Source organism: Streptomyces sp. NPDC028314 (assembly GCF_055565795.1).
In genome coordinates this window covers 1-57,330 of sequence record NZ_JBVHTP010000008.1, presented here as the reverse complement: position 1 = coordinate 57,330, position 57,330 = coordinate 1, and the positions used below count along the sequence as shown (strand labels likewise).

The following is a 57,330-nucleotide window of genomic DNA, read 5'->3' as shown; positions in this document are numbered from 1 at the left end:
ACGCCCTCGCGCAGGCCGCCGGCACCACCGTGGCCACGCTGCTCCCCGGCGCCGAGTTCTCCACCCGGGCCCAGTGGCCCGATGCCCGTCGCCTCATCGACGCCGGCGCCACCGTGGCCCTGTCCACGGACTGCAACCCCGGCTCCTCCTACACGAGTTCCATGCCGTTCTGCATCGCGCTCGCCGTCCGGGACATGCGGATGACCCCCGACGAGGCCCTCTGGTCGGCCACCGCGGGCGGTGCCCGGGCCCTGCGCCGTACGGACATCGGCGCCGTCACCCCCGGAGCCCGCGCCGACCTGGCGCTGCTGGAGGCCCCCAGCCACGTCCACCTCGCCTACCGCCCCGGGGTTCCGCTGGTCTCCGCGGTCTGGCAGCGAGGCGTACGTACGGCCTGAGCGGGCCGGGGTCCGGCCGGGTTGGCCGGATTCCCGCCGGCCGACACGCCGTCGGCCGGCCTCCGATCCGGGCCTGTCCCGTGTCTTCCCTCCGTAAGGCCCCGGGCGTACCTTGAGCCACCAATCTGATGTGCCGTCAGTAACTTGCCGGTCGTCACGGGTCAAAGGTCCGAGGGGAAGACGAAGGTGTCCAACCGGAAACGCTCCACCGCGCTCGCGCTGGCCTCCGCGCTGGCCGGATCGGCGGCCGTCCTGCTGGCCGCCCCCGCGGCCCACGCCGACGTGGTCGACGTCGCCTACAACTGCGTGACCCCGATCGGGGACAAGTCGGCGGTCTCGCCCATCGACATCAAGGCGGTCAAGGAAGGCGACGCGTACAAGCTGACGATGTCCTTCCAGCGGGGCGTCTCCTCCAGTCCCATCGAGCTGGGCAAGGGCGCGATGAACCCCAGCGCCGTCATCGCCGTCGACGGCGCGGAGAAGGGCTCGGTCCCCGTCTCCGGACCGCCCAACCCCGAGGCCGTGCCCCCGGACACCCCGATCAAGATCACCGACCTCTCGGGCACCTACACCCCCAAGAAGAGCGGCAAGGTCACCTTCACGGCGGGCGTGCTCACCATCAAGGCCATGAGCACCGTCACCACCTGCACCCCGGGCAACAGCCCGAAGCCGTCCCTGGAGCTCGACGTGACGGCCCCCGGCGGCGGGCCGGCCGAGGGGACCCCGTCCGGCGGCGGCGCCGTCGACACCCTCCCGCAGACCGGCCCCGCCGACTCCGCCCTCGCACTCGGCACCCTCGGCGCCACCGTGCTGCTGTCCGGCGCCGCCGGCGTGCTCTGGCTGACCCGGCGCGGCCGGCAGGGCCAGCGGGCCCGGTCCTGAACGGAGCGGCCCCGCCCATGCCCGTGCCCATGCCGGTATCTCCGTCCCAGCGCCCGGCCCTGACCCGGACCCTGTCCCTGCCCGGCATCGCCCGGCGGATCGGCCCCGCGCTGCTCGCCGCCGCGCTGCTCCTCGGCGCCGCGACGCTGCTCCCCGCCCCGCCCGCCGCTGCCGCCGACGAACCCGGCTGGACCGCGGAACCGGCCGCCGGGCACGCGGCAGGCGCCGCGCGCCCGTACTTCTACCTCGCGGGCACCGCCGGCACCGTGCTGGAGGACCGCCTGGCCCTGGCCAACACCACCGACCAGGAGCACACCGTCACCCTGCGCGGGGCCGACGCCTACAACACCGCCGACGGCGCCTTCGCCGTGCGCCCCGCCGAGGGGTCCACCGGAGCCGGCTCCTGGATCAGCTTCGGCGCGGGCGCCACCGTGAAGGTCCCGCCCCGCACCCGCGCGGTGGTCCCGTTCACGCTCACCGTGCCGCCCGCGACCCCGCCCGGCGACCACCCCGCCGCCGTCGTCGCCACCGAAGCCGGCCGCGAGGTGGGCGTACGGGTCCACCTGCGGGTCGGCGGCCCGACGCTGGCGGCCCTCACCGTCGAGGACGTCTCCGTACGCGGCGAAGGCGCGGCCGCGGTCGTCGCCTACACCCTGGTCAACCGGGGCAACGTGGCCCTCGCCCCCGAGCTGGGGATCCGCGCCGAGGGCCGCTTCGGCGAGGTCCCCGGGCGCGGAGTCCGCGCCCTGCCGGTGGAACTGCTGCCCGGCCAGCGGGTGGAGCTCACCGAACCCTGGCCCGGGGCCCCGGTGTTCGACGAGGTCCGCCTCACCCTCACCGTCACCGCCCCCGGCGGCGCCCGGGCCACGGGCACCGCCTCGGCGTGGTTCCTGCCCTGGGGGATCGCCGCCCGGACGGGCCTCGGGCTGCTCCTCCTCGGCGCGCTCGCGACGGCCGCGCTGCTCCTCGTACGCACCAGGCGGACCCGCGGGCGGCCGCGGACCCGCGAGGGACCCGTAGCGCGACAGGACCGACCCACGCCGGTGGAACACGAGTTGACGGGAGCATCCAGGTGAGCGCCAAGGTCGGCGGGACGGTCGGCGAAAGGCTCGGAACCCGCGTCGCGGCGGCACTGGCGGCGTTGGCCCTCGCGGCCTCGGCCCTCGTGCTGCTCCCGGCCGCCGCCCCGGCCGCGGCCGACGAGGGCAAGCCGACCGTGGCGCTCTCGCTCCAGGAGGTCGCCAAGGGCACCGGGATCACCGTCACCGGCGCCGGGTGGCGGGCCAAGACGATGGTGATGCTGCTGGTCTGCGGGCAGAACATGATCGGCGGCACCAACAGCTGCGCCAATGCCGACGGCGTCGCGGTCGCGGTCGCCGACGACGGGCACTTCACCGCCCAGCTCCCGGTCGTGGAGCCGCCCAAGCCCTGCCCCTGCGTGGTGAACGTGACCTCCGTCAACGGGGACCAGTCCACCGTCGCGGCGCCCCTGAAGATCACCGACCACCCCGTGGCCGAGCTGCCCACCGAGTCCGGCACGGCCCGCCTCGCGATGCTCACCGGGGTCCGGCTGGAGGGCGAGGACGGGGTCCTGACCTGGTTCGGCGCTCCGCCGGCCCGGAAGTTCACGGTCACCGTCGGCAACCTCGGCTCGGCGCCGGTCAAGGACCCGGTCTTCCAGCTCGGCACCGCCCACGGGGTGTTCGCCCCGCTGTGGGAGGAAGCCCGGTGGAAGGGCACCATCCCGCCGGGCGGCAAGGCGGAGATCAGGCTGGACGTGGCGCTGTCCGCGGGCGCCCACGGCGACTACACGGTCTCGCTCAAGTACGGGGACAAGGTCCTGGCCACGCAGCCCTGGGGCGTGGACCGCCCGTACGGGGTGCTGCTGTTCTGGGGCCTGCTCCTGCTGGTGATCCCGACCGCGGTGTTCCGCATCGGCATGGCCGTCGTCGACCGGGTCCGGCCGCGCGGCGGGCCGGCCGCGGGCCGCCACCGGGGCGCCAGGGCGGCGGACCCGGCGGCGGTGGCGGTCACGGCGCGGCTGCCGAGGATCGCGGCCGTACGGCGATCCGCGCCCGCGCGCTCCGCAGACCCGGCGGAGTCCCCCCAGACCACCACGGCGGTCCTGCCGTGGTTCACCCCGGACAGCGCGCCGGGGCCGCAAGCACCACCGGCTCAACCGGCTCAACCGGCTCAACCGGTTCCACCGGCTCCACCGGAATCGAAATCCCCACCTGCACCACAGACGTCCGCACCGTCTGAGAACCGTCCGACGACGAAGGGACATTCGTGAAGACCCAACGGAGGGTGAGCGCGGCCGCTGTCGCGCTGCTGTTCGGCGGCGCGGGCATCCTGCTGGCGGCCGCCCCCGCCCAGGCGGCCGACGTCTCGTACAAAGTGGAATGCATCCCGCCGGCAGGCGGTGGCGGTCCGGTCCAGGGCACGACCACCGTCTCGATCACCGCGCCCGCCACCGCCAAGGTGGGCGACGAGGTCGAGGTGGTCTGGAAGACCGTCAAGCCGGCCTCGAACAACACCGACCTCATGGACCTGGGCAAGGACACGGTCAAGCCCACCGGTTACGTGAAGCTGGGCGGCGCGCAGAGCCAGGAGGTGAAGCTGGAGGGCGAGCGGAAGAACCCGCCCATCCCGAAGAAGGCCCCCATGGTGATGTCCGACATGAAGGGCAAGATCAAGCTGACCAAGGCCGGGGACGTCACGATCACCCCCGGCAAGTACGACGTGGACTTCAGCGGCTTCATCACCAAGTGCTCGCCGCAGGAGGCGGCCGGGGTGGGCGCCACGATCAAGGTCACCGACGGCGGCGGGACCACCGGAGGCACCACCGGCGGTACGACGGGCTCCACCACCGGCGGCTCCACGACCTCCGGCGGTACGACGACCTCAGGCGGCACCACCGGCTCCACCACCGGCTCCACCACCGGCGGCTCCGGCGGCCAGACCGACTTCCCGGGCAAGCCCGTCGAGGTCGCCTTCGACTGCGGACCGGTCGTCCCCGGCGGCATCAAGACCCCGGTCACCATCAGCGCCAAGAAGAACGGCGGCTCCTACGACCTGACCGTCAAGACCGCCAAGGGTGCGATGGCCAGTCCCATGGCCCTGCCCGCGGGGGCCCTCAAGCCCTCGATGGACATCAAGCTCGGCGGCGCCGACAGCGGCACGGTCAAGGTCTCCGGACCGGCCAACGCGGAGCCGATCCCGGACAAGGCCCCGGTCAGCCTCAGTGACATGACCGGTACCTACAAGCCCGGCAAGACCGGCAAGGTGACGCTGAGCCCCGACCAGCTGACGATCGACGTCACGATGGCCCCGGGCGCCACGCCGATCAACGTGCCCTGCAAGGCGGCCAGCAGCGGCGTCTCGCTGGAGCTGGACACCACCGCCCAGGCCGGGGGCTCCGGCTCCCCGTCCACCACCGGCAGCACCACGGGCACGCCCGCCTCGGGCGGCCTCGCCGAGACCGGCGCGCAGGACGAGGGCGGCATCAAGGCCCTGGCCCTGGTCGCCGGCACGGTGATCCTGCTCGGCGCGGCGGTGTTCACCTTCACCCCGTGGCGCCGCCTGCGCGGCACCCGGTAACGGCAAAAGGAGCGGCCCGCCCCACCGTGAGGTGGGACGGGCCGCTCCTTCGCGTGCGGGGGTGCGTCAGTGCACGTCGCCCATGAGCGCCTGGACCTTCTGGCGGTACATGTAGACCGCGAGGCCCGCGAGCGCGGCGAGTGCCGCCTGCATGCCGATGATCACGGTCCCGTTCAGGTCCACGCCGGCGAGCGACAGCAGACCCGTGGTGCAGTCACCGGCGGTGACCGCGAGGAACCAGACGCCCATCATCTGGGAGGCGTACTTCTGCGGCGCCATCTTCGTGGTGACCGAGAGGCCGACCGGGGAGAGGCACAGCTCGGCGATGGTCTGGATCATGTAGATCGAGACCAGCCACATCGGCGACACCTTGGTGCCGTCGCCCGCCATGCTCATCGGGACGATGAAGACGAAGAAGGATCCGCCGACCAGGACCAGGCCCATCGCGAACTTCACGATGGTGTTCGGCTCCTGGTTCTTGCGGGCCAGCCACAGCCACAGCCAGGCGAAGACCGGGGCCAGCGCCATGACGAACAGCGGGTTCAGGGCCTGGTACAGAACGGTCGACGGGGTCCAGCCGAAGATCGAGCCGGTCTTGGAGTCGGCGAACAGCGACAGGGTCGAGCCGCCCTGGTCGTAGATCATCCAGAACACGGCGGCGGCGACGAAGAACCAGATGTACGCCGTCATCTTGGACTGCTCGGGGCCCGACAGGTCCTTGTCCCGCTTGATGCGGACCAGAACGGTGATCGGGATGACCAGACCGGCGATGGTGATCGGGTACAGCGCCCAGTTGATCGTGAACATGCCGAGGGCGGTCACGGTGCCGTAGAACGCGGCGACGATCGCGAAGACGGCGACGGCCTTGACGATGAGGCTGCTGCGCTCGGAGGACGACAGCGGGTTCGGGACGACGCTGCTCTGCGGGCTCAGCGTGCGGCCGAACACCAGGAACATGGCCAGGCCGGCACCCATGCCGATCGCGGCGAGCAGGAAGCCGAGGTGCCAGTTGACGACCTCGCCGACGATGCCGATCACCCACGGGGCACCGAAGGCGCCCAGGTTGATGCCGATGTAGAACAGCGTGAAGCCGCCGTCACGGCGCGGGTCGTCCGGGCCCTTGTACAGGTGGCCGACCATCGTGGAGATGTTGGCCTTCAGCAGACCGGAGCCGACCGCGACCAGCAGCAGACCGGCGAAGAACGCGATCTGGCCGGGCAGCGCCAGCGCCACGTGCCCCGCCATGATCACGAAGCCGGCGATGGTGACGGTCTTGCGGGCGCCCCAGACGCGGTCGCCGAACCAGCCGCCGGGCATGGCCATCAGGTAGACCATGGCCACGTACACGGAGTAGATCGCCGTGGCCGCGCCCATCTTGAAGCCCAGGCCACCGCCCTGGCTCCCGGTCGCGGCGTCCGTACCGCCGGAGACCAAGTACAGGACGAGAAGCGCACGCATGCCGTAGTAGGAGAAACGCTCCCACATCTCGGTCATGAACAGCGTGGCCAGGCCGATCGGGTGGCCGAGGAAGGTCTTCTCGTGAGCGGGGCTCGGAGAAGCCGTCGTCAGGCTGGAAGCCATGGTCGATCCTTGCTTGCTCGGGACGCCTGGCTTCGTGAGCTCGACGGCGCCCGGTGGGGGGTGGCCGGCACCGGCGACGGATCACCCACCCCACGCCCAGGGGTCTCGCCCCACGGGGTGGGGAGCGAAGGAAGGTCCGTAACCGGGATCCACGCCCTCCGCGCATCTTCGCGCGAGGGGCCCGGCCCACAGGTCATTCACTGTCATCTGGGCCGGCTAAAACCGACCAGAGCAGAATTTGAGGTCTTCGGCTCGCTTTACGGCACAAAGATCCCCTGGGTAGTGCATCAGGCGTCTCGCCACCATACGACACGACACTGCGGCATATGGAAGGACTTGAGATATGGATCACAGGCGGCGCGGGAACCGATTCACCATATTCGAAGGCGGTTAGTAGTTCATAAGCCCAGATAGGCAGGGCCTTGTAGGCGTGCCCCTCCTTGCATCCCGTGCGGACTACCATCACCCACATGACGCGTGTACTGCTCGCCGAGGACGACGCATCCATCTCGGAACCCCTGGCCCGCGCCCTGCGCCGGGAGGGCTACGAGGTCGAGGTCCGGGAGGACGGCCCCTCCGCCCTGGACGCGGGACTGCAGGGCGGCGTCGACCTCGTCGTCCTGGACCTCGGACTGCCGGGGATGGACGGCCTGGAGGTGGCCCGACGGCTGCGTGCCGAGGGGCACGGCTTCCCGATCCTGGTCCTCACCGCCCGCGCCGACGAGGTCGACACGGTCGTCGGCCTGGACGCCGGCGCCGACGACTACGTGACCAAGCCCTTCCGGCTCGCCGAACTCCTCGCCCGGGTCCGGGCCCTGCTGCGGCGCGGCGCGAACGAGGCCTCCCAGGCGCCCGCCACCCACGGCGTGCGGATCGACGTCGAGTCGCACCGGGCCTGGATGGGGGAGGAGGAGCTCCAGCTGACCGCGAAGGAGTTCGACCTCCTGCGGGTCCTCGTGCGGGACGCGGGCCGCGTCGTCACCCGCGACCAGCTGATGCGCGAGGTCTGGGACACCACCTGGTGGTCCTCCACCAAGACCCTCGACATGCACATCTCCTGGCTGCGCAAGAAGCTGGGCGACGACGCCGCGAACCCCCGCTACATCGCCACCGTCCGGGGCGTCGGCTTCCGGTTCGAGAAGAGCTAGTACTTACTGAGTCATGCGCCGCCGCCTGATCAACTCCACGCTCGCCGTGGTGCTCGTCGTGATCGCCGTGTTCGGGGTCTCCCTGGTCATCGTCGAGACCCGGACCATCACCAGCAGCGCCCAGGACCGGATCGGATCCGAGGCGCTGCGCCTGGTGGGCATCGTCGAGTCGAACGTCCTGGAGCACAAGCCGATCAACCCCGCGGCGCTCGCCGAGCAGCTGGACGTCGGCAAGTACGCCCGCATCAGCGTTCCGGGGCAGCCGCCCGTCGAGGTCGGCGACCGGATCGACGACAGCGTCATCCGGGGCACCGCGCACGGTGAGCAGGGCGAGGTGGTGGTGGTCGAGGCGTCCCGCTCCACGGTCACCAAGGAGGTCGGCCGCACCCTGGCGGTGGTCGGGGCGGTGGCGCTGCTGGCCGTCGTGGCGGCCGTACTGCTCGCCGTGCGCCAGGCCAACCGGCTGGCCTCCCCGCTCACCGACCTCGCCGAGACGGCGGAGCGGCTGGGATCGGGCGACCCGCGGCCCCGGCACAAGCGCTACGGGGTTCCCGAGCTGGACCGGGTCGCGGACGTGCTGGACTCCAGCGCGGAGCGGATCGCCAGGATGCTCACGGCCGAGCGGCGCCTGGCCGCGGACGCCTCGCACCAGCTGCGGACCCCGCTGACGGCCCTGTCGATGCGGCTGGAGGAGATCACGGTCACCGACGACCTGGCGACCGTACGGGAAGAGGCGACCATCGCCCTCACGCAGGTGGAGCGGCTCACGGACGTGGTCGAGCGGCTGCTGACGAACTCGCGGGACCCGCGGACCGGCTCGGCGGTCCCGTTCGACCTGGACGAGGTCGTCAAGCAGCAGGTGGAGGAGTGGCGGCCGGCCTACCGCAGCGCCGGGCGGGCCATCGTGCGCTCCGGGAAGACGGGCATGCGCGCCGTGGGAACCCCGGGCGCGGTCTCGCAGGTGCTGGCCACCCTCGTGGAGAACGCCCTCATGCACGGTGGCGGAACGGTCGCGCTGCGCACCCGGGTGACCGGGAACCAGGCGGTCCTGGAGGTGACGGACGAGGGCCCCGGCGTCCCGCCGGACCTCGGCAACCGGATCTTCGAGCGGGCCATCAGCGGCCGGAACTCGACCGGGATCGGTCTTGCGGTCGCCCGGGACCTCGCGGAGGCGGACGGCGGCCGCCTGGAGCTGCTCCAGACGCAGCCGCCGGTGTTCGCGCTGTTCCTCAGCCGGACCGCGCCGGAGCGGACGGAGCCCCAGCGGACGGTCCGGTAGGCCGTACGGCCTAGGCGGCGGGCTCGGGGGTGCGGGGGGTGACGGGCGCGTCCGCGGCGCCGTCGCGCTGCTCGACGACCAGCGAGGGCGCGGCCGCCGTGGGCAGGGCCTTGAAGACCCAGGTCCGGTACGACCAGAAGCGGAAGACGGTCGCCACGGCCATGCCGAAGAACTTGAAGATGTTGTTCTGCAGCGAGCTGTCCAGGCCGAACCCGTACGTCGCCACGTAGAGCACGCCGCTCTCGATCACCATGCCGATGCCGCTGAAGAGGATGAAAAGGATCATCTCGCGGCGGCGGCTGCCGAGGTCGCGGTCGCGGTAGGTGAAGTAGCGGAAGCCGATGTAGTTCGTGACGATGGCCACCACGATGGCTATGACGTTGGCCCGCACGGTCTGGAGGTCGGTCGTGCTCCGGAGCAGGTTGAACACACCGAAATTGACCAGTACGCCCAGTCCGCCCACCGCGCCGAACTTGACGGCCTCCCGGGCGAGACCGCGGAAGCGCTCGGACAGCGGTGCAGCTTTCGGCGTGCTCATGTGATTGGTCAGTCCCTGTCCGTCGTCGGGTGTGTCCGCGCCCCGCTCCGGGACGCCACGCATTTTTTCGTCAACCCGTACATGTTAAGTGTCCCCCCGGAGGGGCGTCTGTGCCTTCGCACCCCGTGCGACGTACGGCACACGCGCCACTGGGGCGACTCCGCGCCAGGGCTGCGTCCGGATGGCGGAATACCGGCGGATACCCTGGAGGCGTGACGTTCCCGGTAGTCGGCATGGTCGGCGGCGGACAGCTCGCCCGCATGACCCACGAGGCGGGCATCCCCCTCGGCATCAGATTCAAGCTCCTCAGTGACACCCCACAGGACTCGGCGGCCCAGGTCGTGAGCGATGTCGTCATCGGCGACTATCGCGATCTGGAGACGTTGCGCGCCTTCGCGCGCGGCTGCGATGTGATCACTTTCGACCACGAGCATGTACCCATCGAGCACTTGCGGGCCCTGGAAGCGGACGGCGTTCCCGTCCGTCCGGGGCCCGACGCGTTGGTCCACGCGGCGGACAAGGGGGTGATGCGCGCCAAGCTCGACGAGATCGGCGCGCCGAGCCCTCGTCACCGGATCGTTACGGATCCGGCGGACGCGGCGGCCTTCGCGGACGAGGTCGGCGGCTTCCCCGTCATCCTCAAGACGGTGCGCGGCGGGTACGACGGCAAGGGCGTGTGGTTCGTCCGCACCCCTGAGGACGCGGAGGCCCCGTTCAAGGCGGGCGTCCCGGTCCTGGCCGAGGAGAAGGTGGACTACGTCCGCGAACTCGCGGCCAACATCGTGCGCTCCCCGCACGGCCAGGCGGTGGCCTACCCCGTCGTGGAGTCCGTCCAGGTGGACGGGGTCTGCGACACGGTGATCGCCCCCGCCCCGAACCTGTCCGAGGAGCTGGCGGGCGAGGCCCAGGCGCTGGCCCTGCGCATCGCCAAGGAGCTGGGCGTGACCGGCCACCTGGCCGTGGAGCTCTTCGAGACCACCGACGGCCGGATCCTGGTCAACGAACTGGCCATGCGCCCGCACAACAGCGGCCACTGGACCCAGGACGGCGCGATCACCTCCCAGTTCGCCAACCACGTACGGGCGGTCCTGGACCTCCCGCTGGGCGACCCGCGCCCCCGCGCCCGCTGGACGGTCATGGCGAACGTACTGGGCGGGGACTACCCCGACATGTACGCGGCGTACCTGCACTGCATGGCCCACGACCCCCAGCTCAAGATCCACATGTACGGCAAGGACGTGAAACACGGCCGCAAGGTCGGCCACGTCAACACCTACGGCGACGACCTGGACGATGTGCTGGAGCGCGCACGTCACGCAGCCGGCTACCTCCGAGGGACGATCACGGAATGAGCACCTCCACCGCAGGCCCCGTCATCGGCATCGTCATGGGCTCCGACTCGGACTGGCCCGTCATGGAGGCCGCCGCCCAGGCCCTCGACGAGTTCGAGATCCGCTACGAGGTCGACGTGGTCTCCGCGCACCGGATGCCGCACGAGATGATCGCGTACGGGGAGCAGGCCGACGGGCGCGGCCTGAAGGCGATCATCGCGGGCGCGGGCGGCGCCGCCCACCTGCCCGGCATGCTCGCCTCGGTCACCCCGCTGCCCGTCATCGGCGTCCCGGTGCCGCTGAAGTACCTCGACGGCATGGACTCGCTGCTGTCGATCGTCCAGATGCCCGCCGGGGTTCCCGTCGCCACCGTCTCGGTCGCCGGGGCGCGCAACGCGGGGCTGCTGGCCGTACGGATGCTGGCCGCGCACGACCCGGAGCTGCTGGTCCGGATGCGGGAGTTCCAGCAGGAGCTGAACGACCAGGCCACCGAGAAGGGCAAGCGGCTGCGCGCCAAGGTCGCGGGCGCGGAGTCCTTCGGATTCGGCAAGTGAGCGCCGCGCAGCGCCTGGGCGAGGCGCGTGAGCTGCTGGCCGAGTATCCGGTCGTAGACGGCCACAACGACCTGCCGTGGGCGCTGCGCGAGCAGGTCCGGTACGACCTCGACCGGCGGGACATCGCCGCCGACCAGAGCGGCCACCTGCACACCGACCTCCCCCGGCTGCGCGCCGGCGGGGTCGGAGCCCAGTTCTGGTCCGTGTACGTGCGCTCCGACTACGCGGGCGACGAGGCGGTCAGCGCCACCCTGGAGCAGATCGACGTCGTCGACCAGCTGATCGCCCGTTACCCGCGGGCCCTGGTGCGGGCGCTGACGGCGGACGACATGGAGGCGGCCCGCGCCGACGGCCGGATCGCCTCGCTGATGGGCGCCGAGGGCGGGCACTCCATCAACAACTCGCTCGCCACCCTGCGCGCCCTGCACCAGCTGGGCGTGCGGTACATGACGCTCACCCACAACGACACCATCGACTGGGCGGACTCGGCGACCGACGAGCCCCGGCACGGGGGCTTGAGCGAGTTCGGCCGCGAGGTCGTCCGCGAGATGAACCGCATCGGCATGCTGGTGGACCTCTCGCACGTCGCCGCGACGACGATGCGGGACGCGCTGCGCGTCTCGCAGGCGCCGGTCATCTTCTCGCACTCCTCGGCCCGGGCGGTCTGCGACCACCCGCGCAACGTCCCGGACGACGTGCTGGAGCTGCTCCCGGCGAACGGAGGCGTGGCGATGGCCACCTTCGTTCCCAAGTTCATCCTCCCCGCGGCCGTCGAGTGGACCCTGGCCGCCGACGAGAACCTGCGCGCCCACGGCTTCCACCACCTCGACACCACCCCCGAGGCGATGGCCCTGCACCGGGCCTTCGAGGCCGGGCGCCCGCGCCCGGTGGCCACCGCCGCCACCGTCGCGGACCACCTCGACCACATGCGCGAGGTCGCGGGCGTCGACCACATCGGCATCGGCGGCGACTACGACGGCACGGCCTTCACCCCGGCCGGGCTGGACGACGTCTCCGGCTACCCGAACCTGATCGCGGAGCTGCTGGCGCGCGGCTGGTCGCGGGCCGACCTGGCCAAGCTGACCTGGTCCAACGCGGTACGGGCGCTGCGCGACGCCGAAACGGTGGCGGCCGGGCTCTCGGCGTCCCGGGGCCCGTCCAACGCCGTCCTGTAGTCCGCGCGGCGGCGTCCTGTAGTCCGCGCGACGTGCGGCGCGGCGGGTGTGCGTACGGGTGTCCACCTGCGGGCGACACCCGAACGCCACACCCGCCGCGAACCCGCGCGTCCCGCGTGTCACCGTGGCCACACGAACCCTGCTTCTCTCCCCGCTGCCGCCGAGACCGGAGCGAACGCCATGGCCGACCTGCAGGATGAACCCCTCGCGAGCCCCGTGGCCCCGGTGGGCCCCGGTTCCGTCGGAGCCGATGAGCTGCCGGTCCCCCCGACGGGGGCCGGACCCCTCGACCGGGCTGCCGCGCTGATCGCCGAGCACCCCGTCGCGGACGGGTGCAACACCTTCGTGTGGACCCTGCGCCAGAGCCCGTACCACGACATCGACACCCCGGACACGGGCGTCGACACCGACATCCCGCGGCTGCGTGCCGGGGGCGTGGGCGCGCAGTTCTGGTCGCTGCTGACCCCGCGCCAGGCCGGGGAGCCCGACCAGGTGGTGTCCGAGACCCTGGAACAGATCGACGTGGCGCTGGCCCTGATGCGCCGCTACCCCGACAGCCTGTGCCTCGCGCTGACCCCCGACGACATGGCGGACTGCCGCAACCGCGGCCGCATCGCCTCGTTCCTGGGGCCGGTGCCCGGCCGCACCCTGACCGACTCGCTGGGTCCGCTGCGCGCGTTCCACGCCCTGGGCGTACGGATCCTCGCCCCGGCGGGCGCGCCCTGGGCGCAGGAGGACCTGACGGCCTTCGGGCACGAGGTGGTCCGGGAGATGAACCGGCTGGCGATGCTGCTGGACCTGACCGGCTGCCCGCCGGCGGTGGCCTGCCAGCTCGCGGGCGCCTCCAAGGCCCCGGTGATCATCTCCAACACCGCGGCGGCGGCCCTCAACCCGCATCCGGGGAACGTGCCCGACGAGGTGCTGCTCGCGCTGCGCGCGGCGAACGGGCTGGCGATGGTCACCTTCGACACCGCGCGGACGGGAGACTCCCTGCACGCGGTGGCGGACCACGTGGAGCACGTACGGGCCCTGGCGGGTCCGCACGGCGTGGGCCTGGGCGCCGCGTTCGGCGCCGAGCCGGGCAGCCCCCGGCCGGCCGGTCTGGCGGATCCCTCGGGCTACCCGAGGCTGGTCGCCGAACTCCTGGAGCGGGGCTGGTCGGAGACCGACCTCGCCCTGCTGACCTGGGGCAATGCACAAAGGGTGCTGCGCGACGCGGAGTTCACCTCACGCGCCGCACAGCACCGCAGAACCGCTTAGGCAGCGGCCGGGGCCTTGGCCTCGGCCGGAGCCGGGGCCTCGGCGACGGGAGAGACCGTCGCCTTCCACAGCCGGACACCGGACCAGATGGTCGCGTACAGCAGCATGCCGTTGCGCAGGCACAGCAGGATCGTGCCGATCCAGGTGTTCTGCAGGATGTCCGAGCCGTACCAGACCGGGAAGATCAGCGTGGTGAGCACGGTGGACGCCACCAGCAGCCAGGCGATCGGCCGCTGGGTGGTGTGCCGGGAGGTCAGGCAGACGGCCGCGAGGCCGAGCAGCCAGATCATGTACTGGGGGCTGATCACGCGGCTGGTGACGGTGAAGACCATGATGGCGCAGAGCGCCGCGTCCAGCGGGGTCGCGGTCGTCCAGCGCCGGGCCTTTATCCGCCAGAGGATCAGCAGGAGGAACCCGATCACCGTCAGGCCGAGCGAGGCCCGCGCGATGCTGGAGACGTACGGGCCGACGTACTCGAAGGCCCCGTACTGGAAGTTGATCTTGCCGGGCCAGATGCCCGTCTTCATGCCGAACATCAGCGCCGAGCCGCCGAGGGACTCCACCTGCACACCGCGGTCGCCCTGGTTGCCCAGGAAGCCGAGGGTGTCGCGGAAGAGCGCCGCGAAGACGGCGAGCAGTGCGACGCAGGAGAGCGCGGCCGCGATGACGGCGTCCCGCGTGGACTTGCCGCGCGGGGTGCCGAGCAGGGTGAGCAGCGGCCACACCTTGACCATCGCGCCGAGGCCGGCGATCACGCCGCCGAGGCGCGGACGGAACCGCAGGCACAGCAGCGAGGCGACGGCGAGCAGGGTGACCTGCACGTCGTAGCGCGCGAACGGGGTCGCCATCAGCAGCGGCAGCGAGACCAGCCACAGCAGGGCGCCCGCCATGCTGCCGTCGCTGCGGCGGGCGGCGCGCATCAGGCCGACGAGGATCAGGCCGTCGCAGAGCACCGTGAGGGCGACGAAGGCCTGGAAGTAGGTGAGGAACGGCAGCAGGTCGGGCGAGAGGAAGATCGCCGCGGCTGCCGGGGGGTACTGCCACATGATGTCGTTGTGCGGCATCGTCCACGTGACGAGGACGTTGTACCAGTTGTGGTAGGTCGCCGTGATTTCCACGCGAACGACGTTCGAGCTGTAGAAATTGTTGACGAGCATCCAGAGCATCGCTGCCCGGCTGGCCAGCCAGAAGCCCGCTATACCCAGAAGGGCGCCGCGTCCTCGCATGGCTGCGTCGAAGGATCCCCGCCTGTCACGCGTGGCGGGCGCCGTCGCAGATGCGGGGGTGGTCGGAGGGCTGCTGGTAGTGGTCATCGGTCGTTAGTCTACCTACTCATTTTTACCCCTCACGGGCCCCGCCGGATCACGAATCGGTCTATTCGGAGGGCTTGGCGGGCTCCGCGGCGGCCCTGCGCCCGGCCCCGTACCGGGCGCCTCGGCAGGCGCCCTGGTCAGCGGGCCGGTGACGGTCGGTCAGCAGGCGCAGAGGCAGACGGGGTGGCCGGCCGGATCGGCGTAGACCCGCCAGGACCGGTCGCGGTCGCCGGTGTCGAGCGGCTTCGCGCCGAGGGCGAGGATGCGCTCCTCGGCTGCGTCCAGGTCCTCCACCGTCAGGTCGAGGTGGAACTGCTGGGAGCCGTCGCCGGACGGCCATTTCGGTGCGACGTGCCCGGGGGCCAGCTGGAAGGCGAGCGGAGTCCCCTCGTGCCCGGCCAGGTCCACCCACTCCTCGTCCTGCGGGGAGGGCGTCCCGCCGAGCAGCGCGCCGTAGAAGGCGGCGAGGGCGAGGGGATCGGGACAGTCGAGGACGACGGTGCCGAGCTTGGCGACGGCCATGGCGCAACTCCTTGCCTGGAGGGTTACCGGTTAGGGCTTCCTACCGGTAACCCTCACCCTACGCGTTACCGCATCACGTGGCCAGGGGGTAACGTCGCAGACATGAGCGGACGAGCACCGGCACCGGGGGGTCTCGCACTGGTGGAGGCCCTCGTCAACACGCTGAGCGTGGACACCGGCGAGGACAGGCTGGCGGGCGAGTTCGGGCTGTCCGGCTCCCTGCTCGCGGAAGCGGTGGAGCTGCGGGAAGCCCTGCGCGGGGCGCTGCTCGCCCATGCCGGCCACCCCCTGCCCGCCGGATCCCTGGCCGGGCTGAACCGCCTGCTCGCCCGGGCCCCGTTGGCGGTACGCGTCGACGAGGAGGGCGCCGCCGCGCTGGCGGCGGGCCGGCCCACGCTGGCCGCCCGGGTCGCGGAGGCGATCGCCGAGTCCCTCGCGGCCGGGACCTGGCCGCGGCTGAAGGCGTGCGCGGCGGAGGACTGCCAGTGGGCCTACTACGACCGCAGCCCGGCCGGCCGGGGCCGCTGGTGCACGATGTCGGTCTGCGGGAGCCGCGCCAAGATGCGCACCTACCGCTCCCGCGGCGCCGGCCCCGCCTGAGGAACCGGCCGGCGGAGGGGCGCGCGTACGCAAGCGCGCGCGGGCGGGCGCCAGTTGGCGTACGGCCCTCCACCCGCGGCGCTCACGCGCACCGGCTCACGCGCACCGGCTCACGCGCGGCGGGCACGCGCCCGCTCGCCCGCGGCGCTCACGCGCACCGGCTCACGCCCGCGGGCGGCCCATCGCGCGGTAGGTCCAGCCCGCGTCCCGCCAGCGGGCGGGGTCGAGCGCGTTGCGGCCGTCGAGGACCAGCCGGTCGGTGACGACCTCGCCGAGCGCGGCCGGGTCGAGGTCGCGGAACTCGCGCCACTCGGTGAGGTGGAGGACGACCTCCGCGCCCCGGGCGGCCGCGAGCGCGGAGTCCGCGTAGCCCAGGGTGGGGAAGACGCGGCGGGCGTTGTCCATGCCCTTGGGGTCGTAGACCGTGACCTGGCCGCCCTGGAGGTGGATCTGCCCGGCCACGTTCAGCGCGGGGGAGTCCCGCACGTCGTCGGAGTCCGGCTTGAAGGTGGCGCCGAGCACCGCGACCCGCTTGCCGAGGAAGGAGCCGCCCACCGCCTCCCGGGCCAGCTCGACCATGTGGCCGCGGCGGCGCATGTTGATGGAGTCGACCTCCCGCAGGAAGGTCAGGGCCTGGTCCGCGCCCAGTTCGCCCGCCCGGGCCATGAACGCCCGGATGTCCTTGGGCAGGCAGCCGCCGCCGAAGCCGATGCCCGCGCGCAGGAACTTCGCGCCGATCCGCTCGTCGTAGCCGATGGCCTCGGCCAGCTTGACCACGTCACCGCCCGCCGCCTCGCACACCTCGGCCATCGCGTTGATGAAGGAGATCTTCGTCGCGAGGAAGGAGTTCGCGGCGGTCTTGACCAGCTCGGCCGTCGGGAAGTCGGTGACCACCAGCGGGGTCCCCTCCGACATGGGGGTCTCGTACACCTCGCGCAGCAGCTTCTCGGCGCGCTCGCCCTGGACGCCGATGACGATCCGGTCCGGGTGCAGGGTGTCCTGGACGGCGAAGCCCTCCCGCAGGAACTCCGGGTTCCAGGCCAGCTCGACCTCCCCGCCCGCCGGGGCGAGCGCCGCGAGCTTCGCCGCGAGCCGCTCGGCCGAGCCGACCGGGACGGTGGACTTGCCCACGACCAGGGCCGGCCGGCTCAGGTGCGGGGCCAGGGATTCCATGGCGGAGTCGACGTAGGACATGTCGCACGCGTACTCGCCGTGCTTCTGCGGGGTGTTCACGCAGACGAAGTGGACGTCGCCGAAGGCGCCGACCTCCGCCCAGGAGGTCGTGAACCGCAGCCGCCCCGTGGAGCCCGGCAGCCCCGCGACGTGGGAGGCCAGCAGCTCTTCCAGGCCGGGTTCGTACATCGGGACGCGGCCCGCGGCCAGCATCTCGATCTTCTCCGGGACCACGTCCAGCCCGAGCACCTCGAAGCCCAGCTCCGCCATCGCCGCGGCGTGCGTCGCGCCGAGATAGCCGGTGCCGATCACGGTGATCTTGAGGGCCATGCGTGCTCCAGGGGTGGCGGGGCGTTTGCGGCCACCGAGCATAGCCCCGCGTCCGGGCGGGGACGCTCCCCGGGGAGTCCCGGCCCCCGGCAGGGCTGTCACGCAGCTCACGTACGCGTTACATATCGCTGCCGAGGCGCCGGACACTAAGATTTGGGTTACTTAACGGTAGTTAGCATCACGCATGCGTAATGCACGCATCACGCATCACCTTGGGGAGTGAGAGATCTTGGCGGGTTCTGCCGACTTCGACCTGTACCGCCCGGCCGAGGAGCACGACATGCTCCGCGAGTCGGTCCGCTCGCTCGCCGAGGCGAAGATCCTGCCGTTCGCCGCGGCGGTCGACGAGGAGTCCCGCTTCCCGCAGGAGGCCCTCGACGCCCTGGTCGCCAGCGACCTGCACGCCGTGCACGTGCCCGAGACCTACGGCGGCGCCGGCGCCGACGCGCTCGCCACCGTGATCGTGATCGAGGAAGTGGCCCGCGTCTGCGCCTCCTCCTCCCTCATCCCGGCCGTGAACAAGCTCGGCTCGCTCCCGGTGATCCTCTCCGGCTCCGAGGAGCTCAAGGCCAAGTACCTCGGCCCGCTGGCCAAGGGCGACGCGATGTTCTCGTACGCCCTCTCCGAGCCCGACGCCGGCTCCGACGCCGCCGGCATGAAGACCCGCGCCGTGCGCGACGGGGACTTCTGGGTGCTCAACGGCGTCAAGCGCTGGATCACCAACGCGGGCGTCTCCGAGTACTACACGGTCATGGCCGTGACCGACCCGGAGAAGCGCTCCAAGGGCATCAGCGCCTTCGTCGTGGAGAAGGGCGACGAGGGCGTCTCCTTCGGCGCCCCGGAGAAGAAGCTGGGCATCAAGGGCTCCCCGACGCGCGAGGTCTACCTCGACAACGTGCGGATCCCCGCCGACCGCATGATCGGCGCCGAGGGCACCGGATTCGCCACCGCGATGAAGACCCTGGACCACACCCGCATCACGATCGCCGCCCAGGCGCTCGGCATCGCGCAGGGCGCCCTGGACTACGCCAAGGGCTACGTCCAGGAGCGCAAGCAGTTCGGCAAGCCGATCGGCGACTTCCAGGGCGTGCAGTTCATGCTCGCGGACATGGCCATGAAGATCGAGGCCGCCCGCCAGCTGACGTACTCGGCCGCAGCCAAGTCGGAGCGCGTCGACAGCGACCTCACGTTCTTCGGCGCCGCGGCCAAGTGCTTCGCCTCCGACGTCGCCATGGAGGTCACCACCGACGCGGTCCAGCTGCTCGGCGGATACGGCTACACCCGGGACTACCCGGTGGAGCGCATGATGCGCGACGCCAAGATCACCCAGATCTACGAAGGCACGAACCAGGTCCAGCGCATCGTCATGGCCAGGAACCTGCCGTAACGGCTCGTGCCCCGCACCAACGCTGCGGCCCCCGGCGCCACGCCGGGGGCCGTCGTGCTGCTCGCACTCAGAGCAGGTGATCGGCCTTGCCGGCCTTGATGTCCCGGATCAGCTGGCGGAGGGCGTCACCGCTGTCGGTGAGGTACGTGGCCTCCTGACCGGCGACGGCGATGTAGCTGTTCCCGTCCGCGTCCGTGCCGAAGCGGTAGCAGTTGTTGCCCTCGCCGCAGAACGCGTCGTCCCACGAGATGTCGTGCATGGGGCTCCTTAGAGGTTGCCGGCGATCGCGTGGATGAACCCGCGGGACGCCTCTGGTGACAGCGCCGCCTTGGACATCCACTCCAAGTGGCTCCAATACTTGGCCAACTGGGCCTCAGCATGCATGAAAACCGGGCCGTGCGCGGTGTCGAGCTGAGCCGTGTCGAGGCGCCTGACCGGACCTTCGGCGTACAGGAGGGCGTGTCCGGCACCGGGGAAGATCCCCAGCTCGACCGGGAGCACTCGGAGCGTGATGTGCTCCCGCTCGCTCTGCTCGTTGAGGTGCTGGAGCTGGCGCTTGGTAGTTGCCCGGCCACCGAACTGCATGCGCAGCGCGGCCTCGTGTATGTAGCCGACGTACGGGGTCGGCTGGTCGCCCTGAAGCACCTGTTGCCGGGCGTTGCGCTGGGCGACCCGCAGCTCGACCTCAAGACGTGGCAGCTCCGGCAGCACCGCATCGAAGATGGAGCGCGCGTAATCCTCGGTCTGGAGCAGCCCGGGAACGTGCACGGTCTGGGCCGTGTGCAGCCGCGTCGCGTTCCACTCCAGTTCGGCGATGTCGAGAAGGCCGGCAGGCAGCTTTCCCCTGTACTCGTCCCACCATCCACGTGCGCGCGGCTGTGCCATCCCGACAAGGGCGTCGACGTACGCCTCGTCCGTGCAGGAGCAGCTGTCGGCCAGGGTCCGCAGTCGCTCGGGGCTGAGTGTGCGAACTCCCGCCTCGATGTTCGAGATCTTTCCCCGGTCCAGACCTAGCAGCCCCGCGGCGGCGTCGGCCGTCATCCCGGCTGTCATGCGAACGCGCCGCAGTTCGGCGCCCAGCCGCGCTTGTCGGTAGGTCGGTGTCGTCCTCGGTGGCATGAGCGAAGTCTGCCGCGAGCCACGCCGAAGGGCCACGGTGATGCAATTACCACCAATCATGTGGTTTAAGTATCACTCATGGGTCTACGGTGGGTAACGCAACGCTCACCCACGGGAGTTGAAGTGCACCGGTTCACCCTGCCCCCGGCGGAGCGACCCGGCAGGCCACGGCTCCTGCCCACCGCAAGGAGTCAGCGATGTCCCGAACCGTTACGACCTGCCGGGCGGAGCCCGTACCCACCCCGTACGCGCCGCCCTCCCCGTACGCCCTCAGCTACAGCCTCACCCTCCCCGGGGAGCCGTACAGCGCGGCCCTCGCGCGGAGGACCGTCGCGTCGGTGCTGGGAGCGCACCGCCTCGGCCCGCTCGTACCGGCCGCCGCCCAGGTGACCGGCGAACTCATGGCCGCCGGCTGGCACAGCAGCCCGGGGGATGACCTCTACCTTTCCGTCCGGTACCGGGACGACTCACTCCGCCTGATCGTCTACGACGCCCACGGCACGCACTCCCACCCCCGGCTCGCCGCGCTCTGCGAGGCCCGCCGCCGGGGGCACCTGCGGATCCTCGCCGCAGTCGTCCGCGACCGCGAGGGGGAGTGGGGCTTCGGTCCGGCCCGTGAGCCCGGCGGCGGCACCCGGACCTGGGCCACGCTGCCGTACCGCGCGGCCACGTAGAAAAGGGGAAAGCCCCGGCCTCGGACCGCGCATCGGCGTCCTCCGCACGCGCGTTTCGGGGTCGGCTCACTAACGATTCGGACTCGGCTGTCGGACATCTTGCGTGCGGCCCGGGGTCCTTGCCGGGAACGAAGTGTGGAGACCTCGTCGCCTTCGCCGCCCCGGGTGTTGCGGTGCGAGCGGCGGCGTCCGCCCTGCGCCGCCGGGAACCAGCAGGCCAGTTGCGCGGGTATGGCGGAGCGCACACGCCGCAGAGGGAACCAACCGCTCCGGCACACCGTCATGGCACGTAACCTGCCGTGAGCCCGACATCGAGCCGGAGGCGGCTCCACGCCCTTGCCTCCGGCCTTTGCACGCCCCCGGATGGGCTAAATTTGAACCTTCGTACGCCCGAACCGGTTGGGGAGAAAACAATGACGGAAGCGATCCTGCTGGTTGGCGGGCAGGGGACGCGTCTGCGCCCCGTGACGGTGAATACCCCCAAGCCGATGGTTCCGGCCGCGGGTGTCCCGTTCCTCGCCCACCAGATAGCCAGGGCCGCCGCCGCCGGTGTCACGCACATCGTGATGGCCACCTGCTACCTCGCCGAGGTCTTCGAGCCCTACTTCGGCGACGGATCCGACTTCGGCATCACCCTCGAATACGTCGTCGAGGACGAGCCCTTGGGCACCGGCGGTGCCATCCGCAACGCCGCCCAGCGCCTCACGGGCGGCCCTGACGCCCCCGTCCTGGTCTTCAACGGCGACATCCTCACCGGCCTCGACATCGCCGGTCTGGTCGAGTCCCACCAGGCGGCCGACGCCGACGTCTCCCTGCACCTGGTGCGGGTCGAAGACCCGCGCGCCTTCGGCCTGGTGCCCACCGACTCCGAGGGGCGGGTGCTGGCCTTCACCGAGAAGCCGCAGACCCCCGAAGAGATCATCACGGACCAGATCAACGCCGGTTGCTACGTCTTCCGCCGCAGCGTGATCGACTCCATTCCGGCCGGTCGCTCGGTTTCCGTCGAGCGCGAGACCTTCCCGGGTCTGCTCGCCTCCGGCGCCAAGCTGCACGGAGTCACCGAGGACACCTACTGGCTGGACCTCGGCAAGCCCGAGTCCTTCGTCCAGGCCTCCGCCGACCTCGTCCGCGGCGTCGTCGCCTCCCCGGCCGTCCCCGGCCCCCGCGGTGAGGCCCTGGTCCTCCCGGGTGCGCACGTGGCGGAGGGAGCGAAGGTTTCGGGCGGTACCGTTGTCGGGGCTGGTGCCCGCATCGAACCGGGCGCGGTCGTCCACGGCTCCATCCTGCTGGACGGCGCGATCATCGGTGCGGACACGCATGTGAGCGCCAGCCTGATCGGCGCCGGCGCCTCGGTCGGTACGCGCACGGTTCTCGACGGCGCGGTCATCGGGGACGGTGCCGTCGTAGGGGCTGACAATGAACTTCGCGCAGGGGCGCGGGTGTGGTGCGAGGCCGAACTGCCTTCCGCTTCCGTCCGCTTCTCCTCTGACCGGTGACCAACTTCAGTGAGGCACAACCTGTGATAGGCGAGCAGCAGACTCCCCGCGCGACCGACGTCGCATCCACGAAGCTTCCCGACACGTGGGCGCAGACGCCGCTCACCGTGGTCATGCCCACGTACAACGAAGCGGGCAACCTCCCGGGCATGGTCGAGCTGCTCATGGGCCTCGACCAGCCCGGCCTGCGGCTGCTGATCGTCGACGACTCGTCGCCCGACGGCACCGGCAAGATCGCCGACGAGCTGGCGGAGGGCTTCCTCACCGAGGACGGCAAGCCGCGCATGTCGGTCCTGCACCGCACCGCGAAGGACGGCCTCGGCCGTGCCTACGCGGCCGGTATGGCCAAGGCCGTCGAGGAGGGCGCCGAGTACGTGCTCCAGATGGACGCGGACGGCTCCCACCCGGCGGGCAAGATCGCCGAGATGCTGGGCGTGGCCCGCTCCACCGGCGCCGGTCTCGTCGTCGGCAGCCGCTACGTTCCCGGCGGCACCCTGTCCGACGCCTGGGGCGCGCACCGCAAGCTGCTGTCCCGCTGGGCGAACGCGTACGCGAGCACCATCCTGGGCACCCGCGTCCGCGACATCACGGGCGGCTTCAACCTGTGGAGCGCCGACGCACTGAAGGCGATCGACCTCGCGTCGATCGGCAGCGCCGGCTACAGCTTCCAGGTCGAGATGAAGTTCAAGGCCCTGCGCCGCAACTTCCAGGTGATGGAGGTCCCGATCCACTTCGAGGACCGCACCGTCGGCGAGTCCAAGATGAACCTCGCGGTTCAGCTGGAGTCCATCGCCATGCCGTGGAAGCTGCGGGCCCGCGCGGGCAAGTAGCGGGTACGGGTACACGAAAGGCGGGAGCACCCTTCGGGGGTGCTCCCGCCTTTCGCATGGGCCCGGTGCGCCCGCGGAGGCGGGGGCCAACGGGCCGTGCGGGCGGGGGGCCGTGGGGACCGTGCGGGCGGGGCCGCGGGGGACCGTGCGGAAACGGGGCCGCGGGACCTTGCGGGCGGCGGCCCGAGGGCCCGTCAGGGCCGGGCGGGGCGGGTTTCCAGGAATCGCTTCAGGCGGGAGGCCGCGGGGCGTTCCACGAAGCGCTGGATCAGCCAGGACGCCAGCAGCATCGCGCCGGTCATCGCGAGGACCAGCGGCCAGGGGCCCAGGTCGTCGGTCAGCCGCGGCAGCAGGGCGATGCCGATCTGCTGGTGCAGCAGGTAGAGCGGGTACGACATGGCCCCGGCGGTCGACAGCCAGCGCCAGTTGACCCGGTCCAGCCAGCCCAGCGCGACGGCGGCCATGAGCCCGTAGCAGCCGGTCACCACGGCGAGGCAGACGCTCCAGGACAGGTGGTCGCCGGGCACCGTGTTCCAGCCGACGATGTCGACGAGGTAGCGCTGCATCAGCAGCCAGGAGAACGCCAGCAGCACCCACGGCTCGCCCACGCGCGGCCCCACCCGGCGGATCAGGTAGAAGCAGATGCCGGAGATGAACAGCGGCGCGTACACGGAGTTCGCGACGTTCTCCAGCAGCGGCAGGCCCGAGGTGGGGGCGAACAGCGCGGCGACCGTCCAGATCCAGCAGAAGTTCAGCACCCGGCGGTACGTCAGGCCCATCCAGGCGACGATCGCGAAGATCAGGTAGAAGCGCGCCTCGGACCACAGGGTCCAGTACGACGGGTCCAGCGAGTTGTTGTTGAGCGGGGTCTGCACCATCGTCAGGTTGGTGAAGATCTGGCTCAGGCTCGGCGCGGTGGTGTCGAAGGCCCTCGCCAGCGCCACCAGCACCGCTCCGGTGGCCAGCACGCAGAACCAGTACGCCGGCCCGAGGCGGATCACCCGGCTGCGCAGATAGCTGCCGAGCGGCCGGCCCCAGGCCGACATGCAGATGACGAAGCCGCTGATCATGAAGAAGAGTTCGACACCGAGCCAGCCGTAGCGGCCCGCGGTGCCCAGGAAGCCGAACTCCGCCGAGGCGTCACCGCCCCAGAACGCGTCGCGCATGTAGTGGTGGCAGAGCACCATCACCGCGGCGACGATGCGCAGGCCGTCGAGCACCCGCAGGCGCGGGGGCTTGGGGCCCGGCGGGACGGCCGGTGCCTGGTCCGGGAGCTGACCGGGTGTCTGGCCCGTGTGCTGCTGCCCGGGCAGCGCCGCCAGGGGAGTCGAGCGGTCGCCGTCCAGCCGTCGGTCGCCGAGGACAGGCGGGAACGGGGGCAAAGACATTGACGCTCCAGATCAGGCGGGCATCGGGGCGGTGGACACCGCGGGGTCGACGGCCGCGCCGGCAGGGCGGCCGTTCCGGGTTCCCCGACGCATGAAGGCAGCCCAGTCTTACGAGAAATTCATCTGCCTGTCCATGGACTGTCCGAGGTGGTGCTTCATCTCACGTCGACACGCCGTGAATAATTCCGACAATCCACTTGCCCTACTGCCCCCGGACCGTTACCTTCTCATCCTTTTGGATCTCCTTCACCAACTGCTGCACCTTCGCCTTGTCCCAGACGAGGTTGCCGCCCCGCTGGCCGGAGATCGGCATGTTCATCGACACGCCCTCACCACCGCTGATGCCCTTCATCGCGAAGAACATCTGCCCCATGTCCCACAGGGACATCTCCTGATCCACGATCAGCGTGTCCAGACCCGCCCCCAGCACCGGGTACAGCTGGAACGGGTTGAGGATCGTCGACGGGGTCGCCGCCTGACCGGCCAGGGCCGAGAGGAACTTCTGCTGGTTCTTGGTGCGCTGCAGGTCCGACTCGGCGAAGGCGTAGCGGGTGCGTACGTACGCCAGGGACTGCTCGCCGTTCAGCGTCTGCGTCCCCTCCTTGAAGTCGGCCCCGGACTTCTCGTCCTTGAAGCCCTTCTCGATGTTCAGCTCCACCCCGCCCAGCGCGTCCACGATGTTCGCGAAGCCGGCGAAGCCGATCTCCGCGTAGTGGTCGATGCGCAAGCCGGTGTTGTACTCCACCGTGCGCACCAGCAGTTCCGGCCCGTCCTCCGCGTACGCCGCGTTGAGCTTGACCCGGCGGCCCTGGGCGGGGAACTTCTTCCCCGACTGCGAGCCGACGAAGGCCGGGATCTCCACGTCGGAGTCGCGCGGCAGCGAGATCATGGTGTTCCCGCTGGAGCAGTTCGCCAGGATCATCATGGAGTCGGTCCGCTTGCCCTCGGCCGAGCCCGTGTGGAGCTTCTTCTTCTCCTCGTCGGACATGCCCTCGCGGCTGTCGGAGCCGACGATGAGGTACGTCGTGCAGTCGCCCTCCTTCGGGCGCTCGATGACCTTCGACAGGTCGACCTCGCGGCGCACGTTGGAGTCGGCCCAGAAGTAGGTGCCGATCCCCGTCACCAGCAGCGCGGAGACCAGCACGATCGCGCCGATCTTGATCTGCCGGGCGCGGTTCGGCGCCGGGCCGGGGGAGCGGGGCGGGCGGCCGGGGCCGGCCGGGGGCCGGCGGCTGCCGCCGCCGGGGCCGCCGGATCCGCCCGCGGGCGTGCCGTAGACCTGGCCGGTGTTGTAGCCGCTGTCGTAGCCCTGCGCGTCCGGGGCCTGCGCCTGCGGGGGCACTCCGTACGCGGGGTTCTGGGCCGGCGGCCGGCCGGGAGGCGGGGGCGTGCCGGGCCGCCGGGCCGCCGGCGGGACCGGCGCCTGGGCGGGCTGCTGCCGCTGGATGTGCCGCATCCGCTGCGGGCCCTCCGGCTGCGCCTGAGCGCTTCCGCGTCCGTACCCGTCGTCGCGGCGGCCGCGCTCGTCGCGGTCGCCGGTCCACCCGTCTGGCCAGTCATTCATGCGGACAAGGATGCCTTCCCCGGCGTGTCGCCCGACAGCCCGGCGGGAACTTCGTTCCGCGGCTGTTGCAGAGCTGATGCTTCCGGTACCGCTTTAAGGTGTCCGTATGACAGACACAGCGGGCGATACGGCGGGCGAACTGCCGGGGAAGCCGACCTCGGCCTCCCGGACGACCCTCAGCCACATCATGACCGCGAACGACACCAACCTCCTCGGCACCGTCCACGGCGGCGTGATCATGAAGCTGGTCGACGACGCGGCCGGCGCCGTGGCCGGACGGCACTCGGGCGGCCCCGCCGTGACGGCCTCCATGGACGAGATGGCCTTCCTCGCCCCGGTCCGCGTCGGTGACCTGGTTCACGTGCGGGCCCAGTGCAACTGGACCGGCCGCTCCTCGATGGAGATCGGCGTACGGGTCCTCGCGGAGCGGTGGAACGAATCGACCCCCGCCACCCAGGTCGGCAGCGCCTACCTCGTCTTCGCGGCGGTCGACGCCGAGGGCAAGCCCCGCGCCGTCCCGCCGGTCATCGCGGAGACGGAGCAGGACGAACGCCGCTACCAGGAGGCCCAGATCCGGCGCACCCACCGGCTCGCCCGCCGCCAGGCGATCACGGAGCTGCGCGAGCGCCGCTCCGCCGAGGGCCTCGACGACTGACGGCGCCGACCACCCGGGTACGGCGCCGACCACCCGGGTACGGGGCCGCCGTAGAATCGGCAGCTGACGTCCGGCTCCGCCCAAGGTGACCAGCGGCGTTCCCGAGACCGGCTCTGCTGCGGAGAACCCCAACATGCCGACTGTCACCCAGCCCTCCCCCGCCCCCGCGGGGGCGCCCGAGGGCGAGCGCCGCCCGGCGGTTCGCCGGACGCCCGGGCCCGACTGGCTGTGGGCGTCCCTGCTGACCCTGGCCCTCGGGATCTTCGGCAGCGGCACCGCCCAGCCCTGGCGCGACGAGCTCGCCAGCTGGAACGCCGCCACCCGCGGCACCGGCGACCTGCTCGCCATGCTGGGCAACGTGGACGCCGTCTCGGGCCTGTACTACCTGCTGCTGCACGGCTGGGTGTCCGTCTTCGGGGACTCCCTGGTGATGCTCCGGATGCCCTCGGCCCTGGCCATGGCGGGCGCCGCCGCCTTCGTGGTGCTGACCGCCCGCACGCTCTTCGACCGCCGCACCGCCGTCTTCGCCGGGCTGCTGTTCGCGCTGCTGCCGGCCGTGTCCAAGTTCGGCCAGGAGGCCCGCTCGTACGCCTTCGTCGTGCTCGCGGTGAGCGCCGCGACCTGGCTGCTGCTGCGCGCGCTGGAGCGGCCGGTGCCGCGGCGCTGGGCTCCGTACGCCCTGACGGTCGCGCTGGCCGGGCTGTTCCACATGGTGTCGCTGCTGTTCCTGCTGCCGCACGCGCTGATCGTGCTCCTGCGCTGGCGGCGCGACCGGCGGGGGCGGACCCTGGTCGCCTACGCGGTGACGGCCGCCGCCGGACTGCTGCCGGTGATACCGCTGGTGCTGCTGGGCCGACGGCAGGTCGGCCGGCAGATCAGCTGGCTCAAGGCCCCGCGCCTGCGGGACGTCTCCGCCGTCTGGGACAACCTCTTCGGCTCCCCGCTGCTCGCCCTCGGCATCGCGGCGGTGGCGCTGCTGCCGCTGGCCTGGAACCGGGGCCGGCGGCCCGCCGTTGAGCTCCTGCTGTGCGGGGCCGCGCCCATCGCGGCCGGGTACGTCGTCTCGCAGGGCAGCAGCTCGTACTTCATCGACCGCTACCTCCTGTTCACCGTGCCCGCCTGGGTGGTGCTGGCCGCCGCCGGGCTGGCCGCGCTGAAGCCGCGCGCGGCCGGGGTGGCCGGGCTGGCGGGGCTGATCCTGCTCGGGCTCCCGGACCAGCGCCAGCTGCGTACCGAGTTCGCCAAGGAGCAGACCGACGGCCGGGACGTGGCGCGGATCATCGCCGAGGACTACCGGCCCGGGGACGGGTTCGCGCCGCTGCGGGGCAAGAAGGACCGGGTGTACATGCTCGACTACGAGGTCGGCTACGAGCTGCCCGACCGGGTCGAGCTGCGGGACGTCTTCGCCCAGCGCTCCGCGGTGGACGACGACGACCTGTTCCCGGTGGAGTGCGCGCGGCCCGTGGAGTGCCTCGGCACCACCCAGCGGATCTGGGTGGTCACCTGGGAGGACCACAGCGCCGCCAAGGACCCGTACCACAAGTTCCCGAAGGCCCAGGCCGAGGCGCTGCGGAGCCACTTCAAGGTGGTCCGCAACGAGAAGGTGACCGGCGGCCTCCAGGTCTCCCTGGTGGAGCGGACGAAGTAGTCCCGGCTCCGGGCGGCCCTACCGCTCCGGCCGGCCCTGCCTGCCGCAGACCACCTGGTCGCCGGTGACCACGCCGTACTCGCCCTGGTAGGGGTCCTCCGCCCGGACCGGCACCACCTTCGTGTAGTCCGCGCCCGCCGTCACCAGCACCGTCCGGCCCTGGCCGGCCACCGCGCGCAGCTCGCTCCCGGGCAGCGCCGTGGACACCGTGCGGGCCGAGCGGTCCCAGCGGGGGTCGTACGCGATCACCGTGCGCTTGACCTTCTGGCTGGCCGCGTTCCCCGGGGCCCGGGTGGTGTCGAAGCCGGTGGCGCGCAGGGCCTCGTCCACCCGCCCGCCGAGCCCGTCGATCCGCGTCCCGTTCTCCACCTGGACCCGGATCTGCGCCGGGGGCACGTCCACCGGGACCGCCTCGGGCCGCCCGGACTGCGCGGGCCGGGCGCTGCGTGCCGGCTGGGCGGGGGCGAGCGGGCGGTCGTTCCGGAGCGACTCGAAGAGCTTGGCCGCCTTCGGCTCGTCCCACTTGACCGTCGAGCCGATGCCCTTGACCGGGAACGAGGGATTGCCGACCGGCACCGAGGCGAACTCCGAGGACGAGGGGGCGAAGTCCCGCATCGCCTGCCCCAGGGCGAGCATCTGCTCCGAGCCGAAGCCCCGGTCGGCCCGGACCGAGCCCAGCAGCGTCGAGCTGACCTCCTTGAACTTCACCGGGTTCAGCAGCACCCCGCCACCGGTGGCCTGCTTGATCAGCGCGGCGACGAACCGCTGCTGGCGCTGCATCCGGCCCAGGTCGGAGGCCCCGTCGACATGGCGCGAGCGCACGTACTGAAGGGCCTGCCCGCCGGTCAGCCGGTGGCTGCCGGGCAGCAGGTCCAGGCCGGTGTTGGCGTCCCGCATGGTCTTGGCGGTGCAGATGTCGACGCCGCCCACGGCGTCGACGGTCCTCATGAAGCTGGTGAAGTCGACCTCCAGGTAGTGGTCGATCTTCACGCGGGTCATGTTCTCGACGGTGCGGACGGTCAGGTTCGGCCCGCCCTCCGCGTAGGCCGCGTTGAGCTTCACGGCGTGCGCCTTGTGCGGCTTGCCGGTGGTCAGGTCCTGGTGGGCGGGGATCTCGGCGTAGCTGTCCCTCGGGAGGCTGACCACGCTGGCCCGCTCCCGGTCGGCGGACAGGTGCACCAGCATGATCGTGTCGGTGCAGTGGCAGGGCGCCCCGCCCAGCCGGTACTCCCGCTTCTCCTCCGGGGTGATCTTCTCCCGGCCGTCGGTGCCGACCAGCAGGAAGTTCACCCCGTGCCCGGCCTGCGGGCGGTTCTTCATGTCCTTGAACGGATCCACCCGTTCGATCCCGGTGTCCAGCCCGGTCATCACGGCGTGCCCGACCGCCCCGGAGCCCAGCACCACCACCGACACCCCGGCCGCGAGCCGTACGCCCCACCGGGGCTTGTCCACCCGCCTGCGCGCCGGACCGCCGCGGCCGCCGCGCGGTGCGCGCTGCGGCTGCTGCCGTGGCCGGGCGGGACGGGTGGGACGGTGCGGCTGGGGCACGGGGGACACCTCCGCGGGGGCAGCAGGGGACGAGCAAGGCCTGGATGGTGCGGTTCTTCTGGCTCTGTACCGGTTGCGATGGATTTGGCAGATCGTCAGAACAGTAGATCCATACGATCAGCATCTGTCCGTACCGCTCGTCCGCCGCGCACCCGTTTCCCCCGTACGCGGTAACGTGACACCGATACCCGACCTTGAAGGACCACATGCCCGCGCAGCAGCCAGCAGTCTCGGTGATCATGCCGGTGCTCAACGAGGAGCGCCATCTGCGTGACTCCGTCCGGCACATCCTCGGACAGGAGTACGCAGGCGAGATGGAGGTGGTGATCGCACTCGGGCCGTCCACGGACCGCACCGACGAGATCGCCGCCGAGCTCGTACGCGAAGACCCTCGCGTCCACACCGTCCCGAACCCCACCGGCCGCACCCCCGCCGCCCTCAACGCCGCCATCAAGGCCTCGCGTCACCCGATCGTGGTACGCGTCGACGGCCACGGCATGCTCTCCCCGAACTACATCGCCACCGCCGTCCGCCTCCTGGAGGAGACCGGCGCGCAGAACGTCGGCGGCATCATGCACGCCGAGGGCGAGAACGCCTGGGAAGAGGCCGTCGCCGCCGCGATGACCTCGAAGATCGGCGTCGGGAACGCGGCCTTCCACACCGGCGGCGAGGCCGGGCCGGCCGAGACCGTCTACCTCGGCGTCTTCCGCCGCGAGGCGCTGGAGCAGCAGGGCGGGTACAACGAGGAGTTCATCCGCGCCCAGGACTGGGAGCTGAACTTCCGCATCCGCGAGGCCGGCGGGCTCATCTGGTTCTCGCCCGAGCTGAAGGTCCAGTACCGCCCGCGGCCCTCCGTACGGGCACTCGCCAAGCAGTACAAGGACTACGGGCGCTGGCGCCACGTGGTCGCCCGCTACCACTCGGGCTCCATCAACCTGCGCTACCTGGCCCCGCCCACCGCCGTCTGCGCGATCGCGGCCGGCGTGGTCCTCGGCGCGGCCGTCACCCCGTGGGCCCTCGTGGTCCCGGCGGGCTACCTCGCGGCGATCACCGCGGGCTCGGTCCCGGCCGGCAAGGGGCTCTCGCTCAAGGCCCGCGCGCAGATCCCCGTCGCCCTCGCCACCATGCACATGTGCTGGGGCTTCGGCTTCCTGACCAGCCCGCGGGCGCTCGCGGACAAGGTCATCGCGAGCCGCCGCCCCGCAGTGCGCCGGGACGCCTCGGAGGTCTGAGCCGCGTACGAAGAAGGGGGTGACCCGGTTCCTGGCGGACCGGATCACCCCCTTTCACGTGCGCGCGACCGCGGGGAGCCCCGCGGTCGCTCGGCTCACCAGCGGTACGGCTTGTACACGTCCATGCAGGCCCCGGTCTCGGCGCCGTTGAGCTGGTCCGCCGACTCGGGGACCGACCCGGCCACCGGAGCCGGCTGCTGCGGGAAGACGGCGCCCTCGCGCCAGTCGGCGCCCACCACCAGGGTGATCCGGGACACCTCGGCCGACAGCTGCACCGAGGTCGACGGGATCCCCAGCGCCGCCGCGACGCTCTGGGCCTGGTCCGCCAGGTCCGCGCTCGGGTAGCGGATCACGGTGGTCTTCTCCGGGGTGAGCCCGGCGTCCGCCTTGGCGGAGGTGAACCCCTTGGAGACCAGCACGTCGGTGACGGCCGTGGCGCGCTTGGGCACGAGCGGCATCCCGGCGCCGGTGCCGTTGACCACGTGCACGGCGATCTTGTCGGGCGCGGTGGCCGGCGCCTTCGACGGCTCCTGGCCCGGCGTCGGCTGCGCGCCGGACGGGGCGCCGGACGGGGCGGGCTGGCCCGGCTGCGCGCTCGGGGGGGCTTCGGGGGCGCCGTTCTTGTCGAAGGCCACGTCCTTGCGGACCATCGTCCACAGCTTGTCGGCGTCCGACGGGTTCACGACCAGCCGGTTGTCGGGGTCCCGCGGGTCGGGCAGCGTCGGCATCGTGGTCATCGTGATGCGGTTGGTGGGCACGTCCTTGAGCTGCATGGCCAGGGTGTAGAGCTTCTTGACCGAGCCGATCTCCTCGGAGACCTCCAGGGCCTTGGTGCCCGCCTCGGCCAGGGCCGTGATCCGGCCGACGTCGGTGAAGGCGTTCTGGCTCTTGAGCTCGCGCATCATCGAGTTCATGTACATGTGCTGGGCCTGCGCCCGGCCCAGGTCACTGCTGAAGGCGTGCCGGGTGCGGAGCCACTGGAGCGCCTGCTCGCCCTTGACCTTGGTGGTGCCCGCCTTCAGCTTGAGGCCGGAGCCGCCGTCGGAGGTGGCCAGGGGCCGGTCCCAGACGTTGTCCTTCACACAGACGTCCACACCGCCGACCGCGTCGGCCATCTGCACCACACCGGAGAAGTCGATCATCATCCAGTGGTCGATGTAGACGTTGGTCAGCTTCTCCCAGGTGGCCAGGGTGCAGCCGGGGCCACCGCGCCCGAGGGACTCGTTGATCATGGCGTTGGTCTTCTTGAACTTCTCGCCGGTCTTCGGGTCCGTGCACTCGGGTATGTCGACCCGGGTGTCGCGGGGGACGCTGACCACCGCGGCGTGCTGCCGGTCCGCGGACACGTGCAGGAGCATCTGCACGTCCGCGAGCGGGGGAGCCCCGACGCTGTCGTGGCTGCCGCCGAGTTCGAGGTTCTCCGGCTTGTTCCGGCTGTCCGAGCCGAGCAGCAGGATGTTCAGCGGGCGCTGGCCGCGGGCGTTCGCCTCGGACTTGGACACCCCGCTGTCGCCGCTCAGGCGCTGGCCGCTGCGGATGTTGCCGTCGAGGTGCCGGTAGTACAGGTACCCGGCCGCCGAGGTCCCGAGGATCAGGAACGCGAGGACCGAGGCCACCCAGAACAGCGCGCGCCGTCGGCGCCGCCGGTGCCGGACCCGGCCGCCGCCCACGGGCCGGGAGCCGCGGGAACCCGTCCGGGGCCGCGGTACCGTGCCGGGCGTGCCCGGGTCGCCGGATATGCCGTCGGCGGCCTGGTCGGGCGCCCCCTCCCCACGCACGCTGCTGTGCCTCACGCGTCCCCCCTAAAGATCATGATTGGTCGGTATGGTGCCGGCCCTACCGGCTGCGGCCGGCGGTCGGCGGCCTTCCGGCGAACGGTGCCGCAGGCATCCGTTCGCCGGGGAGCGGCCGTGAGGTCACTTGGCGCAGACCGCCTTGTCGGCCTCCACCCGCTGGAGCCCCTCGGGGGTCTGCTGCGGCGGCGCCGCCGCCAGCGGAGCCCCCGGCTCCTTGAAGTCGGCGCCGAGCGTCAGCTTCATCGGCGTGCGCGGCGCGGCGTCGGCCGGCCCCACCTTCATCGCCGTGGCCGGCAGCCCCATCATGTCCGCCAGCGCCCTGGCCTGGTCGGCCTGGTTGGGGGCGTACTCCAGCTGCGTGCTGGCGAGCTTCGCCGGGGCGTTGCCGAGGTTGCTGGCCTTGCCCACGCCCTTGCTGTTCTGCAGCCAGTTCAGCGTGGTGGACGCCGAACCGGAGGGGCCGCCGCCGTTGAAGACGTTCACCCGCACGTCCCCGGCCGGAGCGCGGGTGCCCTGGAGCAGCGCGTCCTGCTTGTTCTTGGCGTCGGCGTCGGCCGCTTCCTTCGCGGCCTTCTCCTTCTGCTCGACCTCCGTGAGCGAGACGTCCCCCCGGATCATCTGCAGCAGCGGATCGGCCTGCGAAGGATTGACCACGACGGTCGCCTTGCGGTTCGCCGGCTCGTTCGGATTGTCGAGCACCGGCAGCGTCGTGAAGGTGATGTTCTTGAGGTTTATGTCCTTCAGCTCACCGGCGAGAGCGGTCAGCTGCTTGATGGACCCTATGCCCTGGTCCACGCTCAGCGACTTGGTGGCCGCCTCGGCGAGGGAGAGGAACTTCTTCGGACTGGTCAGCGTCTCCTTGGACTTCATCTCGCGCATCATCGAACCGAGGAACTGCTGCTGGGTCTTGATGCGGTCCAGGTCGCTCTCGTTGCCGAAGGCGTGCCGCGTCCGTACGAAGGCCAGCGCCTGCTCGCCCGACAGCCGGTGCTCGCCCGCCGTCAGCTTCAGCTTCGAGTCGCGGTCGTCGACGTCCTTCTCCACGCAGACCGGCACGCCGCCGACCGCCGAGCTCAGGGTCTTCACCGCGTTGAAGTCGACCATCATGAAGTGGTCGACCTGGATCCCGGTGAGCTCCTTGACCGTGCGCATCGTGCAGCCCGGGTCGCGCCCCTCCTGGCCGAGGCTCTCGTTGAAGCGGGTCCCCTTCGTGCCGTGCACGTCCTTCACCGAACCGTCGGGCTGCTTCGTCGGGCAGGCCGGGATGTTGGTGATCAGGTCGCGGGGGATGGACAGCGCGGTCGCGTTGCTGCGGTCCTTGGCGACGTGGAAGAGGATCGTGGTGTCGGCGTGGCCGACGCTCTCCGCGTCCCCGTAGCCCTCGTTGCCGTCACCGCTGCGCTTGTCCGTGCCGATGACCAGGATGTTGATGGCCTGGTCCTTCTTGAAGCTGCCCGTGCCCGCGGAGCCGGTGTCGATGACGTTGAGGTTGCCGTTCAGGTGCTCGTAGTAGAGGTACGCCCCCACCGAGCCGCCCACCAGCAGGAACGCGAGCGTGCCACCGGTGATGGCCAGCACCTTGCGGCGTTTGCCCGGGCCCTTGCCGCCGCCCTTGCGGGAGCGGCCACCGCGCCGGCCGCCGGGCGGCCCGTCGCCGCGCCGGGGCTTGGGGACCGCCGGGGCCGAGGGGGATCCGGTGGCAGGTGGAGGCGTACGGGTCGTACGTGTTCGGCGGGGGGTGGCGACGGACGGCTGCTGCGCAGCGGAATGGCCCAGTCGCAGTTCGTAGTTGCCGGTGCGGGGGTTGAGGACCCACTGGTCTGCGGGGTCGATCTCGTCCGCCCGCCCACGGCTTTGCGCATCCACGGTTGCTCGAATCCTCCGTCGGTGCCTCGCGATGCGCCTCCCCCAAGGCGCACGGTCAACGTCCGGCTGCTGGTGCACGGCCTCTTTGCTGGCCAGGGCACCGGATCGCTCACCTTATCCGGCCAGGTCAGCTGCAAACCATGCTGGTGACAAATTCCACTCCCCCCATAACGCCCCAAACCCCCCAACCGGATCGCTTGGATCACCGGCTTTTTGGATTGCTTTACCGGCAGTCGGCGGAGGCCGCCGTGGTGCCCGTGAAAGTGGGGACGGGAGACGGTATCGCGGCGGTTCCGGAAGGATCGGCATCGGAGCCCGCGGTCTGCCCGTTCGTCCCGCGATCGCTGCCCTGCCGGCCCTTCCCGGGGGTCCCCGCGGGCTCCGGTTCGGGCTCGGGGGGAGTCACGGTCAGCGGCGCGTCCGTCCGCAGCTGCTCGAACAGCCGGGCCGCGTCCGGCTCCAGCAGCTCGTCCCGGTTCGGGTTCCCGGCGTACGGCCGGCGGGGCACCGTGAGGAAGTTGACCCGCTCGGTCGGTATGTCCCGTACGCCCCGTACGAGTTCGTACAGCCCGCGCAGCGAGGCCAGCCCCGGGTCCGTGGTCACCGAGGAGGTCGCCGCGTCCAGCAGCGGATACAGCCGCCCCGGGTTCAGCAGGACCCCGTTGCTCTGCACCTTCTTCACCAGCGAGCCGAGGAACTGCTGCTGCCGCTCCATCCGTTCGGTGTCGCTGCCGTTGCCCAGGCTGTAGCGGGCCCGGACGAAACCGAGGGCCTGCTCGCCCTGGAGCAGCTGACGGCCGGCCGGGAGCTTCAGCTTCGCCTCGGCGTCGTTCACCGGCTGCTTGAGGCAGACCTCCACCCCGCCGACCGCGTCGACCATCTTCTTGAACCCGCCGAAGTCCACCACCACGTGGTGGTCGATCCGGATCCCGGTGAGCTTCTCCACCGTACGGATCGTGCAGGCGGCCCCGCCCCACTGGAAGGCCCAGTTGAACTGGGCCAGCTGCTCGCCCGTGCGGCCCCCGTCCGCCTTCAGGCAGCTCGGCACGTCCGCCATCAGGTCCCGGGGTATCGACACGGCCGTCGCGCTGTCCCGGTCCGCCGGCAGGTGCAGCAGGATCGTGGTGTCCGAGCGCTGGGTGCCGCCGTCCTGTCCGTACTTCGCGTTCTCCTTGCCGGAGCGCGTGTCCGAGCCGATCAGCAGGATGTTCTGGGCCCCGTTCACCAGGTGCGTCGGGCGTTCCCGTTCGTAGCGCTCCAGCTCGGCGGTGGCGGAGGTGTCCTCGGTGATGTTCCCGTCGAGCTTGTTGTAGAGCCACCAGCCCGTGCCCGCCCCCGCCAGCACCAGCAGGGCCGTCCCGAGGCCCACGCGGCGCAGCAGACGGCGCCTGCGGCCGCGCGGAGGCTTCGGTGTGCCTCCGGCCGCATCGGCGCCGCCCGGTATGCCCGCGCTGTCGGTCACTCGCGTTTCCGTCCCCTCGCCGTACCGGCAGGCCGCAGGGGTGAGCACGGCCTGTGCCGATCCTGCCCCCGGGCGGCCGCGGCGGCCCGGGGGCGGCCCCTTGTAAAGGGCCGAGCGGGTGACAAATCACCCCTGCTCGGCACGGACGGTACGGGCGGTAGGGGCGGTAGGGGTCGCGGCGGGCGGGGCGGCCTTCAGGCCGTGTGGGTGACCCGCTCGCTCTCCACCCGCTGGGCCAGCCCCGCCTCCGGCAAGCGGTCCAGGTTCCGGCACAGCACCACGGACCCGCCCGAGGCCAGCGCGGCGAAGAGCCCGCCCGAGAGCCCCTCCCAGGTGTCGTAGCCCAGCCCGGACAGCACCCGGGACCCCTCGCCGAGGCCGAGCTTCGCCGCGTCCTCGCGGGCGCGCGCGACGAGAGCCGCGTACGAGAGCTCCTCCCCGCCGACCACCAGCCCCGGGCCGTCCGCGTCCACCGGCTGGAAGGGGGCGAACCGGTCGCCCTGCCCCGGCACCTCCACGGCGTAGTCCGCGAACCCGGCGGGCGGCTGCGGGAACCGGCCCCCCAGCGGGCGCAGCGCGAGCGCGACCCGCTCGCCCCCGCACGCGGCGGCCTCCTCCAAGGTGTCGGGCCCGGTCACGACGAGATCGGCGCCGGCCGGATCCCCGCCCACCTCGGCGACCACCCCGACGGAGGCGCAGGCGAGCAGCCAGACGGCGCTCTGCCAGTGCGCGGGGAGCAGCAGCGCGAGCCTGTCACCGGGCTCGGCGCCCAGGTCGCCCTGGAGCAGATTGGCGGTCTTGGCCACCCAATTGGCGAAGGTGGCGACGGACAATTCGACGCGCTCGCCCGTCGCATCGTCGTAGAAGGTCACGAGCGGGCGGCCCGGATCGGCGGCGAGCGCGGATCGCAGCAGGTCGGCAGGGGTGCGGTCAGTGGCGTTCACCCGGCCCAGCGTACGCGCCGGGCTCCCCCGTACGGCGGGCGCCGACTCCCCCGTACGGGGTAGGAGTATCGCGCCGGCATCGGACGGGCCGTCAGTTCTCCGATGGCGCCGGGTGGTGAGTGTGCTGAGCATCTTTTCATGCGTGCATTCCTTGCTTCCTCGATCGGCGTCGCGACGGCTGCCGCACTGGCCCTGCCGCTCGCGCTCCCCACCCCGGCCCTGGCCACCCCGACCCGCGGCACGGCCGCCGCCGCGACCCCCGCCGGGTCGACCCAGTCCCTTCCGCTCACCCCCCTGGGACCCGTGGCGGGCCGCACCCCCGGCGTCCCCGGCATGAGCGCCTCGCCCGGCCTGCCCGAGACCCAGGGCCTGTCCGCACGCGAGGTCAAGACGTTCTCGATGGTCGGCGTCGTCTGGGACGACGCGAGCACCCAGCTCCTCGGCCGGGTCCAGGTCCGCACCCGCTCCGTACGGACGGCCACCTGGTCCGACTGGCAGGACGTCGAGACCCACAACAGCGAACACGCGGCCGACCCCGACGCGGTGGAACGCGCCGCCGGCCGCGTCCGCGGCAGCACCGCCCCGCTGTGGGTCGGCGAGTCCGACGGCGTCGAGGTCCGGGTCCAGGCCGAAGCGGGCACCAGGGCCGCGACCCGCGCCCCGTCCCGGCTCCCCTCCGGGATGCGGATCGAACTCGTGGACCCGGGCGCGGACGCGTCGGCGTCGGCGGCCGACGGCAAGAACACCGGCCCGGAGGACGACCCCGAGGGCGACGACAAGGGCGAGGCCGGACTGCTGCCCGGCGTGGCGGAGTCCTCCTCCGCGAACATCCCGCTGGCCCCGCTCGGCGCCGACGAGATCACCGAACTGAACAAGGCCGACTCCACCGCCGACGCGATCCTCGCCGACAGCTCCCTCAGCGAGGCCGCCCGCCCGTACATCGGCCCGCGCCCGCGGATCGTCACCCGCAAGGGCTGGGGCGCGGACGAGAACCTGCGCGAGAAGGGCTTCGGCTACACGAACACGGTCAAGGCCGCCTTCGTCCACCACACCGCCTCCGGCAACAACTACGCCTGCAAGGACGCCCCGGCGGTGCTGCGCAGCCTCTACCGCTACCACGTGGTCAGCAGCGGCTGGCGCGACATCGGCTACAACTTCGCCGTCGACAAGTGCGGCACGGTGTACGAGGGCCGGGCGGGCGGCGTGGCCAAGCCGGTGCTCGGGGCGCACACCATGGGGTTCAACACGGACAGCATGGGCGTCGCGGTGATCGGCTCGTACTCCTCCACGGCCCCGCCGGCGGCGGCGGTCGACGCGGTGGCCCGCCTCACGGCCTGGAAGCTGGGCCTCTTCGGGGCGGACCCGCGCGCGAAGACCACCCTGAAGTCGGGCGGCGGCAACCTGTACGCGAAGGGCCGGGCCGTGAAGATGAACGTCATCTCGGGCCACCGCGACGGCTTCGCCACCGAATGCCCGGGCCGCCTCCTCTACAACCAGCTCCCCCCGACCCGCACGTCGTCGGCGAAGCTCCAGGGCCGCTAACCGTTGCCCTGGCCGGGCGGTTGACGGGGTTCGGCCTGCCCCTGCCCTGGCCGGGCGTTCACCCTGGTCGCCTGCGGCGCCGTCGCTTCCGGCCCCGGGCTGCGCCCGGGCGCCTCAAGCGCCGGCGGGGCTGGGTTTGGCTGCGGTCTGGGCGGGGTGCCGGTGGCGCCGCCGGGGTGGGGTGTGGTCCGGGGCGGGCATGATTTATGGCGCCCCAGCCGAGCCCCCAGTTGCCGGGCGGTACAGGGCGCCAACAAATCACGTTTTAGCCCCGGACAACACCCCACCCCGACACCGCCCCCGGCCACGAAGCCCAGCCCCTGCGGTGGGGGACAGTTATCCGACCACCTGGGTCGGTGACGGGGCCGGGGTGGGGTGTCGACCGGGGCTAAAACGTGATTTGTGGCGCATCGAGGCCCGAACTTCAAGGTCCTGAACGGGCGCCATAAATCATGCCCGCCCCGGACGACACCCCACCCCGGACCCGGCACCGACCCACCACCCCAGCCCCGCCGGCGCTTGAGGCGACCCGCAGTAGCCGAGCTGCAAACAGGCCCGGCCCGGCACGGGGCAGCCCGAACCCCGCCACCCGCCCGGCCAGGGCAACGGCAGCCGAGCTGCAAACAGGCCCGGGGCACCGGGGACACCCCGAACCCCGGAAACCGCCCGGCCAGGGCAACGGCAGGCGAGCTGCAGACCGGCCCGGCCCGGCACGGGGCAGCCCGAACCCCCGAACCGCCCGGCCAGGGCACCGGCGCTACGCTCAAAGGCATGGCCGGCCGCTTCGACCCCCTCACCCCCCTCGCCGTGCGCGGCGGCCGCACCGACGTGCCCGCCGGGCCCGGCAAACCGGCCGGGGGAGCCGGCGCGCAGAGCCGGGTCTGGGCCCCCGACGGCCCCGTCGATCTCGGACTCACCCTCGGCCCCCTCAGACGCGGCCCCGCCGACCCCACCTTCCGCACCACCCCCGACGGCTCCGTCTGGAAGACCAGCCAGACCCCCGCCGGCCCCGCCACCCTCCGCGTGGCGCGGCAGGGCCAGGAGCTGCACGCCGAGGCCTGGGGACCCGGCGCCGGCTGGGTTCTCGACGGCCTGCCCGAACTGCTCGGGTCCGCCGACGACCCGGCGGAGTTCGTGCCCCGGCACCGGCTCGTGCACGCCAGCCACCGCCGCCGCTCCGGTCTGCGCCTGACCCGGACCGGGCTGGTACTGGAGTCCCTGATCCCGACCGTCCTGGAGCAGAAGGTCACCACCGACGAGGCCTACCGCGCCTGGCGCCGCCTGGTCCGCCAGTACGGGGAACCCGCGCCCGGCCCGCGCCAGGACCTGTACGTCATGCCGACCGCACGCGCCTGGGCCCTGATCCCGTCCTGGGACTGGCACAAGGCCGGGGTCGACTCGAAGCGCTCCGCCACCATCGTCCGGGCCGCCCGCGTGGCGAACCGGCTGGAGGAGGCCGCCGCCATGGACCTCGCCGCGGCGACCCGGCGGCTGGAGGCCGTTCCCGGCATCGGCCCGTGGACCTCGGCCGAGACCCTCCAGCGCAGCAACGGCGCCCCCGACGCAGTCACCACCGGCGACCTCCACCTCCCCGGGATCGTCGGCTACGCCCTCGCCGGGGACCGAGACGCCGACGACGCGGCCATGCTGGAACTCCTCGCCCCGTACGCGGGCCAGCGCCACCGCGCCGCCCGCCTCATCCTGCTGGCCGGCCACGCCCCGCCCCGCCGCACCCCGAAGATGCCCCGCACGGACATCGGCAAGCTCTAGGGAGCCGCGGCCCCCTACCGCACCTCGATGAACCCCGCCGCCTCCCGCCCCGGCCGCTCCGGGGGAGCCGCGGCGGGGTGGCCCACGGCCACCGCGCCCATCGGGTCCCACCCGTCCGGCAGCGCCAGGACCTTCCGCACCACGTCCCGGCAGAACATCGTCGAGGACACCCACGCCGAGCCCAGCCGCTCCCCGGCCAGCGCGACCAGGAAGTTCTGTACGCCCGCGCCCATCGCGACGACGAACATCTCCCGTTCGGCGGTGTCCCGCCGGGCGTGCCCGTAGTCGTGCGCCCCGTCCATGACCAGGCAGGGGACCACCAGGTACGGGGCGTTGCGGAGCACGTCCCCGCGCCGTACCCGCTTCGCGACGGACTCCTCGGACCTGCCGTCCCGGCGCAGGTCGTCGATCCAGGCGTCGCGCATCGCGTCCAGCAGTTCGAGCCGCGCCTCGGCGGACTCCAGCAGGACGAACCGCCAGGGCGTCGTGTGGTGCGGGGCCGGGGCCGTCAGGGCCGCCGCCACCGCGCGGCGGACCGCGCCCGGGTCCACGGGCTCGTCCGTGAAGGCCCGTACGGTCCGGCGCTGCGTCACGGCTTCCCGTACCGCCTCCGAGGTCCCCAGCCGGAACATGTCGTCGGCCGGCGCCCGCACGAGGTCGGCCGCCGAGGAGCCCTCGCCGAGTACGTGGGCCAGACCGCGTACGACGGCCACGGGCAGGCCGGCCGCCTTGCCCTTGACCAGGTCGCCGGCCGCGGCCAGCTCGTCCGCCGTGGCGACTATCGTCGCGCTCAGCGGGTTGCCGTGCGCGTCCGTGCCGCCGCGCAGGTCGTCGAGCACCCGCACCCCGGCGGAGCCGATCGCCACGTCCGTCAGCCCGGCGCGCCAGGGTCGCCCGAAGGTGTCCGTCACGATCACGCCGACGTCCACCGAGAGCGCCGCCCGCAGCCCCTCCCGGATCGCGGCCGCGGAGGCGTCGGGGTCCTCGGGGAGCAGCAGCACCGTGCCGGGGGCGGTGTTCGAGGCGTCCACCCCGGCAGCCGCCATCACCAGCCCCTGCCGGTTCTCGACGATCCGCAGGGAGCCCCGGCGGGCGACGACCCGTACGGTCTCCGCGTCGATCGCCGCCTCGCGCGATTCGGCCCGGACGATCCGGCCCTCCGCCTTGGACACGATCTTCGAGGTGACCAGCAGCACGTCCCCGTCGCGCAGACCGGGCTCCGCGGCGGCGATCAGGGCGGCCAGGTCGTCACCCGGGCCGATCTCGGGGATCCCGGGGACGGCGCGCACCTCGTACGAGGGGACGGTCACCGGGAGGCCTCCGCCAGCTCCAGCGCCGCTCGGGCCATCTCCGCCGTGGCCTCCAGGTCGGTCATCATCAGCGGGACCGCGCGGCAGGTGATCCCGGCGGCCTCGACCTCGGCGACGGCCCCCGCGTCGGCGGTGTCCACCAGCCATCCGTCGAGCAGTCCGGTGCCGTAGTGCAGGGCGACGGCCGCGGCGGTGGATTCCACGCCCACGGCGGCGAGCACCTTGTCGGCCATGCCGCGCACCGGGGCGCCCCCGACGATGGGGGAGAGGCCGACGACGGGCGCCTCGGCGGCGGCCACGGCCTCCCGGATGCCGGGCACCGCGAGGATGGTCCCGACGGAGACGACCGGGTTGGACGGCGGGAGGATGACGACGTCGGCGGCCGCGATGGCCTCCAGTACGCCGGGTGCGGGCTTGGCCTGCTCGGCGCCGACGGGTACGACGGCCTCCGCGTCGACCGCGGCGCGCATCTTGACCCAGTACTCCTGGAAGTGGATGACCCTGCGTTCGCCGGAGCCGGGCTCGGTGATCGCGACGTGGGTCTCGACCCGGTCGTCGGACATGGGGAGCAGCCGGACGCCGGGCTGCCAGCGGTCGCAGAGGGCCTCGGTGACGGCGCTGAGCGGGTAGCCCGCACCGAGCATCTGGGTACGGACGATGTGGGTCGCGAAGTCGCGGTCGCCGAGGCCGAACCAGGTGGGTCCGACCCCGTACGCCGCGAGTTCCTCCTTGACGGTGAAGGACTCGTCGGTGCGGCCCCAGCCCTGGTCCTCGTCGATGCCACCGCCGAGGGTGTACATCACGGTGTCCAGATCGGGGCAGACCTTCAGCCCGAACAGGTGAATGTCGTCACCGGTGTTGCCGATGACCGTGATCTCCGCTTCGGGAGCCGCCGACTTGAGTCCGCGGAGGAAACGGGCGCCGCCGATGCCGCCGGCCAGAACAACAATGCGCATGCACGGCAGTCTGTCAGGCCCCTGCCGGTGGGACGCGGTCCGGTCAGACGGAGAGGGTCTGCGGCCGGGCCGGGGAGCAGCTGTGCATCGGCATCTCGGTCAGGCCGGGGAAGTAGACGTGCAGGCTGACGGCGCCGTCGAGGGTGTCGTTGAGGACTTCGTGGGCGTAACCGGGGGCGAAGACGCGCTGGGAGCCGGAGCGCAGGGTGAGGGGTCCGCGCGGGCCGTGCTCGGTGAGCTCGCCGTCGAGGACGGTCAGGACGCCGGAGGAGGCGCCGTGGTCGTGCAGGCCGCTGCCCTGGCCGGGGACCCAGCTGAGCAGCCAGACCTCGTAGCCGGGGCCGGTGCGCAGGCGGTGGTACCAGCGGGTGGTGGCGTCGTACTGGACCAGGTGCTCCCACTCCGCGCGGTTCTCGGCGATGGAGCGGGCGAGGCCCACGAACTCGGCGACGGTGGAGGGGTGTTCGCGGGCGGGCTGGAGCAGGTGCTGGACGGAGAGGATGTCTCCGGCGATCTGCAGGTCGCTCTCGACCATGGCGGGAGCGGCAGCGGCAGCGGCGGCAGGAACAGGAGCGGGGGTCGGCGCGACGGTGGTGGGGGCCGTTGCGGCGTGGTGCGTGTGGCTGATCGTGGTGCTGTTCATCGGGGGAGTCCTCGACGGATGTCAGTCGTGCTGGCGGTCGCTGTGGGGAGCCGGTGCTCGGAGGAGCCGTGGCTCCGGTGGCATCAACAGCTGCAACAGCAACAGCGAACCTGGGCAGCGCGCAGGAACCCACGAATGGGGGTCCAGGTGGCGGCTGCGGGCGCTGACATGCGTACAAGGAGACCGGGCCGAGGGCCTGACTGTCAACCCAATGTCCGGTTTGGGGTAAAAGTTTCACCTCATCCGGTTACTGTGCCCGGAGAAAGGTTTGTGCAGTCCCCGCAAGGGGATGTGCCGGTCCAGTCGCGTCAGACGCGTCTTCAAACCCATTGCCGCCACTCGTGACCTGAATGTGATCCGGGCCGCATCTTCGGCCGGATCGCAACCACACCAGAGAGTGAGACGTCGGTTTCTGGGGAAGGCGCGCGCTGCGTGATACCGGTGGCATGGGTCACGATTTTTGGCGATATGAACACTTTCTGCATACGCTTGGTTCCGCAGAGTGAATAAGGGGCCCAATAGCAGATCTCGGCTTGACTGCGCTGGAGCCCCGCACTTGTAATTTCACTCGTGTCGTTACGTAGCGATGAGTAACGGCAACACCACGGGGACGCACAGACAGAGCGAGGGGCGCACATGACCGAGCTGTTTCAGGAACTGCTGGTCGAGGAGGCGGACGAGGAGCTCGGATGGCAGGAGCGCGCACTCTGCGCCCAGACCGACCCCGAGTCCTTCTTTCCCGAGAAGGGCGGCTCCACCCGCGAAGCCAAGAAGGTCTGCCTCGCCTGCGAGGTCCGCTCCGAATGCCTTGAGTACGCCCTGGCCAACGACGAGCGATTCGGCATCTGGGGCGGTTTGTCCGAGCGTGAGCGCCGCCGCCTGAAAAAGGCAGCGGTCTGAGGAGCACCGCGCGCCGGCCGTCCGGCGCCCACGGCAGCCCGCACCTCATATCCACCGGCCCCCCGGTCCGCACACCGGTCCGCACACCGATCCACCCGGCACGGAACGACGTACGGAACGCCGTACGAAACGACATACGCAACGACGTACGCAACGACGCACGAAACCGCATAGCGAACAGAGCAAACGGTCCGCCTCCTGCCCCTTCCCCGCAGGAGGCGGACCGCTGTGTTCCGAGCCGTTAGTGTGGGGCGCTGTCCAGCAGCCTCCGAGGGCACACCACCCCCGGACCCCCGGCCGGAGGGCCCGTACCGCGATGTCCCTGCACAGCAACTCGACGGCCTCCCACCAGGCAGCCGCCACCCCCGAGTTCCCCCGGCACGTCGTCACGGCCGTCCTCGTCGCCCATGACGGCGCCCGCTGGCTGCCCCGGACCCTCGCCGGACTCCTCGGCCAGGAACGCCCCGCGCAGAACCACGTCGCCGCCGACACCGGCAGCGCCGACGACTCCGCACGGCTGCTCACCGAGGCCCTCGGCGCCGACCGGGTCGTGCACCTCGCCCGCCGCACCGGATTCGGCACCGCCGTCGACGAAGCCGCCCGCACCGCCGGCGTGCTGACCCCCGAGGAACTTCCGTACCTCAAGCGCCCCAGCGGCTGGGACCCCGTCAGCCGCACCTGGCAGGACGACGCGTACGACCTCCCCGAACTCCCGCACGGCGAACCCGTCCAGTGGCTCTGGCTCCTCCACGACGACAGCGCCCCCGAACCCGACGCCCTCACCGAACTGCTGCGCGTCGCCGAGGAGAACCCCGACGCCGCCGTCATCGGCCCCAAGCTGCGCGGCTGGTACGACAAGAAGCAGCTCCTCGAAGCCGGCGTCACCATCGCCCGCAGCGGCCGCCGCTGGACCGGACTCGACCGCCGCGAACAGGACCAGGGCCAGCACGACCAGGTCCGCCCCGTCCTGTCCGTCTCCACCGCCGGCATGCTCGTACGCCGCGACGCGTACGACGCCCTCGGCGGCTTCGACCGCAGACTCCCGCTCATGCGCGACGACGTGGACCTCTGCTGGCGCGCCCAGAGCGCCGGCCACACCGTCCTCGTCGCCCCCGACGCCGTCATGCGGCACGCCGAGGCCTCCGCCCGCGAACGCCGCACCGTCGACTGCGCCGGACGCTCCGCCGTCGGCCCCCACCGCGTGGACAAGGCCGGCGCCGTCTACACGATGCTGGCCAACAGCTCCGGCCGCGCCCTGCCCTACGTACTCCTGCGCCTCCTCCTCGGCACCGTCCTGCGCACCCTCGGCTACCTCATCGGCAAGGCACCCGGCCAGGCCGTCGACGAGATCACCGGCCTGCTCGCCACCCTGCTCCGCCCCGGCCGGATCCTCGCCGCCCGCAAGGCCCGCCGCCGGCCCGCCGTCCCCGCCAAGGAACTGCGCCCCCTCTTCCCGCCGCCCGGCGCTACCCTGCGCGCCAACGCCGAACAGCTCGCCGGGTACTTCGGCGCCGACCGCGACGCCGAGGCTGCCACCGCGAGCCGGCACGGCGGAGCCATCGAGTCCGGCCCCGGCGGCGACGACGCCGACTACCTGGAGATCGAGCAGTTCGCCCGGCTCAAGCGGATCGCCCGCAACCCGGCCCCCGTCCTGTTCGCCCTCCTGCTGCTCGTCTCCCTCGCCGCCTGCCGTGCCCTGCTCTTCGGCGGCACCCTCATGGGCGGCGCCCTGCTCCCCGCCCCCGACCGGGGGATCGACCTCTGGCGCGCCTACACCACCGACTGGCAGCCCGTCGGCCTCGGCACCACCGCCGGAGCACCGCCCTACCTCGCCGTCCTCGGCGCCGTCTCCACCCTGCTGCTCGGCTCCACCAAGGCCGCCCTGACCCTGCTGCTGGTCTGCTCGGTCCCCCTCGCCGGCCTCACCGCCTACTTCGCCTCCCGGCCGCTCGTCGAATCCCGCCTGCTGCGCGCCTGGGCCGCCATCGCCTACGCCTTCCTCCCCGCCGTCACCGGAGCCCTGGCCGGCGGCCTCCTCGGCACCGCCGTCCTCGCCGTGCTGCTCCCGCTCATCGCCCGGTCCGCCGTCACCGCCTTCGGGTTCGGCGGCCGCGACGCCGAGGGCGGCTGGCGCGCCCTGTGGACCTACACCCTGCTGCTGACCCTGGCCACCGCCTTCACCCCCGTCGTGTGGCCGCTCGCCGCCGTCCTCGGGGGCGCCGCGCTCGTCATGCGCCGCGCGCGCTGGAAGGCGTACGGACCGCGGCTCCTGGCCGGTCTCGCCGTACCGCTCCTCGTGCTCGCGCCCTGGTCGCTGGGCCTGCTCACGCACCCCACCCGCTTCCTGCGCGAGGCCGGACTGCCCTACGGGGCCCGCTCCGCCACCGCCCTCGACCTGCTCGGCATCAGCCCCGGCGGCCCCGGCACCCCCGGCGGACTGCTGCTGCTCGGCGTCCTGATCGCCGCCCTGGCCGCCCTGCTGCGCGCCGACCGGCAGTTCGCCGTCCGCACCGCCTGGGCCGCCGCGCTGACCGGGCTGCTCCTCGGCGTCCTCCTCAACCGCAGCGCCTGGGCCGGACCCGCCACCCTCGTCTACGGAGCCGGCCTGCTCGCGGCCGCCGTGCTCGGCGCGGACGGCGCGAGGGAACGGGTGGCCGCCCGCAGCTTCGGCTGGCGCCAGCCGCTCGCCGCCCTCATCGCGCTCGCCGCCGCCGCAGGCCCCCTGCTCGCCGCCGGCGGCTGGATGCTCTCCGGCGCCGACGGACCGCTGACGCGGCGCGACCCCGCCCAGGTCCCGGCCGCCGCCGCCTACCTGACCGGCGACAGCAACCAGACCCGCACCCTCGTCCTGACCGGCGACTCGCCCGCCACGGTCTCCTACAGCCTGGTCCGCGGCTCCGCCGCCCACCTCGGCGACGCCGAACTCCTCGCCGGGGCAGGCGCCGAACCCCGCCTCGCCAAGGTGGTCTCCAGCCTCGTCTCGGGCTCCGGAGCCGACCAGTCCGAGCAGCTCAACGGCTTCGCCGTCCGCTACGTCGTCCTCCAGGCGGGCGCCCCGCGGCACTTCCGCGAGGTCCTCGACGTCACCCCCGGCCTGAAGGCCGGCCACCTCGACGACGACACCGCCGTGTGGGAGGTCGAACGCTCACCGGCCCGCGCGGTCATCGTCTCCGGCCGGCAGGGCCAGGCCCCCGTCGCCATCGAGGCCGGCCCCGTCGAGGTCCACACCAAGATCCCGGCCGGCGAGGAGGGCCGGGTCCTGCGCATCGCCGACCGGGCCGCGCCCGGCTGGCAGGCCACCGTCGAGGGCAAGCCGCTCAAGGCGAAGACCCTGGACGGCTGGGCGCAGGGCTTCGAACTGCCCGCCGCCGGAGGCCACCTGGACCTCGTCCACGAGGACGCCGCCACCCGCGACGCCTGGCACTGGGCGCAGGGCCTGCTGGTCCTGGTGCTGCTGGTGATGGCCCTGCCGGGCCGCCGCGCGCGGCTCGACGACGACCTCCCCGAGGAGGAGGCCGCCGTCCCGGCCCAGGCCGACGGCCCGGTCGAGGGCGCGGGTGCGGGCACGGGCGGAGGCCGCCGTGCCCGCCGACTGCAGGCGGAGTCCGGCGGGCAGGCGCCGGCGGCTGCCCCCGAGGCCGCCGTCGCGGACCCGTACGCGCAGATCCCGGCGCAGCCGGTGTACGGGGAGGAGGCGTACGGGTACCAGGGCTACCCGTACGAGCAGCAGCCCGCGCAGCAGCCGTACGAGCAGCAGATCCCGCAGCAGCAGGCCGCGGAGCAGTACGACGACCGGTACCCGTACCCCCAGCAGCCCTACGACCCCTACCAGCAGCAGCAACAGCCCCCGCAGCAGTACCCGTACCAGCACGAGCCGTACGAGAACACCTACGGACAGCACGACCCGCGTCCGGACGGGAGCCCCCAGCAGTGAAGCAGCGCGCACCCCTGACGCTGGCGGCCGTGGCCGCGGCACTGGCCGCCGTCACCGGCATCGCCTCGTTCACCGCCCCCGCCGCACCGGCCGCCGACCGCGGGGCCGCCGCGTCCAGGATGCCGGTGGAGCGGTCCGTACTGGTGTGCCCGGCGCCCAGCACCTCGGACATCGCGGAGACCACGTACACCTCGATCACCCCGGGCAAGGCCGGCGCTCCCGGCTCGGCCCTGCTCCGCACCAAGGAGGGCAAGCCGGTCCTGGAGCCGAAGGAGCCCGGCAAGCCCGCCGGCGCCACCGCCTCCGGCGCCGAGGCGCCCCCGCTGACGGGCATCGCCGACGGGATCCTGGCGCCCGGCTGGACGGCGCAGCAGACCACCAAGGTCGCGGTGGGCCAGGCGCGCGGCCTGCTCGGGGTCGCCTGCACGGCACCCGGCACCGAGTTCTGGTTCCCGGGCCTGAGCACCGCCAAGGGGCGCCTCGACTCCGTCCACCTGACCAACCCGGACGACACCGAGGCCACCGTCCAGGTCAAGCTGTACGGCCCGGACGGGCTCCTGAAGGACAAGCCGGGCAGCCCCGAGCGGCTCCCCTACAAGGTCGGCCCCCGCTCCAGCGCCAAGGTGCTGCTGTCCGACTTCTTCCCCGGGACGCAGCTCACGGACGTCACCGCCCACGTCACCGTCGTCACCGGCCGGGTCGGCGCCACCGCGCAGATCGCCGAGGAGGGGGCCGGCGCCGACTGGCTGCCCGCCTCCACCGACCCGGCGGGCTCCCTGGTCCTGCCGGGCATCCCGGCGGACGCCACCTCCGTACGGCTGGTCGCCTTCGCCCCCGGCGAGGACGACGCCGACCTCGTCCTCCGGCTGGCCGGCGCCGGCGGCTCGATCAGCCCGGCCGGCAACGAGCAGCTGCACGTCAAGGCCGGGATGACGGCGAGCGTGGACCTCAAGGACCTGACCCGCGGCGAGACGGGCTCCCTGCACCTCACCCCGGCGGACCCGAAGAAGGCCCCCCCGGTGGTCGCGGCGGTACGGGTGGTCCGCGGCGCCGGCGCCAAGCAGGAACTGGGCTTCATCCCGGCCACCGCCCCGGTGGGGGCGCGGGCGACCGTCGCGGACAACCGCACCGACGACAAGGCGACCGTGCTGGCCCTCACGGCGACCGGCAGCGGCGACGCGAAGGTCCGCGTGACGGCCTCGCCGGGCACCGACGGCGGCGAACGGGCCGTCCAGGAACTCACCGTCAAGGCGGGCACCACCCTGACGGTGTCCCCGCCCCCGGCCCCCGCGGGCGGAAAGGGCGCCTACGCCCTCACGCTCGAAACCCTGTCCGGGGGCCCGGTGTACGCCTCCCGCACGCTGACCCTGCCGCACGACGGCATCCCGATGTTCACCGTCCAGACCTTCGCGGACGACCGGTCCACGGTCTCGGTCCCGAAGGCCGTCGAGGACCTCTCGATCCTGACGACGAAGTAGCCCCCGGGCTCCGCCGGACCACGACGAAGTAGCCCCCCGGGCTCCGCCGGACCACGGCGGAGCCCGCCCGGGGACGGCCGACGGGGCGACGGCCCCGCCGGTCAGTCCTGCCCGTCCACGATCTCCGGCGAGAGCCCCAGCAGTTCCGCGACCTGCTCCACCACGATCTCGTGCACGAGCAGCGCCTTCTCGTCCCGGGACTTCGCCCGGATCTCCACCGGCCGCCGGAACACCACGATCCGGGCCGGCCGCCCGTCGCGGGCCTCCACCAGCCCCCCGAGCGGTACGGCCTCGTCGTTCCAGCCCGCGTCCGCGCCGCCCGGCGGCCCCGGCACGTCGGCCACCACGAACTCCACCTCGGCCAGCTGCGGCCAGCGCCGCTCCAGCCGCTCCACGGAATCCCGTACGAGGTCGCCGAACAGCTCCGACCGGCTCGCCGACAGCGGCACCTGCGGAGGGGCCACCGGCCCGCGCATCCCCCGTCCGTGCCGGTCGCGCCGGCGGGGCCTGGGCTCGTGGGGGGGTCCGGCGGGGTGGGAGGAGCCGGCGGGGCTCGGGGGCGTCAGAGGGCTGTCCGTCACCCCCGCAGGGTAGCCCTCGCCCCGGCCCCCGGCAGGGCCTCCCGACGGTCACGGCCCGATGTCGTACCGCGAACAATCCGGCCAAGGTTCGGCCCCGTTCGGGACGACACGGGGGAGTGCCCGGGGGGAGAGTCGTCGCGACCCGGTCAAGAGTGCGGTACCGTCCAACGTCGTGAGCCTTGTACGTCGCTGTTCGCGCACCGCGTGCGGCCGCCCTGCCGTCGCCACACTGACGTACGTCTACGCCGACTCGACCGCAGTTCTCGGCCCGCTCGCCACCTACGCCGAACCCCACTGTTACGACCTGTGCGCCGAGCACTCCGAGCGCCTGACAGCCCCCCGGGGCTGGGACGTCGTACGTCTGACGGACGGTTCGGGCCCCTCGCGCCCCAGCGGCGACGACCTCGAAGCACTGGCCAACGCGGTACGTGAAGCCGCCCGTCCGCACGACCGCGCGGCCGAGGCCGGCGGCTCCGGACCCAGGGGCCCGGTGACCGGCGAGACCCGCCGCGGACACCTGCGCGTCCTGCGCTCGCCGGATTCCTGACGTCCGCCCGCCACCCAGCTCATCTGAAGAGCGGCTCTGTGCACAGGGTAGGTTTGCTCCACCGCACAGATCCTTCAGGAGGGCAGGCAGTGGCCGCAGATCTTTCGAACATCGTCAAGGCATACGACGTACGTGGCGTCGTACCGGACGAGTGGGACGAGCCCCTGGCCGAGCTGTTCGGCGCTGCCTTCGTCGAGGTCACCGCAGCCACGGCCATCGTGGTCGGCCACGACATGCGCCCCTCCTCGCCCGGCCTGTCCGCCGCCTTCGCCCGGGGCGCCGCCGCCCGCGGCGTCGACGTGACGCTCATCGGGCTGTGCTCCACCGACCAGCTGTACTACGCCTCCGGCAAGCTGGACCTGCCCGGCGCGATGTTCACGGCCTCGCACAACCCGGCCCAGTACAACGGCATCAAGCTCTGCCGCGCCGGCGCCGCTCCCGTGGGCCAGGACACCGGCCTCGCCACCATCCGCGAGCTCGCCGAGAAGTGGACCGACGAGGGCGCCCCCGCGATCCCCGCCGGCACCGTCCCGGGCACCATCACCGAGCAGGACACCCTCACCGGCTACGCCGAGCACCTCAAGGGCCTGGTGGACCTCACCGCCATCCGCCCGCTCAAGGTCGTCGTCGACGCGGGCAACGGCATGGGCGGCCACACCGTCCCCACCGTGTTCGAGGGCCTCCCCCTGGAACTCGTCCCCGTGTACTTCGAGCTGGACGGGACCTTCCCGAACCACGAGGCCAACCCCCTCGACCCGAAGAACATCGTCGACCTCCAGGCCCGCGTGAAGGCCGAGGGCGCCGACCTCGGCCTGGCCTTCGACGGCGACGCCGACCGCTGCTTCGTCGTCGACGAGCGCGGCGAGGGCGTCTCCCCGTCCGCCATCACCGCCCTGGTCGCGGCCCGCGAACTGGCCCGCAACGGCGGCACCGGCGTCGTGATCCACAACCTGATCACCTCCTGGTCCGTCCCCGAGGTCGTCAAGGAGAACGGCGGCACCCCCGTCCGCACCCGCGTCGGCCACTCCTTCATCAAGGAGGAGATGGCCAAGTCCGGCGCCATCTTCGGCGGCGAGCACTCCGCGCACTACTACTTCAAGGACTTCTGGAACGCGGACACCGGCATGCTCGCCGCGCTCCACGTCCTGGCGGCCCTCGGCGGCCAGCAGGGCACCCTGTCCGCGCTCGTCGCCGAGTACGACCGCTACGTCGGCTCCGGCGAGATCAACTCGACCGTCGCCGACCAGGCCGGCCGCACCGCCCTCGTCAAGCAGACCTACGGCTCCCAGGACGGCGTCACCGTCGACGAGCTCGACGGCCTCACCGTGACCACCGCCGACTGGTGGTTCAACCTGCGCCCGTCGAACACCGAGCCGCTGCTGCGCCTGAACGTCGAGGCCCGCGACACCGTCACCCTGGAGAAGATCCGCGACGAGGTCCTCGCGCTGGTCCGCGCGTAACACCCCGCGCGTAACACCCGCGCCGTCCGCGGGTGGCACCCGCACGTCGCACCCGCACGTCACACCCCGTACGTCACCGTCACCGCCGGGCCGCGCCACACGCGGCCCGGCGGTACGCTGACCTCGCCCAAACCGCATGTTCGAAGGGAAGCGCCCCATGCCGCTCGAAGCCGGCCTTCTGGAGATCCTCGCCTGCCCCGCCTGCCACTCGCCCCTCGAGGACAAGTCGGCCGACGAGACGGCTCCCGAGCTGATCTGCACCGGCCAGGACTGCGGTCTCGCGTACCCGGTCCGCGACGGCATCCCGGTCCTCCTCGTGGACGAGGCCCGCCGACCCGCCTGAACCGCCCCGCGCAGACGCTGAGACTGGTTCCGTCCACCACACAGCCGGAGGCCGCCATGCTCGACGAGTCCATCCTCGACGCACCGGACGATCTCGCCCGGGCCGACCGACGCGGCCTGCTCCGCGGCGCCGCCGACGCCGGAGCCCGGGTCCGCACCGCCGCCCGGCACGCCACCGAGGCGGGCCTGGCCGACCTGCGGCCCGACGGCCGCCCCCGCGCCGTGCTCATCGCGGGACCCGGCACCGCCGCCACCGGCGTCGCCGACCTCCTCGGCGCCCTCGCCGGAGCCTCCGCCCCGGTCACCCGCCTGCACCCCACCGGCGTCGCGCACGCCGCCGGGGCACTGCGCTGGACGCTGCCCGGCTGGGCCGGCCCCGTCGACCTGTTGCTCATCGCCACCACCGACGGCACCGAGCCCGGCCTCGCCGTCCTGGCCGAACAGGCCTACCGGCGCGGCTGCAGCGTCGTCGCCGTGGCCCCCGAGCGGTCCCCGCTGAGCGAGGCCGTCGACGGCGCCCACGGGGTGCTCGTACCGATGGCCAAGGCTCCGTACCAGGAGTACGACGAGTCCGCCGCGGCCGGTCCCGGAGCGCTCTGGGCCCTGCTCACACCGCTGCTCGTGCTCCTCGACAAGGTCGGACTGGTCTCCGCCGACCCGGCCACCCTCCAGCTCGTCGCGGACCGCCTCGACCGCACCGCCGAACGCTGCGGCCCCGCCATCGCCACGTACTCCAACCCGGCGAAGACCCTGGCCGCCGAGCTCGCCGACTCCCTCCCGCTCATCTGGAGCGAGGGCACCGGCGCGGGCGCCGCCGGCCGCCGCTTCGCCGCCACCCTCGCGGAGCTCGCGGGCCGCCCCGCGCTCTCCGCCCACCTCCCCGAGGCGCTGCCCGCGCACGGGGTCCTGCTCGCCGGAGCCTTCGCGGCGGGCGCCGATCCCGAGGACTTCTTCCGCGACCGCGTCGAGGAACCGCAGGCCCTGCGCGCCCGCGTCGTGCTGCTGCGCGACCGGCCCACCGGCGGGCTCACCGCCGCCCCCGCCGCGCGGGAACTCGCCCTCAGCCACGACACCGCCATCAGCGAGCTCGAACCCGAGGAGGGCACCGAGCTGGAACAGCTCGCCGAACTCCTCGCCGTCACGGACTTCGCCACCGCCTACCTGGCGCTGGCCTCCAGGGGACACAGCTGAGGCACAGATCGGTGCCCGCCCCCGCCCAGATCCACATCCAGATCCAGGAAGACGACGACGATGGACCGCCTGACCAACACGATCCGCCCCTACGCGTGGGGATCCACCACCGCGATCCCCGCCCTCCTGGGGGTCGAGCCCACGGGTGAGCCCCAGGCCGAGATGTGGATGGGCGCCCACCCCGGCGCCCCGTCCCGCCTCGACCGGGGAGCGGGCGAAGCCAGCCTGTCGGACGTCATCGCCGCCGACCCCGAGCGCGAGCTCGGCGCGGAGGCCGTCGCCAAGTTCGGCCCCCGCCTGCCCTTCCTCCTCAAGCTCCTCGCGGCCGGCGCCCCGCTCTCCCTCCAGGTCCACCCCGACCTGGCCCAGGCCAAGGAGGGCTACGCGGACGAGGAGCGCCGCGGCGTCCCGATCGACGCGGGCCACCGCAACTACAAGGACGCCAACCACAAGCCCGAGATGATCTGCGCGCTCACCCCCTTCGACGGGCTGTGCGGATTCCGCCCGCCGCAGGAGGCCGCCGATCTCCTCGAAGGCCTCGGTGTCGACTCCCTCAAGCCCTACGTGGACCTGCTGCGCGCCCACCCCGAGGAAGCGGCCCTGCGCGAGGTGCTCACCGCCGTACTGACCGCCGACCGCACCGAGATGGCCCGTACGGTCACCGAGGCCGCGGCCGCCGCCGAACGCCTCGGGGGCCCGTACAAGGCCTACGCCTCGCTCGTGCACGACTACCCGGGCGACCCGGGCGTCATCGCCGCCATGCTCCTCAACCACGTGCAACTCCAGCCCGGCGAGGCCATGTTCCTCGGCGCCGGCGTCCCGCACGCCTACATCGAGGGCCTCGGCGTCGAGTTGCTCGCCAACTCCGACAACGTGCTGCGCGCCGGCCTCACCCCCAAGCACGTCGACGTCCCCGAACTGCTGAAGATCGTCAAGTTCGAGACCGGCGACCCCGGCGTGATGCGCCCCGAGGGCGACGGCGAGGAGGTCTACGAGACCCCCATCGACGAGTTCCGCCTCTCGCGGTTCGTCCTGGCACCCGGCGGCGCCCCCCGCCTCCTCCCGGACAACGCCCCGCAGATCCTGCTCTGCACCGCGGGTTCCCCGAAGGCCGGCGAACTGACCCTGGCCCCCGGCGAGTCGGTCTTCGTACCGGCGGGCGAAAAGGCCGAACTGTCCGGTACCGGCACTGTCTTCCGCGCGACCCTCGTGCTCTGACGTACCGTCCTACCGGCGACTGCGAGAATATGCGGCCGTAGCGCGGCGCCCCGGCCCAGGGGCGCCGCACCGAGGAAGGGACATCCTGCACCCATGAGCGCGTCGGGCGGTACCAAGGCGATCGTGGCGGCACTCGCCGCCAATCTCGCCATCGCTGTAGCCAAGTTCGTGGCCTTCGTCTTCAGCGGCTCCTCGTCGATGCTCGCGGAAAGCGTCCACTCGCTTGCGGACTCGGGCAACCAGGGGCTGCTGCTCCTCGGCGGCAAGAAGGCCAAGCGCGAAGCCACACCCCAACACCCCTTCGGGTACGGGCGCGAGCGCTACATCTACGCCTTCCTGGTCTCCATCGTGCTCTTCACGGTCGGTGGCATGTTCGCCATCTACGAAGGCATCGAGAAGATCAAGGAGCCGCACGCGATCGAGCAGTGGTACTGGCCGATCGGCGTACTGGTCTTCGCGATCGCCGCGGAGAGCTTCTCCTTCCGTACGGCCATCAAGGAGTCGAACGAGACCCGCGGCTCGCTCTCGTGGAGCCAGTTCATCAAGCGCGCCAAGGCCCCCGAGCTCCCGGTCGTCCTCCTCGAAGACCTCGGCGCCCTCGTCGGCCTGGTCCTCGCCCTCGCCGGCGTCGGCATCGCCCTGGCCACCGGCAACGGCGTCTGGGACGGCATCGGCACCCTCTGCATCGGCGTCCTGCTGATCATCATCGCCATCGTGCTCGCCGCCGAGACCAAGTCCCTGCTGCTCGGCGAGGCCGCCGGCACGGAGGACGTCGAGAAGATCAAGGCCGCGCTGGTCGACGGCGACGTCGTCACCGGCGTCATCCACATGCGCACCCTGCACCTCGGCCCCGAGGAGCTGCTGGTCGCCGCCAAGATCGCCGTCCAGCACGACGACACGGCGACCGAGGTGGCCAACGCCATCAACGCCGCCGAGGCCCGGATCCGCGAGGCGGTCCCGATCGCCCGCGTCATCTACCTGGAGCCGGACATCTACAACGCCGACGCCGCCTCGGCCGGAACCAACCCCGGCCACTGACGCACGGCACGAGAAGGCCCCCGCAGCCGGTGAGCCGCGGGGGCCTTCGTACGTCCTGCCGGTCCTCCCCGCTACGACTGCACGTCCGCGCGGTCCGCCTGCTCCGCGGCCGCGGGGGACCGCGGGGTCTCCACGTCCGCCCGCGCCGCCGCCACGGCGCCGTCAGCGTCCGCGGGAGCCGCGGGAGCCGCAGCGGCCGCCCCGGCGTCCCCAGCGGCCGGAGCCGGCTCCGAGGCCTGCTGGGGCACGGTCACGGCCGCGGTGGCCACAGCCGTCACCGGGGCCCGCTTGCGGGCCCGCCGGGACACGGCCCCCAGCGCGGCGCCGAGCACGAGCAGCAGCCCGCCCCCGGCCTGGACCCACACGGCCAGCTTCGCCATCGGGTACGTGACGACCTTGGAGACGACCTTGCCCTCGGGCACCGGACCGTTGTTCGCGAACTGCGAACCGTCCGAGTTCAGCCGGTTGTCGGCCATCAGGAACAGGGAACCCTCGGGCACCGTCACATCGAAGGGCACCGTGGACGGGTTCTTCCACTGCTCCAGGTACGGCTCGTCCAGCGGCTTGCCGTTGAGCAGCATGTACTGCCCCGCGAGCTTGCTGCTCACCTTGTACTGGATGCGGTCGCCCCCGACCGCGATGACGCGGGTCATCTGCGTCTTCTCCAGGGACCACGGCACCGAGGCGAGGACGATGTCCCCCCGCCGCAGCCCGCCCTTGGCGACCGGCTCCAGGTAGATGCTCTCCCCGTTGGTGTAAGTCGGCGCCATCGCCCAGCCGACCTGCTTGCCCTCCGTGAAGCGCGACGGCGGGACCACTGCCTTCGCCACCGTCACCCCCACGAGGATGACCGCCCCGAGCACCAGCAGGACGATCGCCGCGATCCCGCGTCTGCGTCCTGGCCTGTGTTCCATTTCGTCCCTTCCGATGTACCTGCCTTGCATCGTAGGTCGACTCGGGTCCCCCACACGCCGCCGGGGGCCCGGTCCGCGCACTCCGTAGATACCGATTCGGACACTGACGCACCGCAGCGGGGGGGGGGGGGGGGGGGGGGGGGGGGGGGGGGGGGGGGGGGGGGGGGGGGGGGGGGGGGGGGGGGGGGGGGGGGGGGGGGGGGGGGGGGGGGG

The 57,330-nt window shown here is 72.4% G+C and carries 49 protein-coding genes (1 of these 49 only partly in view); 30 read left to right on the top strand and 19 right to left on the bottom strand.

From position 1 onward, the window contains the following. The 5 genes from hutI to ACZ4TG_RS19345 form a co-directional block, all read left to right on the top strand. On the top strand, positions 1–398 hold the end of the coding sequence (gene hutI, locus ACZ4TG_RS19365; RefSeq protein WP_468164274.1) for an imidazolonepropionase. It extends 781 nt beyond the left edge of the window; the window shows 398 of its 1,179 coding nt (coding positions 782–1,179); the start codon falls outside the window, past its left edge; the stop codon is at positions 396–398. A gap of 186 nt (positions 399–584) precedes the next feature. After that, positions 585–1,280, top strand: coding sequence for an LPXTG cell wall anchor domain-containing protein (locus ACZ4TG_RS19360; RefSeq protein WP_468164272.1), 696 nt, complete (start codon positions 585–587; stop codon positions 1,278–1,280). 29 nt (positions 1,281–1,309) lie between these two features. After that, positions 1,310–2,356, top strand: coding sequence for a hypothetical protein (locus ACZ4TG_RS19355; protein ID WP_468164270.1), 1,047 nt, complete (start codon positions 1,310–1,312; stop codon positions 2,354–2,356). Then, entirely contained in the window at positions 2,353–3,573 is a 1,221-nt protein-coding gene (locus ACZ4TG_RS19350) for a hypothetical protein (protein WP_468164268.1), read from the top strand. Before ACZ4TG_RS19355 ends, ACZ4TG_RS19350 begins: the two co-directional genes overlap by 4 nt. Then, positions 3,570–4,880 (top strand): hypothetical protein, encoded by a 1,311-nt coding sequence (locus ACZ4TG_RS19345; RefSeq protein WP_468164266.1) that lies wholly within the window; start codon positions 3,570–3,572, stop codon positions 4,878–4,880. Before ACZ4TG_RS19350 ends, ACZ4TG_RS19345 begins: the two co-directional genes overlap by 4 nt. Positions 4,881–4,946: 66 nt before the next feature. Here the strand turns inward: ACZ4TG_RS19345 and ACZ4TG_RS19340 are convergent, their stop codons facing one another. After that, positions 4,947–6,461, bottom strand: coding sequence for a peptide MFS transporter (locus ACZ4TG_RS19340; RefSeq protein ID WP_468164264.1), 1,515 nt, complete (start codon positions 6,459–6,461; stop codon positions 4,947–4,949). Between the two features lie 470 nt (positions 6,462–6,931). Between ACZ4TG_RS19340 and ACZ4TG_RS19335 the strand changes: the two genes are divergently transcribed. Together ACZ4TG_RS19335 and ACZ4TG_RS19330 are read left to right on the top strand one after the other, a co-directional pair. Then, positions 6,932–7,609 carry a response regulator transcription factor gene (locus ACZ4TG_RS19335; protein ID WP_468164262.1) on the top strand — a complete coding sequence of 226 codons (678 nt, stop codon included), beginning with the start codon at positions 6,932–6,934 and terminating at the stop codon, positions 7,607–7,609. A gap of 13 nt (positions 7,610–7,622) precedes the next feature. Beyond that, positions 7,623–8,888 carry an ATP-binding protein gene (locus tag ACZ4TG_RS19330; RefSeq protein ID WP_468164260.1) on the top strand — a complete coding sequence of 422 codons (1,266 nt, stop codon included), beginning with the start codon at positions 7,623–7,625 and terminating at the stop codon, positions 8,886–8,888. A gap of 10 nt (positions 8,889–8,898) precedes the next feature. Here ACZ4TG_RS19330 and ACZ4TG_RS19325 read toward each other — a convergent pair whose 3' ends face one another. Beyond that, positions 8,899–9,426: a GtrA family protein gene (locus ACZ4TG_RS19325; protein WP_468164258.1), complete on the bottom strand. Its 528-nt coding sequence runs from the start codon at positions 9,424–9,426 to the stop codon at positions 8,899–8,901. A gap of 233 nt (positions 9,427–9,659) precedes the next feature. Here ACZ4TG_RS19325 and ACZ4TG_RS19320 point away from each other — a divergent pair, with 233 nt between their 5' ends. The 4 genes from ACZ4TG_RS19320 (at position 9,660) to ACZ4TG_RS19305 (ending at position 13,746) form a co-directional block, all read left to right on the top strand. After that, on the top strand, positions 9,660–10,778 hold the full coding sequence (locus tag ACZ4TG_RS19320) for a 5-(carboxyamino)imidazole ribonucleotide synthase (protein WP_468164827.1): 1,119 nt from the start codon (positions 9,660–9,662) through the stop codon (positions 10,776–10,778). Further along, positions 10,775–11,311, top strand: a complete 537-nt coding sequence (gene purE / locus ACZ4TG_RS19315; protein WP_468164256.1) for a 5-(carboxyamino)imidazole ribonucleotide mutase — start codon at positions 10,775–10,777, stop codon at positions 11,309–11,311. Before ACZ4TG_RS19320 ends, purE begins: the two co-directional genes overlap by 4 nt. Continuing rightward, complete coding sequence (locus tag ACZ4TG_RS19310; RefSeq protein WP_468164254.1) at positions 11,308–12,486, top strand: dipeptidase; 1,179 nt, start codon at positions 11,308–11,310, stop codon at positions 12,484–12,486. The genes purE and ACZ4TG_RS19310 overlap by 4 nt, the downstream gene beginning before the upstream one ends. Positions 12,487–12,666: 180 nt before the next feature. Then, on the top strand, positions 12,667–13,746 hold the full coding sequence (locus tag ACZ4TG_RS19305) for a membrane dipeptidase (protein ID WP_468164252.1): 1,080 nt from the start codon (positions 12,667–12,669) through the stop codon (positions 13,744–13,746). Here ACZ4TG_RS19305 and ACZ4TG_RS19300 read toward each other — a convergent pair. Together ACZ4TG_RS19300 and ACZ4TG_RS19295 are read right to left on the bottom strand one after the other, a co-directional pair. Further along, complete coding sequence (locus ACZ4TG_RS19300; RefSeq protein WP_468164250.1) at positions 13,743–14,912, bottom strand: glycosyltransferase 87 family protein; 1,170 nt, start codon at positions 14,910–14,912, stop codon at positions 13,743–13,745. The two genes, ACZ4TG_RS19305 and ACZ4TG_RS19300, sit on opposite strands and share 4 nt — an antisense overlap. A gap of 306 nt (positions 14,913–15,218) precedes the next feature. Next, positions 15,219–15,581, bottom strand: a complete 363-nt coding sequence (locus ACZ4TG_RS19295) for a VOC family protein (RefSeq protein ID WP_468164248.1) — start codon at positions 15,579–15,581, stop codon at positions 15,219–15,221. A gap of 102 nt (positions 15,582–15,683) precedes the next feature. Between ACZ4TG_RS19295 and ACZ4TG_RS19290 the strand changes: the two genes are divergently transcribed. Further along, positions 15,684–16,181, top strand: a complete 498-nt coding sequence (locus ACZ4TG_RS19290) for a CGNR zinc finger domain-containing protein (RefSeq protein ID WP_468164246.1) — start codon at positions 15,684–15,686, stop codon at positions 16,179–16,181. 162 nt (positions 16,182–16,343) lie between these two features. On the opposite strand, the gene ACZ4TG_RS19285 is transcribed toward ACZ4TG_RS19290, so the two are convergent. After that, on the bottom strand, positions 16,344–17,684 hold the full coding sequence (locus tag ACZ4TG_RS19285) for a UDP-glucose dehydrogenase family protein (protein WP_468164244.1): 1,341 nt from the start codon (positions 17,682–17,684) through the stop codon (positions 16,344–16,346). 229 nt (positions 17,685–17,913) lie between these two features. Here ACZ4TG_RS19285 and ACZ4TG_RS19280 point away from each other — a divergent pair, with 229 nt between their 5' ends. After that, positions 17,914–19,071 carry an acyl-CoA dehydrogenase family protein gene (locus tag ACZ4TG_RS19280; RefSeq protein WP_266839411.1) on the top strand — a complete coding sequence of 386 codons (1,158 nt, stop codon included), beginning with the start codon at positions 17,914–17,916 and terminating at the stop codon, positions 19,069–19,071. 67 nt (positions 19,072–19,138) lie between these two features. Here the strand turns inward: ACZ4TG_RS19280 and ACZ4TG_RS19275 are convergent, their stop codons facing one another. Next, positions 19,139–19,330 (bottom strand): hypothetical protein, encoded by a 192-nt coding sequence (locus ACZ4TG_RS19275; protein WP_468164242.1) that lies wholly within the window; start codon positions 19,328–19,330, stop codon positions 19,139–19,141. 8 nt (positions 19,331–19,338) lie between these two features. Then, positions 19,339–20,190, bottom strand: a complete 852-nt coding sequence (locus ACZ4TG_RS19270) for a helix-turn-helix domain-containing protein (RefSeq protein WP_468164240.1) — start codon at positions 20,188–20,190, stop codon at positions 19,339–19,341. 197 nt (positions 20,191–20,387) lie between these two features. Between ACZ4TG_RS19270 and ACZ4TG_RS19265 the strand changes: the two genes are divergently transcribed. The 3 genes from ACZ4TG_RS19265 to ACZ4TG_RS19255 all read left to right on the top strand — a co-directional run bounded on the left by ACZ4TG_RS19265 (position 20,388) and on the right by ACZ4TG_RS19255 (position 23,190). Continuing rightward, positions 20,388–20,864, top strand: coding sequence for an ATP-binding protein (locus ACZ4TG_RS19265; RefSeq protein WP_468164238.1), 477 nt, complete (start codon positions 20,388–20,390; stop codon positions 20,862–20,864). A 413-nt stretch (positions 20,865–21,277) separates the two neighbouring features. Next, positions 21,278–22,360: a mannose-1-phosphate guanylyltransferase gene (gene manB, locus ACZ4TG_RS19260; protein WP_468164236.1), complete on the top strand. Its 1,083-nt coding sequence runs from the start codon at positions 21,278–21,280 to the stop codon at positions 22,358–22,360. Between the two features lie 113 nt (positions 22,361–22,473). Further along, positions 22,474–23,190, top strand: coding sequence for a polyprenol monophosphomannose synthase (locus ACZ4TG_RS19255; RefSeq protein ID WP_468164825.1), 717 nt, complete (start codon positions 22,474–22,476; stop codon positions 23,188–23,190). 194 nt (positions 23,191–23,384) lie between these two features. Here the strand turns inward: ACZ4TG_RS19255 and ACZ4TG_RS19250 are convergent, their stop codons facing one another. Then, a complete protein-coding gene (locus tag ACZ4TG_RS19250; protein ID WP_468164234.1) occupies positions 23,385–24,578 on the bottom strand; it encodes an acyltransferase family protein in 1,194 nt (397 codons plus the stop codon). A 202-nt stretch (positions 24,579–24,780) separates the two neighbouring features. Then, positions 24,781–26,142 (bottom strand): LCP family protein, encoded by a 1,362-nt coding sequence (locus ACZ4TG_RS19245; RefSeq protein WP_468164232.1) that lies wholly within the window; start codon positions 26,140–26,142, stop codon positions 24,781–24,783. A gap of 106 nt (positions 26,143–26,248) precedes the next feature. Between ACZ4TG_RS19245 and ACZ4TG_RS19240 the strand changes: the two genes are divergently transcribed. Then, a complete protein-coding gene (locus ACZ4TG_RS19240) occupies positions 26,249–26,797 on the top strand; it encodes an acyl-CoA thioesterase (RefSeq protein ID WP_468164230.1) in 549 nt (182 codons plus the stop codon). 133 nt (positions 26,798–26,930) lie between these two features. After that, a complete protein-coding gene (locus ACZ4TG_RS19235; protein ID WP_468164228.1) occupies positions 26,931–28,445 on the top strand; it encodes a glycosyltransferase family 39 protein in 1,515 nt (504 codons plus the stop codon). An 18-nt stretch (positions 28,446–28,463) separates the two neighbouring features. Here the strand turns inward: ACZ4TG_RS19235 and ACZ4TG_RS19230 are convergent, their stop codons facing one another. Then, positions 28,464–29,993 carry an LCP family protein gene (locus ACZ4TG_RS19230; RefSeq protein ID WP_468164226.1) on the bottom strand — a complete coding sequence of 510 codons (1,530 nt, stop codon included), beginning with the start codon at positions 29,991–29,993 and terminating at the stop codon, positions 28,464–28,466. Positions 29,994–30,199: 206 nt separating this feature from the next. Here ACZ4TG_RS19230 and ACZ4TG_RS19225 point away from each other — a divergent pair, with 206 nt between their 5' ends. After that, on the top strand, positions 30,200–31,225 hold the full coding sequence (locus tag ACZ4TG_RS19225) for a glycosyltransferase family 2 protein (protein ID WP_468164224.1): 1,026 nt from the start codon (positions 30,200–30,202) through the stop codon (positions 31,223–31,225). Between the two features lie 95 nt (positions 31,226–31,320). Here ACZ4TG_RS19225 and ACZ4TG_RS19220 read toward each other — a convergent pair whose 3' ends face one another. The 4 genes from ACZ4TG_RS19220 to ACZ4TG_RS19205 form a co-directional block, all read right to left on the bottom strand. Next, entirely contained in the window at positions 31,321–33,018 is a 1,698-nt protein-coding gene (locus ACZ4TG_RS19220) for an LCP family protein (RefSeq protein ID WP_468164222.1), read from the bottom strand. Between the two features lie 123 nt (positions 33,019–33,141). Next, entirely contained in the window at positions 33,142–34,887 is a 1,746-nt protein-coding gene (locus ACZ4TG_RS19215) for an LCP family protein (RefSeq protein ID WP_468164220.1), read from the bottom strand. A gap of 223 nt (positions 34,888–35,110) precedes the next feature. After that, positions 35,111–36,349, bottom strand: coding sequence for an LCP family protein (locus ACZ4TG_RS19210; protein WP_468164218.1), 1,239 nt, complete (start codon positions 36,347–36,349; stop codon positions 35,111–35,113). A 194-nt stretch (positions 36,350–36,543) separates the two neighbouring features. Beyond that, on the bottom strand, positions 36,544–37,293 hold the full coding sequence (locus ACZ4TG_RS19205) for a TIGR03089 family protein (protein WP_468164216.1): 750 nt from the start codon (positions 37,291–37,293) through the stop codon (positions 36,544–36,546). Between the two features lie 138 nt (positions 37,294–37,431). Here ACZ4TG_RS19205 and ACZ4TG_RS19200 point away from each other — a divergent pair, with 138 nt between their 5' ends. Next, a complete protein-coding gene (locus ACZ4TG_RS19200; protein ID WP_468164214.1) occupies positions 37,432–38,835 on the top strand; it encodes a peptidoglycan recognition protein family protein in 1,404 nt (467 codons plus the stop codon). Between the two features lie 771 nt (positions 38,836–39,606). Beyond that, positions 39,607–40,605, top strand: coding sequence for a DNA-3-methyladenine glycosylase family protein (locus ACZ4TG_RS19195; RefSeq protein ID WP_468164212.1), 999 nt, complete (start codon positions 39,607–39,609; stop codon positions 40,603–40,605). A gap of 14 nt (positions 40,606–40,619) precedes the next feature. Here ACZ4TG_RS19195 and ACZ4TG_RS19190 read toward each other — a convergent pair whose 3' ends face one another. The 3 genes from ACZ4TG_RS19190 to ACZ4TG_RS19180 are packed head-to-tail and all read right to left on the bottom strand — an operon-like array spanning position 40,620 to position 43,406. Next, positions 40,620–41,915, bottom strand: coding sequence for a coenzyme F420-0:L-glutamate ligase (locus ACZ4TG_RS19190; RefSeq protein WP_468164210.1), 1,296 nt, complete (start codon positions 41,913–41,915; stop codon positions 40,620–40,622). After that, positions 41,912–42,871, bottom strand: coding sequence for a 2-phospho-L-lactate transferase (gene cofD / locus ACZ4TG_RS19185; RefSeq protein WP_468164208.1), 960 nt, complete (start codon positions 42,869–42,871; stop codon positions 41,912–41,914). Before cofD ends, ACZ4TG_RS19190 begins: the two co-directional genes overlap by 4 nt. Before the next feature lie 43 nt (positions 42,872–42,914). Continuing rightward, positions 42,915–43,406, bottom strand: coding sequence for a cysteine dioxygenase (locus ACZ4TG_RS19180; protein WP_468164823.1), 492 nt, complete (start codon positions 43,404–43,406; stop codon positions 42,915–42,917). Between the two features lie 744 nt (positions 43,407–44,150). Between ACZ4TG_RS19180 and ACZ4TG_RS19175 the strand changes: the two genes are divergently transcribed. The 3 genes from ACZ4TG_RS19175 to ACZ4TG_RS19165 all read left to right on the top strand — a co-directional run bounded on the left by ACZ4TG_RS19175 (position 44,151) and on the right by ACZ4TG_RS19165 (position 49,826). Next, positions 44,151–44,414: a WhiB family transcriptional regulator gene (locus ACZ4TG_RS19175; protein ID WP_003983763.1), complete on the top strand. Its 264-nt coding sequence runs from the start codon at positions 44,151–44,153 to the stop codon at positions 44,412–44,414. A 316-nt stretch (positions 44,415–44,730) separates the two neighbouring features. Further along, entirely contained in the window at positions 44,731–48,348 is a 3,618-nt protein-coding gene (locus ACZ4TG_RS19170; protein ID WP_468164206.1) for a glycosyltransferase family 2 protein, read from the top strand. Then, positions 48,345–49,826, top strand: a complete 1,482-nt coding sequence (locus tag ACZ4TG_RS19165) for a DUF5719 family protein (protein ID WP_468164204.1) — start codon at positions 48,345–48,347, stop codon at positions 49,824–49,826. Before ACZ4TG_RS19170 ends, ACZ4TG_RS19165 begins: the two co-directional genes overlap by 4 nt. Positions 49,827–49,927: 101 nt before the next feature. Here the strand turns inward: ACZ4TG_RS19165 and ACZ4TG_RS19160 are convergent, their stop codons facing one another. After that, complete coding sequence (locus ACZ4TG_RS19160; protein ID WP_468164202.1) at positions 49,928–50,407, bottom strand: metallopeptidase family protein; 480 nt, start codon at positions 50,405–50,407, stop codon at positions 49,928–49,930. A gap of 172 nt (positions 50,408–50,579) precedes the next feature. Between ACZ4TG_RS19160 and ACZ4TG_RS19155 the strand changes: the two genes are divergently transcribed. From ACZ4TG_RS19155 to ACZ4TG_RS19130, 6 genes are all read left to right on the top strand, one after another. Further along, positions 50,580–50,954, top strand: coding sequence for a DUF3499 domain-containing protein (locus tag ACZ4TG_RS19155; RefSeq protein WP_468164200.1), 375 nt, complete (start codon positions 50,580–50,582; stop codon positions 50,952–50,954). 89 nt (positions 50,955–51,043) lie between these two features. Continuing rightward, on the top strand, positions 51,044–52,414 hold the full coding sequence (locus ACZ4TG_RS19150) for a phosphomannomutase/phosphoglucomutase (RefSeq protein WP_468164198.1): 1,371 nt from the start codon (positions 51,044–51,046) through the stop codon (positions 52,412–52,414). A 157-nt stretch (positions 52,415–52,571) separates the two neighbouring features. Beyond that, positions 52,572–52,757: a Trm112 family protein gene (locus ACZ4TG_RS19145; protein WP_037797711.1), complete on the top strand. Its 186-nt coding sequence runs from the start codon at positions 52,572–52,574 to the stop codon at positions 52,755–52,757. 56 nt (positions 52,758–52,813) lie between these two features. Beyond that, complete coding sequence (locus ACZ4TG_RS19140) at positions 52,814–53,947, top strand: SIS domain-containing protein (protein ID WP_468164196.1); 1,134 nt, start codon at positions 52,814–52,816, stop codon at positions 53,945–53,947. A gap of 60 nt (positions 53,948–54,007) precedes the next feature. Further along, positions 54,008–55,165, top strand: a complete 1,158-nt coding sequence (manA, locus tag ACZ4TG_RS19135; protein WP_468164194.1) for a mannose-6-phosphate isomerase, class I — start codon at positions 54,008–54,010, stop codon at positions 55,163–55,165. 93 nt (positions 55,166–55,258) lie between these two features. After that, positions 55,259–56,203, top strand: coding sequence for a cation diffusion facilitator family transporter (locus ACZ4TG_RS19130; protein WP_468164192.1), 945 nt, complete (start codon positions 55,259–55,261; stop codon positions 56,201–56,203). 71 nt (positions 56,204–56,274) lie between these two features. Here the strand turns inward: ACZ4TG_RS19130 and lepB are convergent, their stop codons facing one another. Further along, positions 56,275–57,117: a signal peptidase I gene (gene lepB / locus ACZ4TG_RS19125; protein WP_468164190.1), complete on the bottom strand. Its 843-nt coding sequence runs from the start codon at positions 57,115–57,117 to the stop codon at positions 56,275–56,277. Between the last annotated feature and the right edge of the window lie 213 nt (positions 57,118–57,330).

Excerpts from the sequence above, each read along its gene's own strand:
- ACZ4TG_RS19200 (WP_468164214.1), top strand. The coding sequence starts at position 37,432 with ATGCGTGCATTCCTTGCTTCCTCGATCGGCGTCGCGACGGCTGCCGCA.
- ACZ4TG_RS19335 (WP_468164262.1), top strand. The coding sequence starts at position 6,932 with ATGACGCGTGTACTGCTCGCCGAGGACGACGCATCCATCTCGGAACCC.
- ACZ4TG_RS19140 (WP_468164196.1), top strand. The coding sequence starts at position 52,814 with ATGCTCGACGAGTCCATCCTCGACGCACCGGACGATCTCGCCCGGGCC.
- ACZ4TG_RS19175 (WP_003983763.1), top strand. The coding sequence starts at position 44,151 with ATGACCGAGCTGTTTCAGGAACTGCTGGTCGAGGAGGCGGACGAGGAG.
- ACZ4TG_RS19355 (WP_468164270.1), top strand. The coding sequence starts at position 1,310 with ATGCCGGTATCTCCGTCCCAGCGCCCGGCCCTGACCCGGACCCTGTCC.
- ACZ4TG_RS19340 (WP_468164264.1), bottom strand. The coding sequence starts at position 6,461 with ATGGCTTCCAGCCTGACGACGGCTTCTCCGAGCCCCGCTCACGAGAAG.
- ACZ4TG_RS19225 (WP_468164224.1), top strand. The coding sequence starts at position 30,200 with ATGCCCGCGCAGCAGCCAGCAGTCTCGGTGATCATGCCGGTGCTCAAC.
- ACZ4TG_RS19170 (WP_468164206.1), top strand. The coding sequence starts at position 44,731 with ATGTCCCTGCACAGCAACTCGACGGCCTCCCACCAGGCAGCCGCCACC.
- ACZ4TG_RS19330 (WP_468164260.1), top strand. The coding sequence starts at position 7,623 with ATGCGCCGCCGCCTGATCAACTCCACGCTCGCCGTGGTGCTCGTCGTG.
- ACZ4TG_RS19290 (WP_468164246.1), top strand. The coding sequence starts at position 15,684 with ATGAGCGGACGAGCACCGGCACCGGGGGGTCTCGCACTGGTGGAGGCC.
- ACZ4TG_RS19325 (WP_468164258.1), bottom strand. The coding sequence starts at position 9,426 with ATGAGCACGCCGAAAGCTGCACCGCTGTCCGAGCGCTTCCGCGGTCTC.
- ACZ4TG_RS19250 (WP_468164234.1), bottom strand. The coding sequence starts at position 24,578 with ATGTCTTTGCCCCCGTTCCCGCCTGTCCTCGGCGACCGACGGCTGGAC.
- ACZ4TG_RS19295 (WP_468164248.1), bottom strand. The coding sequence starts at position 15,581 with ATGGCCGTCGCCAAGCTCGGCACCGTCGTCCTCGACTGTCCCGATCCC.
- manB (WP_468164236.1), top strand. The coding sequence starts at position 21,278 with ATGACGGAAGCGATCCTGCTGGTTGGCGGGCAGGGGACGCGTCTGCGC.
- ACZ4TG_RS19130 (WP_468164192.1), top strand. The coding sequence starts at position 55,259 with ATGAGCGCGTCGGGCGGTACCAAGGCGATCGTGGCGGCACTCGCCGCC.
- ACZ4TG_RS19245 (WP_468164232.1), bottom strand. The coding sequence starts at position 26,142 with ATGAATGACTGGCCAGACGGGTGGACCGGCGACCGCGACGAGCGCGGC.
- manA (WP_468164194.1), top strand. The coding sequence starts at position 54,008 with ATGGACCGCCTGACCAACACGATCCGCCCCTACGCGTGGGGATCCACC.
- ACZ4TG_RS19270 (WP_468164240.1), bottom strand. The coding sequence starts at position 20,190 with ATGCCACCGAGGACGACACCGACCTACCGACAAGCGCGGCTGGGCGCC.
- ACZ4TG_RS19195 (WP_468164212.1), top strand. The coding sequence starts at position 39,607 with ATGGCCGGCCGCTTCGACCCCCTCACCCCCCTCGCCGTGCGCGGCGGC.
- ACZ4TG_RS19285 (WP_468164244.1), bottom strand. The coding sequence starts at position 17,684 with ATGGCCCTCAAGATCACCGTGATCGGCACCGGCTATCTCGGCGCGACG.
- ACZ4TG_RS19275 (WP_468164242.1), bottom strand. The coding sequence starts at position 19,330 with ATGCACGACATCTCGTGGGACGACGCGTTCTGCGGCGAGGGCAACAAC.
- ACZ4TG_RS19235 (WP_468164228.1), top strand. The coding sequence starts at position 26,931 with ATGCCGACTGTCACCCAGCCCTCCCCCGCCCCCGCGGGGGCGCCCGAG.
- ACZ4TG_RS19320 (WP_468164827.1), top strand. The coding sequence starts at position 9,660 with ATGGTCGGCGGCGGACAGCTCGCCCGCATGACCCACGAGGCGGGCATC.
- ACZ4TG_RS19305 (WP_468164252.1), top strand. The coding sequence starts at position 12,667 with ATGGCCGACCTGCAGGATGAACCCCTCGCGAGCCCCGTGGCCCCGGTG.
- ACZ4TG_RS19180 (WP_468164823.1), bottom strand. The coding sequence starts at position 43,406 with ATGGTCGAGAGCGACCTGCAGATCGCCGGAGACATCCTCTCCGTCCAG.
- ACZ4TG_RS19240 (WP_468164230.1), top strand. The coding sequence starts at position 26,249 with ATGACAGACACAGCGGGCGATACGGCGGGCGAACTGCCGGGGAAGCCG.
- purE (WP_468164256.1), top strand. The coding sequence starts at position 10,775 with ATGAGCACCTCCACCGCAGGCCCCGTCATCGGCATCGTCATGGGCTCC.
- lepB (WP_468164190.1), bottom strand. The coding sequence starts at position 57,117 with ATGGAACACAGGCCAGGACGCAGACGCGGGATCGCGGCGATCGTCCTG.
- ACZ4TG_RS19265 (WP_468164238.1), top strand. The coding sequence starts at position 20,388 with ATGTCCCGAACCGTTACGACCTGCCGGGCGGAGCCCGTACCCACCCCG.
- ACZ4TG_RS19145 (WP_037797711.1), top strand. The coding sequence starts at position 52,572 with ATGCCGCTCGAAGCCGGCCTTCTGGAGATCCTCGCCTGCCCCGCCTGC.
- ACZ4TG_RS19300 (WP_468164250.1), bottom strand. The coding sequence starts at position 14,912 with ATGCTCTGGATGCTCGTCAACAATTTCTACAGCTCGAACGTCGTTCGC.
- ACZ4TG_RS19255 (WP_468164825.1), top strand. The coding sequence starts at position 22,474 with ATGCCCACGTACAACGAAGCGGGCAACCTCCCGGGCATGGTCGAGCTG.
- cofD (WP_468164208.1), bottom strand. The coding sequence starts at position 42,871 with ATGCGCATTGTTGTTCTGGCCGGCGGCATCGGCGGCGCCCGTTTCCTC.